This is a genomic window from Micromonospora globosa (assembly GCF_000717585.1).
GTDB classification, from domain to species: Bacteria; Actinomycetota; Actinomycetes; order Mycobacteriales; family Micromonosporaceae; genus Micromonospora; species Micromonospora aurantiaca.
Genome location: NZ_JNZR01000024.1, coordinates 1 through 56,718, shown reverse-complemented (window position 1 = coordinate 56,718; position 56,718 = coordinate 1). Strand labels below are relative to the sequence as shown.

General features: G+C 74.0%; 52 protein-coding genes (1 of these 52 only partly in view). 25 read left to right on the top strand and 27 right to left on the bottom strand.

Translation table 11 applies throughout. The features are described 5' to 3' along the window. Positions 1–206: the beginning of a type I glutamate--ammonia ligase gene (gene glnA / locus IF06_RS0121365; RefSeq protein WP_013287749.1), read on the bottom strand. Its footprint begins 1,219 nt before the window's first position; the window shows 206 of its 1,425 coding nt (coding positions 1–206); it begins with the start codon at positions 204–206; its stop codon lies beyond the left edge, outside the window. A 129-nt stretch (positions 207–335) separates the two neighbouring features. On the opposite strand from glnA, the gene IF06_RS0121360 reads away from it, so the two are divergent. Further along, a complete protein-coding gene (locus IF06_RS0121360; RefSeq protein WP_052166201.1) occupies positions 336–791 on the top strand; it encodes an RDD family protein in 456 nt (151 codons plus the stop codon). 61 nt (positions 792–852) lie between these two features. On the opposite strand, the gene IF06_RS0121355 is transcribed toward IF06_RS0121360, so the two are convergent. Next, on the bottom strand, positions 853–1,542 hold the full coding sequence (locus IF06_RS0121355) for a DUF4191 domain-containing protein (RefSeq protein WP_013287747.1): 690 nt from the start codon (positions 1,540–1,542) through the stop codon (positions 853–855). 213 nt (positions 1,543–1,755) lie between these two features. On the opposite strand from IF06_RS0121355, the gene IF06_RS33995 reads away from it, so the two are divergent. Continuing rightward, on the top strand, positions 1,756–1,926 hold the full coding sequence (locus IF06_RS33995) for a hypothetical protein (protein ID WP_013287746.1): 171 nt from the start codon (positions 1,756–1,758) through the stop codon (positions 1,924–1,926). A gap of 194 nt (positions 1,927–2,120) precedes the next feature. Beyond that, complete coding sequence (locus IF06_RS0121345; RefSeq protein WP_232236743.1) at positions 2,121–5,045, top strand: ATP-binding protein; 2,925 nt, start codon at positions 2,121–2,123, stop codon at positions 5,043–5,045. A gap of 98 nt (positions 5,046–5,143) precedes the next feature. Here IF06_RS0121345 and IF06_RS0121340 read toward each other — a convergent pair whose 3' ends face one another. Next, positions 5,144–6,985, bottom strand: a complete 1,842-nt coding sequence (locus tag IF06_RS0121340) for a DUF423 domain-containing protein (protein WP_232236742.1) — start codon at positions 6,983–6,985, stop codon at positions 5,144–5,146. Positions 6,986–7,045: 60 nt separating this feature from the next. Continuing rightward, on the bottom strand, positions 7,046–8,035 hold the full coding sequence (gene lipA / locus IF06_RS0121335; RefSeq protein ID WP_013287743.1) for a lipoyl synthase: 990 nt from the start codon (positions 8,033–8,035) through the stop codon (positions 7,046–7,048). A gap of 412 nt (positions 8,036–8,447) precedes the next feature. Between lipA and aspS the strand changes: the two genes are divergently transcribed. Further along, positions 8,448–9,734, top strand: coding sequence for an aspartate--tRNA(Asn) ligase (aspS, locus tag IF06_RS0121330; protein WP_030273078.1), 1,287 nt, complete (start codon positions 8,448–8,450; stop codon positions 9,732–9,734). Positions 9,735–10,172: 438 nt separating this feature from the next. Here the strand turns inward: aspS and IF06_RS0121325 are convergent, their stop codons facing one another. From IF06_RS0121325 to IF06_RS0121315, 3 genes are all read right to left on the bottom strand, one after another. Next, positions 10,173–10,565 (bottom strand): VOC family protein, encoded by a 393-nt coding sequence (locus IF06_RS0121325; protein ID WP_013287741.1) that lies wholly within the window; start codon positions 10,563–10,565, stop codon positions 10,173–10,175. Between the two features lie 5 nt (positions 10,566–10,570). Further along, a complete protein-coding gene (gene lipB, locus IF06_RS0121320; protein WP_030273076.1) occupies positions 10,571–11,212 on the bottom strand; it encodes a lipoyl(octanoyl) transferase LipB in 642 nt (213 codons plus the stop codon). 74 nt (positions 11,213–11,286) lie between these two features. After that, positions 11,287–13,098 carry a hypothetical protein gene (locus tag IF06_RS0121315; RefSeq protein ID WP_030273074.1) on the bottom strand — a complete coding sequence of 604 codons (1,812 nt, stop codon included), beginning with the start codon at positions 13,096–13,098 and terminating at the stop codon, positions 11,287–11,289. Between the two features lie 173 nt (positions 13,099–13,271). Between IF06_RS0121315 and IF06_RS0121310 the strand changes: the two genes are divergently transcribed. Next, complete coding sequence (locus tag IF06_RS0121310; protein WP_030273072.1) at positions 13,272–14,513, top strand: PHB depolymerase family esterase; 1,242 nt, start codon at positions 13,272–13,274, stop codon at positions 14,511–14,513. Between the two features lie 28 nt (positions 14,514–14,541). Here IF06_RS0121310 and IF06_RS0121305 read toward each other — a convergent pair whose 3' ends face one another. Next, positions 14,542–15,441 (bottom strand): TIGR01777 family oxidoreductase, encoded by a 900-nt coding sequence (locus IF06_RS0121305; protein WP_030273071.1) that lies wholly within the window; start codon positions 15,439–15,441, stop codon positions 14,542–14,544. Between the two features lie 123 nt (positions 15,442–15,564). On the opposite strand from IF06_RS0121305, the gene IF06_RS0121300 reads away from it, so the two are divergent. Together IF06_RS0121300 and IF06_RS0121295 are read left to right on the top strand one after the other, a co-directional pair. Further along, positions 15,565–16,035, top strand: a complete 471-nt coding sequence (locus tag IF06_RS0121300; protein ID WP_013475700.1) for a helix-turn-helix domain-containing protein — start codon at positions 15,565–15,567, stop codon at positions 16,033–16,035. Between the two features lie 11 nt (positions 16,036–16,046). Next, entirely contained in the window at positions 16,047–16,595 is a 549-nt protein-coding gene (locus tag IF06_RS0121295) for a PIN domain-containing protein (RefSeq protein ID WP_030273069.1), read from the top strand. 29 nt (positions 16,596–16,624) lie between these two features. Here the strand turns inward: IF06_RS0121295 and IF06_RS0121290 are convergent, their stop codons facing one another. The 4 genes from IF06_RS0121290 to IF06_RS0121275 form a co-directional block, all read right to left on the bottom strand. Next, positions 16,625–17,635, bottom strand: a complete 1,011-nt coding sequence (locus IF06_RS0121290) for an aldo/keto reductase (RefSeq protein ID WP_030273067.1) — start codon at positions 17,633–17,635, stop codon at positions 16,625–16,627. Between the two features lie 11 nt (positions 17,636–17,646). Further along, positions 17,647–18,594, bottom strand: a complete 948-nt coding sequence (locus IF06_RS0121285) for a TIGR03621 family F420-dependent LLM class oxidoreductase (protein WP_030273066.1) — start codon at positions 18,592–18,594, stop codon at positions 17,647–17,649. Positions 18,595–18,677: 83 nt separating this feature from the next. Further along, positions 18,678–20,012 carry a low temperature requirement protein A gene (locus IF06_RS0121280; protein ID WP_013475704.1) on the bottom strand — a complete coding sequence of 445 codons (1,335 nt, stop codon included), beginning with the start codon at positions 20,010–20,012 and terminating at the stop codon, positions 18,678–18,680. A gap of 45 nt (positions 20,013–20,057) precedes the next feature. Beyond that, positions 20,058–20,624, bottom strand: coding sequence for a TetR/AcrR family transcriptional regulator (locus tag IF06_RS0121275; RefSeq protein WP_013287733.1), 567 nt, complete (start codon positions 20,622–20,624; stop codon positions 20,058–20,060). A 147-nt stretch (positions 20,625–20,771) separates the two neighbouring features. Here IF06_RS0121275 and IF06_RS0121270 point away from each other — a divergent pair, with 147 nt between their 5' ends. After that, a complete protein-coding gene (locus tag IF06_RS0121270; RefSeq protein ID WP_030273064.1) occupies positions 20,772–21,707 on the top strand; it encodes an SDR family NAD(P)-dependent oxidoreductase in 936 nt (311 codons plus the stop codon). A gap of 61 nt (positions 21,708–21,768) precedes the next feature. On the opposite strand, the gene sucB is transcribed toward IF06_RS0121270, so the two are convergent. Together sucB and lpdA are read right to left on the bottom strand one after the other, a co-directional pair. Further along, positions 21,769–23,607, bottom strand: coding sequence for a 2-oxoglutarate dehydrogenase, E2 component, dihydrolipoamide succinyltransferase (sucB, locus tag IF06_RS0121265; RefSeq protein ID WP_030273062.1), 1,839 nt, complete (start codon positions 23,605–23,607; stop codon positions 21,769–21,771). Positions 23,608–23,673: 66 nt separating this feature from the next. Then, entirely contained in the window at positions 23,674–25,065 is a 1,392-nt protein-coding gene (lpdA, locus tag IF06_RS0121260; protein ID WP_013475708.1) for a dihydrolipoyl dehydrogenase, read from the bottom strand. 179 nt (positions 25,066–25,244) lie between these two features. Here lpdA and IF06_RS0121255 point away from each other — a divergent pair, with 179 nt between their 5' ends. Then, the gene (locus tag IF06_RS0121255; protein ID WP_013287729.1) at positions 25,245–25,574 is read left to right on the top strand and encodes a hypothetical protein; all 330 of its coding nucleotides are present in this window, start codon (positions 25,245–25,247) and stop codon (positions 25,572–25,574) included. A gap of 74 nt (positions 25,575–25,648) precedes the next feature. Here the strand turns inward: IF06_RS0121255 and IF06_RS0121250 are convergent, their stop codons facing one another. Next, positions 25,649–27,217: a leucyl aminopeptidase gene (locus tag IF06_RS0121250; protein WP_030273058.1), complete on the bottom strand. Its 1,569-nt coding sequence runs from the start codon at positions 27,215–27,217 to the stop codon at positions 25,649–25,651. Between the two features lie 166 nt (positions 27,218–27,383). Between IF06_RS0121250 and gcvT the strand changes: the two genes are divergently transcribed. Then, a complete protein-coding gene (gcvT, locus tag IF06_RS0121245; protein WP_030273057.1) occupies positions 27,384–28,508 on the top strand; it encodes a glycine cleavage system aminomethyltransferase GcvT in 1,125 nt (374 codons plus the stop codon). 10 nt (positions 28,509–28,518) lie between these two features. Here the strand turns inward: gcvT and IF06_RS0121240 are convergent, their stop codons facing one another. From IF06_RS0121240 to IF06_RS0121230, 3 genes are all read right to left on the bottom strand, one after another. Then, positions 28,519–29,808: a DUF2314 domain-containing protein gene (locus IF06_RS0121240; protein WP_030273056.1), complete on the bottom strand. Its 1,290-nt coding sequence runs from the start codon at positions 29,806–29,808 to the stop codon at positions 28,519–28,521. Between the two features lie 63 nt (positions 29,809–29,871). Further along, positions 29,872–30,645, bottom strand: coding sequence for an adenosylcobinamide-GDP ribazoletransferase (gene cobS / locus IF06_RS0121235; RefSeq protein WP_030273055.1), 774 nt, complete (start codon positions 30,643–30,645; stop codon positions 29,872–29,874). Continuing rightward, positions 30,635–32,653 (bottom strand): bifunctional adenosylcobinamide kinase/adenosylcobinamide-phosphate guanylyltransferase, encoded by a 2,019-nt coding sequence (locus tag IF06_RS0121230; protein ID WP_030273054.1) that lies wholly within the window; start codon positions 32,651–32,653, stop codon positions 30,635–30,637. Before IF06_RS0121230 ends, cobS begins: the two co-directional genes overlap by 11 nt. Before the next feature lie 269 nt (positions 32,654–32,922). Between IF06_RS0121230 and IF06_RS0121225 the strand changes: the two genes are divergently transcribed. After that, positions 32,923–33,123, top strand: coding sequence for a hypothetical protein (locus IF06_RS0121225; protein WP_013287723.1), 201 nt, complete (start codon positions 32,923–32,925; stop codon positions 33,121–33,123). Continuing rightward, a complete protein-coding gene (locus tag IF06_RS0121220) occupies positions 33,120–33,914 on the top strand; it encodes a site-2 protease family protein (protein ID WP_013475714.1) in 795 nt (264 codons plus the stop codon). The genes IF06_RS0121225 and IF06_RS0121220 overlap by 4 nt, the downstream gene beginning before the upstream one ends. Before the next feature lie 52 nt (positions 33,915–33,966). On the opposite strand, the gene IF06_RS0121215 is transcribed toward IF06_RS0121220, so the two are convergent. Continuing rightward, positions 33,967–34,965, bottom strand: a complete 999-nt coding sequence (locus IF06_RS0121215; protein ID WP_030273051.1) for an aldo/keto reductase family protein — start codon at positions 34,963–34,965, stop codon at positions 33,967–33,969. Positions 34,966–35,009: 44 nt separating this feature from the next. After that, positions 35,010–35,669, bottom strand: a complete 660-nt coding sequence (locus tag IF06_RS0121210; RefSeq protein ID WP_013287720.1) for a TetR/AcrR family transcriptional regulator — start codon at positions 35,667–35,669, stop codon at positions 35,010–35,012. An 80-nt stretch (positions 35,670–35,749) separates the two neighbouring features. Here IF06_RS0121210 and IF06_RS0121205 point away from each other — a divergent pair, with 80 nt between their 5' ends. Beyond that, positions 35,750–36,229 carry a cupin domain-containing protein gene (locus IF06_RS0121205; protein WP_030273049.1) on the top strand — a complete coding sequence of 160 codons (480 nt, stop codon included), beginning with the start codon at positions 35,750–35,752 and terminating at the stop codon, positions 36,227–36,229. Positions 36,230–36,309: 80 nt separating this feature from the next. On the opposite strand, the gene IF06_RS0121200 is transcribed toward IF06_RS0121205, so the two are convergent. Then, positions 36,310–38,175, bottom strand: coding sequence for a WG repeat-containing protein (locus IF06_RS0121200; protein ID WP_030273048.1), 1,866 nt, complete (start codon positions 38,173–38,175; stop codon positions 36,310–36,312). A gap of 2,571 nt (positions 38,176–40,746) precedes the next feature. Here IF06_RS0121200 and IF06_RS33650 point away from each other — a divergent pair. From IF06_RS33650 to IF06_RS0121180, 4 genes are all read left to right on the top strand, one after another. Next, positions 40,747–41,187 (top strand): hypothetical protein, encoded by a 441-nt coding sequence (locus IF06_RS33650; RefSeq protein WP_157551513.1) that lies wholly within the window; start codon positions 40,747–40,749, stop codon positions 41,185–41,187. Positions 41,188–42,339: 1,152 nt separating this feature from the next. Next, positions 42,340–43,191, top strand: a complete 852-nt coding sequence (locus IF06_RS0121190) for an ABC transporter permease (RefSeq protein ID WP_030273043.1) — start codon at positions 42,340–42,342, stop codon at positions 43,189–43,191. Positions 43,192–43,219: 28 nt separating this feature from the next. Beyond that, positions 43,220–44,020, top strand: a complete 801-nt coding sequence (locus tag IF06_RS0121185; RefSeq protein WP_030273041.1) for an ABC transporter permease — start codon at positions 43,220–43,222, stop codon at positions 44,018–44,020. Next, the gene (locus IF06_RS0121180; protein ID WP_030273040.1) at positions 44,017–44,994 is read left to right on the top strand and encodes an ABC transporter ATP-binding protein; all 978 of its coding nucleotides are present in this window, start codon (positions 44,017–44,019) and stop codon (positions 44,992–44,994) included. The genes IF06_RS0121185 and IF06_RS0121180 overlap by 4 nt, the downstream gene beginning before the upstream one ends. Here the strand turns inward: IF06_RS0121180 and IF06_RS0121175 are convergent. Then, on the bottom strand, positions 44,978–45,538 hold the full coding sequence (locus tag IF06_RS0121175; RefSeq protein WP_013287712.1) for a helix-turn-helix domain-containing protein: 561 nt from the start codon (positions 45,536–45,538) through the stop codon (positions 44,978–44,980). The genes IF06_RS0121180 and IF06_RS0121175 overlap by 17 nt on opposite strands. A gap of 67 nt (positions 45,539–45,605) precedes the next feature. Between IF06_RS0121175 and IF06_RS0121170 the strand changes: the two genes are divergently transcribed. Next, positions 45,606–46,394 (top strand): AzlC family ABC transporter permease, encoded by a 789-nt coding sequence (locus IF06_RS0121170; RefSeq protein ID WP_030273037.1) that lies wholly within the window; start codon positions 45,606–45,608, stop codon positions 46,392–46,394. Beyond that, positions 46,388–46,696: an AzlD domain-containing protein gene (locus IF06_RS0121165; RefSeq protein ID WP_013475721.1), complete on the top strand. Its 309-nt coding sequence runs from the start codon at positions 46,388–46,390 to the stop codon at positions 46,694–46,696. The genes IF06_RS0121170 and IF06_RS0121165 overlap by 7 nt, the downstream gene beginning before the upstream one ends. Positions 46,697–46,765: 69 nt before the next feature. Here IF06_RS0121165 and IF06_RS0121160 read toward each other — a convergent pair whose 3' ends face one another. The 3 genes from IF06_RS0121160 to nadA all read right to left on the bottom strand — a co-directional run bounded on the left by IF06_RS0121160 (position 46,766) and on the right by nadA (position 50,231). After that, positions 46,766–47,371, bottom strand: a complete 606-nt coding sequence (locus tag IF06_RS0121160) for a DUF3043 domain-containing protein (RefSeq protein ID WP_013287709.1) — start codon at positions 47,369–47,371, stop codon at positions 46,766–46,768. Positions 47,372–47,485: 114 nt separating this feature from the next. Continuing rightward, on the bottom strand, positions 47,486–48,841 hold the full coding sequence (gene murA / locus IF06_RS0121155; RefSeq protein WP_030273035.1) for a UDP-N-acetylglucosamine 1-carboxyvinyltransferase: 1,356 nt from the start codon (positions 48,839–48,841) through the stop codon (positions 47,486–47,488). A gap of 214 nt (positions 48,842–49,055) precedes the next feature. After that, positions 49,056–50,231 carry a quinolinate synthase NadA gene (gene nadA, locus IF06_RS0121150; protein WP_030273033.1) on the bottom strand — a complete coding sequence of 392 codons (1,176 nt, stop codon included), beginning with the start codon at positions 50,229–50,231 and terminating at the stop codon, positions 49,056–49,058. 43 nt (positions 50,232–50,274) lie between these two features. Between nadA and IF06_RS0121145 the strand changes: the two genes are divergently transcribed. The 4 genes from IF06_RS0121145 to IF06_RS0121130 all read left to right on the top strand — a co-directional run bounded on the left by IF06_RS0121145 (position 50,275) and on the right by IF06_RS0121130 (position 53,646). Next, complete coding sequence (locus tag IF06_RS0121145) at positions 50,275–51,435, top strand: glycerate kinase (RefSeq protein WP_030273031.1); 1,161 nt, start codon at positions 50,275–50,277, stop codon at positions 51,433–51,435. Between the two features lie 140 nt (positions 51,436–51,575). After that, on the top strand, positions 51,576–51,944 hold the full coding sequence (gene erpA, locus IF06_RS0121140; protein WP_013287705.1) for an iron-sulfur cluster insertion protein ErpA: 369 nt from the start codon (positions 51,576–51,578) through the stop codon (positions 51,942–51,944). A gap of 179 nt (positions 51,945–52,123) precedes the next feature. After that, positions 52,124–53,098 carry a carbohydrate kinase family protein gene (locus IF06_RS0121135; protein WP_013287704.1) on the top strand — a complete coding sequence of 325 codons (975 nt, stop codon included), beginning with the start codon at positions 52,124–52,126 and terminating at the stop codon, positions 53,096–53,098. Further along, a complete protein-coding gene (locus tag IF06_RS0121130) occupies positions 53,095–53,646 on the top strand; it encodes an AAA family ATPase (RefSeq protein ID WP_030273028.1) in 552 nt (183 codons plus the stop codon). Before IF06_RS0121135 ends, IF06_RS0121130 begins: the two co-directional genes overlap by 4 nt. Before the next feature lie 66 nt (positions 53,647–53,712). Here the strand turns inward: IF06_RS0121130 and IF06_RS0121125 are convergent, their stop codons facing one another. Together IF06_RS0121125 and IF06_RS0121120 are read right to left on the bottom strand one after the other, a co-directional pair. Continuing rightward, positions 53,713–53,940: a sulfurtransferase TusA family protein gene (locus IF06_RS0121125; protein WP_030273026.1), complete on the bottom strand. Its 228-nt coding sequence runs from the start codon at positions 53,938–53,940 to the stop codon at positions 53,713–53,715. After that, entirely contained in the window at positions 53,937–55,088 is a 1,152-nt protein-coding gene (locus IF06_RS0121120) for a cysteine desulfurase family protein (RefSeq protein WP_030273024.1), read from the bottom strand. The genes IF06_RS0121125 and IF06_RS0121120 overlap by 4 nt, the downstream gene beginning before the upstream one ends. A 171-nt stretch (positions 55,089–55,259) precedes the next feature. Between IF06_RS0121120 and coxB the strand changes: the two genes are divergently transcribed. Further along, on the top strand, positions 55,260–56,231 hold the full coding sequence (gene coxB, locus IF06_RS0121115; protein WP_030273023.1) for a cytochrome c oxidase subunit II: 972 nt from the start codon (positions 55,260–55,262) through the stop codon (positions 56,229–56,231). Positions 56,232–56,241: 10 nt separating this feature from the next. Further along, complete coding sequence (locus IF06_RS0121110) at positions 56,242–56,670, top strand: cytochrome c oxidase subunit 4 (protein WP_013287699.1); 429 nt, start codon at positions 56,242–56,244, stop codon at positions 56,668–56,670. Positions 56,671–56,718 lie beyond the last annotated feature (48 nt).

The following is a 56,718-nucleotide window of genomic DNA, read 5'->3' as shown; positions in this document are numbered from 1 at the left end:
AGCATGTCGGACTCGTGGATGGCCTGGAAGCCGCGGATCGAGGATCCGTCGAAGGCGAGGCCGTCGGTGAAGACGCTGTCGTCGAACGACTCGACCGGCAGGTTGAAGTGCTGCATCACGCCGGGCAGGTCACAGAAACGTACGTCGACGAACTTCACGTCCTCGTTGGCGAGGTATCGCAGGAGTTCCTCGGAATTGGCGAACACACGTCCTCCTGGCAGGTCCACTCCGTTAGCTGGCTACTGGCGACGCTATGGCCGGGGGGTTGCCCGGCCGTGTCTCGTCTGTTTCCGCCGTGTTACGTCGCTTGCGGAGCGTCATCCCGGCACCCTCTGATGCCGAATGTCGTATTTTTCGTCAAGGGTCGCGGCGGCGCTACCCTGGCCGCTGTGACCGATACCGCCGCCACACCGGTGCCGCCCGCCACCGACCTCGCCTTCACCCCGCCCAGCCTCGGCCGCCGCTTCGGCGCCCTGATCATCGACTGGGTGCTGTGCCTGATGGTCGCCCGGGCCTTCTCCGACCCGGTGCGCGACGGCTGGCCGCCGGTCCTGGTGCTGATCCTGGAGTACGGCTTCTTCATCGGCCTGTTCGCCCAGACCCCCGGCATGTACCTGACCCGGCTGCGCTGCGTGTCCTGGGCCGACGGCGGCCGGATCGGGCCGCTCCGCGGACTGCTGCGCGGCCTCCTGCTGGCCCTCGTGGTGCCGGCCCTACTCATGGACGAGCACCGGCGCGGCCTGCACGACCGGCTCGCCGGGTCGGTCGTCACCGACGCCCCGCGCCGCTGACCCGCACGAGAAAGGAGCCGGCCCCGCACGGGACCGGCTCCTTTCTCGCGTACGCCGGAGGTCAGCGACCCCGGGTCTGCCGGAACGCGCCACGCGCCGGCCGCATGTTCTTCGGGATCGCGCCCTTGGGCATCTGCGGCCGCGCGGTGAGCGCCTTGAGCCGCTTGTCGAGCGCGTTGACGTCCTTGGGGGACAGGGCGCGGGGCAGCCGCATCAGCGTCATCCGCAGCTTGCGGACCGGCAGCTCACCCTCGCCCTGCCCGATCACGTAGTCGTGCAGCGGGGCGGTGCCGATCACCTTCGCCAGGCGGCGCTTCTCCTGGCCGAGCAGGCCGCGTACGCGCTGCGGGTTGCCCTCGGCCAGCAGGATCACGCCCTGCCGGCCCACCACCAGGTGCACCATGTCCATCTGGGTGGTGGAGCTGACCGCCGGGGTGACCCGCCAGTCGCCGCGCATGCTCTCCATGATCTGCGCCGCCGCACCCGGCTGCCCCTCGGCGGCGTTCATCATCGCCTTGTTGGAGCGCAGGTTGAGCACGATCAGCACGGCGAGCAGGGCGAGCAGGATGCCGATCGGCAACCAGATCCAGCCCCAGGCGATCACCGCGACCACGGTGAGCGCGAGCGGGATCAGCACCGCCGCCGCGGTCAGCGGCGCGAACCACTTGTCCTGCTTGGCGGTGAACCGGAACACCATCCCGATCTGCTTCAGCCGCTGGCCGAACGAGACCTTCTCCTGGGGCTTTGCCATACCGCAGAGTCTAGTGGTCGGCGCGCACCCCGTTGATCCGTGGCCGCCTCCTGCGCCGTGGGCTGAGTACCTTACCGCCGCGCCGTCCCGAATCGGCCCGCCGGTAAGGAGGCGGGACGGCCGAAGATCAGGCGGCGTACCCATGCCCCGGGGACACCTTCGCGCGGAGAGTCGATCTCGACAGGGACACACCGCACGACAGGGAGATCCGAGATGTTCGGCAACGACGCAGACCTCATCCTCAGCATCCACCGCAGCCACGCCGCCGAGCTGCAGGCCGACGCGGCCCAGGACCGGCTTGCCCGGTCGCTGCCACGCCGGCACCCGCGCGGCTGGCTCAGCCGCCGCCAGCACAACGCCCGCCCCGCCGACGCCCGCCGGTGACCGCACCGGCGGCCGTCGCCGGTGCTGTGGGTCGTGGGGAGTTCGCCGGTCCGGCCGTCGCCGGGAATGTGGGCGCGGCCGGTGCCGTGGGGGAGTTCGCCGGTCCGGCCGTCACGGGGGCGGCCGGACCGGCGGCCATCCGCCGTCCGATCGGCCCGGTAGGGCCGTCGGAGGGCCGTGGCATGCTCGACGGCGTGACCGTACGCGCCGCCAGCACCGTCCTCGTCGGCCGCCGGCCCGAGCTGGCCGCGCTCGGCGACGCGCTGGCCCGGTCCCGGACCGGCGAGCCGGCGACGGTGCTCGTCGGCGGCGAAGCGGGCGTCGGCAAGACCCGGCTGCTGGAGGAGTTCGGCACGCAGGTGGACGCCGCCGGCGCGCGCCTGCTCGTCGGCCAGTGCCTGGAGCTGGGCGAGGCGGGCCTCCCGTTCGCCCCGTTCGCCGCCGCGCTGCGCGACGTGCTGCGCCACGACGGGCCGGCCGCCTTCGCCGGCTACGAGGCGGAGTTCGCCCGGCTGCTGCCGGAGCTGGCCCGGATGCCCGCAGGCGTCGCCGCGCCCGCCGGGCCGGCCCTCGCCGACACCCCGCGCGGCTACCTGTTCGACCTGGTCGCCGAGCTGTTCCGGCGGATCGCCGAGGAACGCCCGCTGGTGCTGGTGATCGAGGACCTGCACTGGGCCGACCGGTCCACCCGGGATCTGATCGGCTTCCTGGTGCGGGCCGCCCGCGCCACCCGCCTGCTGGTGGTCTGCACGTACCGCACCGACGAGCTGCACCGGGGGCACCCGCTGCGGCCGTTCCTCGCCGAGCTGGACCGGGTCCGCGGCGTGGACCGGATCGAGCTGGGCCGCCTCGACCGCGACGGCACCGCCGCCGTGCTGGCCGACCTGCTCGGCACCGAGCAGGTCGCCCGGACCGTCGACGACGTGCACGAACGCACCCAAGGCAACCCGTTCTTCATCGAGGAGCTGGCCGCCGCCGGTGGCCCGGTCGGCTGCGCGGCCATCCCGGAGACGCTGCGCGACCTGCTGCTGGCCCGCGTCGACCGGCTGCCCGAGCCGGCCCAGCGGGTGCTGCGGATCGCCGCCGCCGGGGGCACCCGGTTCGCCCACCAGCTCCTCGCCGAGGTGGCCGGCCTGCCCGAGGCCGAACTGGAGGACGCGCTGCGCGCCGCCGTCGCCGGTCAGCTCGTGGTGGCCGACCCGGACGGCGACTACGAGTTCCGGCACGCGCTGGTCCGCGAGGCCGTGCACGACGACCTGCTGCCCGGCGAGCACGCGCGGCTGCACGCCCGGTACGCCGCGGCGATCGAGGCTCAGCCGCACCTGGTCGCCGCCGGTCGCGCGCCGGCCGAGATCGCCCACCACTGGTACGCGGCACACGACCACCCGCGCGCGCTCACCGCGGCCCGGGTCGCCGCCGAGGCGGCGGCCGAGCGGTACGCGTACGCCGAGCAGAGCCGGCTGCTGGAGCGCGTCCTCGAACTCTGGGAGCAGGTGCCCGACGCCGCCGACCGGCTCGGCATGGACCACCTGCGGGTGCTGGAGGACACGCTCACCGCGGCGGTGACCGCCGGAGACCTCAGCCGGGCGCTCACGCTCACCCGGGCCGCGCTGGCCGAGGTCGACTCCGACGCCGAACCGCTGCGCGCGGCGCGCCTGCTCGACCACCGGGGCCGGTTGTTCGCGCTGCTCGGCAAGAGCGACGGCGCGGCCGAGCTGCGCGAGGCGTACCGGCTGGCGGCGGGTGCGCCGCACGGCCCGGAACGTCTCGGCGTGCTCGCCGACATCGCGTCGCACCTGATGAAGGTCGACCCTCGGGAGGCCGCCTCGGTCGCCACCGAGGCCGCGGCCGGCGCGTCCGAGGTCGGCACCGACCTGGTGCTGCTGCCCACCCGGATCGCCCTGCTGCACCGCATCGACGGCACGCCGGAGCTGGGGCTGGCCGAGCTGCGCCGGGTGGAGGCGCGGGCCCGGGCGGCCGACGACTCGTGGGCCCTGGTCAGCGCACTGGTCTTCCTCTCCGACGTGCTCTACGAGCTGGGCCGCTACGACGAGTCCGAACAGGCGGCCGCGGCCGGGGTGAGCGAGGCGCGCCGGGTCGGCATCAGCCGCTCGATCGGGGCGTACCTGCTGTCGAACCGGGCCGAGGCACTGATCGCGCTGGGCCGCTGGGACGAGGCGGACGCCACCTGCGCCGAGGCCGCCCGCATCGACCCGCCCGGCGTGTCCGGGCTGCACTGGCTGCAACTGCGCGCCGGGCTCCACCTGGCCCGCGCCCATCCGGGCGCGGACGAGGTCGTCGGGCGGGCGCTGGCGTTCCTCGGCCGCCCGTACCTCTGGCCGAACCACCGGCTGCCGCTGCACGAGCTGCGCGTGGAGGCGGCGCTCGCCGCCGACGACAAGCCCGAAGCGGTACGCGCGGCGCGCGCCGCCCTGGCCGACGCGCACCTGGCCGACCTGCCCCGCGAGGGCTGGCCGGTGCTGAACGCGCTGGCGCGTACCGCCGCGCTGACCGGGGACGCGACGCTCGCCGCCGACGTGTCGGCGGTGGCCGCCGCGCTGCCGGCCCGGCACCCGGCCGAGCACGCCCACGCCGCCCACGTCACCGCGATCCTCGGCGGGACGGCGCCCACCGGTCCCGCCGACGCGCTCGCCGCGTGGCGGGCGACGGTGGCGGCGTGGCGGGCGGCCGGGCAGCCGTACCCGCTGGGCCGGGCGCTGCTCGGGCTGGCCGAGGCGGCCGCGGCAGCGGGCGAGCGGGACGAGGTGGCCGCCGCGGTACGGGAGACGGCCGAGCTGGCCGCCCGGCTGGGTGCCACCCCGCTGGGCGAGCAGGCGGCGACGCTTGCCCGCCGGGTCGGGTTGCGGGGCACCGGGCGACCCGGGCCGGACCTGCTGACCAGCCGGGAACAGGAGGTGCTGCGGCTGGTCGCCGAGGGGCACAGCAACAGCCGGATCGCCGAGCGCCTGTTCATCTCACCGAAGACGGCGAGCGTGCACGTGTCCCGGATCATCGCCAAGCTCGACGTGACCAACCGGGTGGAGGCCGCCGCGCTGGCGCACCGCCTGGGCCTGCTCGACCCCCAGCCACCCGTCCCGGCACAGCGCCGCGCCCGGTAGCGTGCCGGACCATCCCGCTTCGCGTCAGGACGCGCCGGGCCGGTCGAGCGTCGGGCCGGTCGAGCGTCGGGCCGGGCCGGTAGCCGGCCGGGCTTGCGTCAGCGGCGGGGCAGGTAGATCCGCCAGCCGGCCACCGCGACCACGTCGAGCGCGTCCGATTCGGCGCCGAGGCGCTCGTCCAGCCGCGCGGCCAGCGGCGAGCCGGCCGGTGCCACCCACGCCGCGTCCGGGTCGGCGGCCACCTCCCGCCGGTACGCGGGCAGCCTGTCGAAACCGGGGGTCAGGTCGTCGTCGACCACGGCGCAGAGCACGTTCTCGCCGGTCGCGTAGGTGAGCCGGTTGCACGTCCAGTAGCCGCCGCGGACGTTCCGCACGTCGAGCGCGCCGAGCGTGTCCACGAGCGACCGGTGCCGGTCCGCCTCGGCGTGCACGCCCGGTGCGGTCCGCACCACGTCCACAGTGGCCGCCACGCCGGTGCCGAGCACCCCCGCGATAACCGCCAGCGCCCCGACCGCCGCCATCCGGGCCGTCCGCCCGGCCGGCCGGCCGCCCGCCGCCTTGATCGACTCCACTTCGGGGAGATGGCGGTATCCACCCTCCTCCGATGCCGCCACCTCGGCGAGCTGGCGTTCGGCGGGCCGGTCCGATGCCGCCACTTCGGCGAACTGGCGTTCGGCGGGCCGGTCCGATGCCGCCACCTCGCCGAGCTGGCCCTCGGCGGGCCGGTCCGATGCCGCCACCTCGGCGAGCTGGCGGCGCGCCGTCAGCCGGTGAGCAGCGAGCGGGCGGGCGGCCTGCCACAGTGGCCAGAGCAGGGCCGGCACGGCGACCGCCAGGCACGACAGGTAGCGGCTGCTCTCGATCGGCGTCTGCCCGGCCGCGTTGCTCACCGCGTACGCGCCGAGCACACCCGCCGCGCCGCCGAGCAGCGCGAGCCGCACCCCGGCCTGCACCCGCTCCGAAGAGCCCGGCCCGCCCGAGGTACGGCGAAGCGTGTGCCACGCGGTGAACGCGGCGAGCACCAGCAGCACCGGGAAGACGACGGCCCACCAGAGCTGCCAGGTGGCACACCGGCCGGGGGAGCAGAAGCCCATCGCCAGCGGCGGCCCGAGGACCAGCGCGCCGTGCAGCCGGTCCGCCCAGTCGGCCGGTGTGCCCATGCCACCGGCCGCCAGTACCGCGGTCACCGGGTTGCGGCCGTGCCGGATGCTGTCCACGAGCATCGGCGCCGCGCCCAGCAGCAGCGCGCCGGCCAGCACCACCCCGGCCCGGCCGGCCAGCTCCCGCCACCGGCGGGCCACGAGCAGCGCGCCGAGCGTCAGCACGTACGGCAGGATCAGCGGGTCCACCCAGAGCAGCACCCCGGCGACCAGTCCCCAGGCCGCCCAGCGGGGCAGCCGCGCGCCCGCCCCGGTCACGCAGAGCCCGACCGTCAGCAGCGCCAGCGCCGTACCGGCCGGGTTCAGCTCCGGGTAGCCGCCACCGGCGATCAGCTGGTTCTTCACCACCCGGTCCGCGCCGAGCGCCAGCACGGCGACGACGAGCAGGGCGTACCAGCGGTCACCGCCGAGCCGCCGGGTCAGCCGCCAGGACAGCAGCAGGAACAACGCGTACAGCGCCAGCGTGGGCACCCGCAGCACGAGCACCGACGGTCCGGCCAGCGCGACCAGCGGCGCGGCCAGGTACGCCTCCAGCGTGCCCATGTACGCCTGGCCGTAGAACCACACCGGGAAGCCGTCACCGCGGGCGATGTGCAGGGCGGCCAGCCCCATCGTCGCCTCGTCGCTGTTGGTGGGCGGCGCGTCGGCGAACAGCAGCGCCAGCCGGTAGCCCACACCGGCGAACCCGACGAGCAGGGCGAGCAGAGTGGGAAACGGCAGCCGCCGGGGCGTACGAGGGCGCACGGCTTCGCGTGGCTCCTCGCGTACCCCGGCGGTCATGCCTGTGATCATGGCATCCGGCAGGCGGCCGGCGGCGGGTGACGCGGTGGTCGGCCGGCCTCAGCCGGCGACGGTGACCTCCCGGCGGGCGTCGAGCGCCTGCTGGTAGAGGCGGCCCGCGCGGTACGACGAGCGGACCAGGGGACCACTCATCACGCCCGCGAAGCCGATCTCCTCGGCCTCCTCGCGCAGCTCGACGAACTCCTCCGGCTTGACCCAGCGGGTCACCGGGTGGTGCCGGGGGGAGGGGCGCAGGTACTGCGTGATGGTGATCAGTTCGCAGCCCGCCTCGTGCAGGTCGCGCAGCGCCTGGGACACCTCGGCGCGCTCCTCGCCCATGCCGAGGATCAGGTTGCTCTTGGTGACCAGGCCGTCGGCCCGCGCCTGGCGGATCACGTCCAGCGAACGCTCGTAGCGGAACGCCGGGCGGATCCGCTTGAAGATGCGCGGCACGGTCTCCACGTTGTGCGCCAGCACCTCGGGCCGCGAGCCGAAGACCTCGGCGAGCTGCTCGGGCACGGCGTTGAAGTCGGGGATCAGCAGCTCGACACCGCAGCCGGACTGAAGCGCGTGGATCTGCCGGACCGTCTCGGCGTAGAGCCAGGCCCCGCCGTCGGGCAGGTCGTCGCGGGCGACACCGGTGATGGTCGCGTAGCGCAGGCCCATCGCGGCGACCGACTCGGCGACGCGCCGCGGCTCGTCGGCGTCGAACTCGGCCGGCTTGCCGGTGTCGATCTGGCAGAAGTCGCAGCGCCGGGTGCACTGGTCACCACCGATGAGGAAGGTGGCCTCCCGGTCCTCCCAGCACTCGTAGATGTTGGGGCAGCCGGCTTCCTGGCACACGGTGTGCAGCCCTTCGCGCGAGACGAGCCCGCGCAACTGGGTGTACTCCGGGCCCATCTTGGCCTTGACCTTGATCCACGGCGGCTTGCGCTCGATCGGCGTCTCGGCGTTGCGCGCCTCGATCCGCAGCATCCGCCGCCCCTCCGGGGCGACAGTCGCGGTGCGCGCTGGCTGCTCAGTCGTCGGCGCGGATTGCTCGATCGTCACAAAACCGAGCGTACGCCGGTCGGTGCCGGTCGATGAACGAGGGCGACGGCCGTCACGCCGGAATGGCTGTGACACCGGACACCAAGGGCGAAAAAACCCGGTCACAGCGCGGCGCGTGCGGTGCTAGCGTGCCGGGCAGAGCTGTGACGGAGCCGAGTAACGGGCCGATCCGCCAGTCGAGAGAGCCGCCGGTTGCTGTGAGGCGGTCTGGCGCCGGTCCGTGAAGACCCTCCCGAGCTGCGGGAAGAACGGCGTTTCGCGCCCAGTAGAGCCCGCCCGGCCGGCCCCGGTGAAAAGGCGACGAACGAGGCTCCCGCCCTGGCGGGGGCGAAGGTGTGGTGGCACCGCGAGGTTCCCGCTCGCCCACACCTCCCTGGGGATCGCGTTGCGATTGGTCAAGGAGGTAGTCGTCGTGCAACGCATCCTGTCCACAGAACTCCCCGCCCGTGTGGGCGCCACAGTACGGCTCGCCGGCTGGGTCCACCGCCGCCGGCTGCTCAAGTCGGTGGCCTTCCTGATCGTCCGGGACGCCGCCGGGCTCGCCCAGGTGGTGGTCGCCGCGCCCGCCGTGCGGGAGCAGATCGAGGCGCTCACCGAGGAGACTGTCGTCGAGGTCGTCGGCACCGTGGTCGCGAACCCCACCGCGCCCGCCGGGGTCGAGGTCGTCGAGCCGACGGTACGTCCGCTCGGGCCGCCCGCCGTCCCGCCCCCGTTCGACCTGTACCGGCCGGTGCTCACCGCCACCCTGCCCACTCAGCTCGACCACGCGCCGGTCGCGCTGCGGCACCCGGTCCGCTCCGCCGCGCTGCGGATCTCGGCGGCGGCCGTGTCCGGCTTCCGGGCCACGCTCGACGGGCGCGGCTTCGTCGAGGTGCACACGCCGAAGGTGGTCGCCTCGTCCACCGAGAGCGGGGCGAACGTGTTCGCGCTGGACTGGTTCGGGCGGCCCGCCTACCTGGCGCAGTCGCCGCAGTTCTACAAGCAGCTCATGGTCGGCGTCTTCGAGCGGGTGTACGAGGTGGGGCCGGTGTTCCGCGCCGAGCCGCACGACACGGTGCGCCACCTGGCCCAGTACACGTCGCTCGACGTGGAGCTGGGCTTCGTGGCCGACCACCGGGACGTCATGGCGGTGCTGCGGGAGACGCTGGCCGGGATGGTGGCGACGGTCGGCGAGCGGGCCGGTGGCGCGCTGGCGACGCTCGGCGTGACGGTGCCGGAGGTGCCGGCCGAGATCCCGGCGGTGCACTTCACCGACGCGCTGAAGATCGCCGGAGCGCCGGCGGACGAACCCGACCTTGCGCCGGCGCACGAGCGGGCGCTGGGGGAGTGGGCGCTCCGCGAGCACGGCTGCGACTTCCTCTTCGTCACCGGGTACCCGATGGCGAAGCGCCCCTTCTACACCCATCCGGACCCGGCCCGGCCCGCGTACTCCAACGGTTTCGACCTGCTGTTCCGGGGCGTGGAGCTGGTGACCGGCGGGCAGCGGCTGCACCGGCACGCCGACTACCTGGCCGCCCTGGCGGCGCGCGGCGAGCCGGTGGAGCCGTACGCCGGGTACGTGGACGCGTTCCGGCACGGCATGCCGCCGCACGGCGGTTTCGCGATCGGGCTGGAGCGGTTCGTCGCCCGGCTGACCGGGGCGGCGAACGTCCGGGAGGTGACCGCCTTCCCGCGCGACCTGCACCGCCTCACGCCCTGACGGCGGGGCGCGGGCTCGCCATCGGGACCGTCGGTCTCGCCGCCGCTCTCCGGAATCGGCTCGGATCTGCCACTGAGAGTGACGATAGGTCGCTCGGCCTTGCGGTCACGCTCGGTGAGGGTTGTTTCGGGGTGGTCGAGCTGCCCTCGACGCCAACGCATTGCGCTGAGCTGGGGTTATGGCGGACGGGCCTCGGGAGGGAGGGAAGGGTGTCTGCGCCCTTTGCTCTGCAGCCACTGGCGCAGCGGTTGACCGGGAGTGACCGTTGCGGATCCGGCTGCAGAGCAAAGTCGGCGGGAGGCCACATGCTGCGGGCGCAGCCTTGTGACTCACCGTGACCGACGGCGAGGCGGGGCCTGGGTGGGCGGCGGGCCTGGGCGGGCGGTGGCCCTGGGCGGGCGGCGATCCGGACCGGTCGCACACCGCGCCGCCGAGCGGTCAGGCCGGGCCGAGCAGGTCCCAGGAGTTGCCGGCGATGTCGCGGAAGACCGCGACCCGGCCGTACGGCTCGGTGCGGGGCGGCCGGACGAACTCGACGCCCGCGTCGACCATCCGGCGGTGCACCGCCTCGAAGTCGTCGACCTGGAGGAAGAAGCCCACCCGGCCGTGGGTCTGGTCGCCGACCGCGCCGGCCTGGTGCTCGCCGTCGGCACGGGCCAGCAGCAGGCCGGTGCCGCCGCCCGGCGGGCGTACGACCACCCAGCGCTTGGGCCGGCCGTCGTTCGTCAGCGACGGCTTGTCCTCGGCCAGCTCGAACCCGAGCACCTCGGTGAAGAAGGCGATCGCGGGGTCGTACTCGGTCACGACGAGCGTGACCAGGTCGAGCCGCACGGGGCTCAGACCTGCGTCAACGTCGGCAGGTGCCGCTCGACCACCGGCAGCACGTCGGCGACGGTGATCGGCCGGCCCAGCTCGGCGGTCAGCGAGGTGACCCCGGCGTCGCGGATGCCGCAGGGCACGATCCGGTCGAAGAAGCCCAGGTCGCAGTCGCAGTTGACGGAGAAGCCGTGCAGCGTGACGCCGCGCGCCACCCGGATGCCGATGGCTGCGACCTTGCGGGCCGGGCCCCGGTCGTCCTCCGGCACCCACACGCCGCTGCGTCCCTCGACCCGGCCGGCGGACAGCCCGAACTCGGCGCAGACGTCGATCAGCAACTGCTCGGTGCGCCGGACGTACGCGACCACGTCGACCGGGTCGGGCAGCCGGACGATCGGGTAGCCGACGAGCTGCCCCGGACCGTGCCAGGTGATCTTCCCGCCGCGGTCCACGTCCACCACCGGGGTGCCGTCCATCGGCCGGTCCCACGGCTCGGTGCGCTTGCCGGCGGTGTAGACGCTGGGGTGCTCCAGCAGCAGCACCGTGTCGCCCTGCTCGCCGGCCACCACCGCCTCGTGCAGCCGGCGCTGCTCGTCCCAGGCGGCCTGGTAGTCGAGCAGGCCTGCGCGGACGGCGGTCAGCCCGGAAGTCGTCACGCTCACCCGTCCAGCCTAGTCCCGCCCTCCGGGAACCGGACCCGTGAGCCTCGTCGCCATCGCGGGGGACACGGCGGTGGTCAGGCCGGCACCCGCCACAGCCAGACGTCCTCCACCCGCTCGGGCGGGCCGAGCAGCGCGGTGGCGGTGCGCCGCAGCGCCTCCTCGTCGACGTCGAACTTGGCGCCGTGCACCCGGTCCGGCAGCACCACCGCCTGGACCCCCCAGTAGCGCAGGTCCGCCCGGGACTCGCGGATGCTGCCGTCGGTGATGATCGGCACCAGCCCGGTCCGGCCCGCCTGGTCCATCAGCGAGTCGAAGGTGCGCGGCACCGGGCCGATCCGGCCCCGGCCCTCCGGCCCGCCGGGCCCGAGGAAGAAGCCGGACGGGATCCGGAACTCACCCTGCCGGTGGGCGAGCGCGTACGCCTGCCAGCGCTGCCCGTCCGGGTAGACGTCCACGGTCAGCGGCAGCGGCGTCAGCACCCCGTCGGGCGGGACGTAACGCTGCCAGGCGCCGCTGGTGATGAACTGCGGGATCGGCTCGCGGACGCTGGTCAGCAGCGGCGTGGGCACCAGCGGCAGCAGCGCCGCGGCGAAGCCCAGCGCCCAGGCGAGCCCGCTCACCCGGCGCCGGGGCGGCCGGGCGCGCAGCGAGTCGATCGCGTACGCCAGCAGCAGACCGATGACCGGCGCGACCACGAGTGCCAGCCGGGACGGCAACGCCGCGTTGATCACCGGCAGGTTGTCCAGCACCCCGAACGGCAGCGTCTGGTCGAAGCGGCGGCCGTTCCACTTCACAGTCGGCCCCCACGACAGCACCGCGAAGACCACTGCGGTCACGCCGAGCGCCGCGAGGGTGGCCCGGAACGCGCGGTCCGCGCGCCGCCACAGCAGCGCGAAGCAGGCGGCGGCGAGCAGGAGCAGCGGTACGCCGAAGAACGAGTTCTCCTCCGTCGGGTTGGGCGCGAGCGAGGTGCCCCACCCGGCCCAGCCCGCGAGCGACCGGCGCGGGTAGGACCCGTACGCGGCGATGTCCTCGGAGTGGATCAGCGGGTCGAACCCGGTGCCGTGGAACCGTTGCGGTCCGAGGAAGTGCAGCCACAGCGGGTACGCCAGCAGCGCCCCGGCGACGAGGGCTGTCACGCCCAGCCCGGCCGCCATCCGGGGCAGCGCGGCGCGTACCTCGGACCGGCGCGCCGGGTGCAGCGCCCACACCACGAGGAACACGCCGAGCGCCAGCGCGGTGAAGAACAGACCCTCGGCGGCGATCGAGAACGCGACAGCCACCAGCAGGCCGAGCACGATCCCGCCGGTGACCGCCCGGCCCGGCCGGCGCAGCCGGAACACGCCCCAGATCAGCAGCGGCACCAGCCAGCCCGCGGTCCAGTTCAGGTGCGCGTTCGCGTGCGACACCATCGCCGGGCAGAAGGCGATGAACAGCGCGCCCACCCCGGCGGCCAGCCGGCTGCGGACCAGATGCCGGCTGAGCAGCCAGTACCAGGCCACCGCCGTCGCGGCCAGGTTGAGCGTGAGGATCACCAGGAACGTCGCGGGCGGCCCGATCAGGTACGTCAGCGGCGCGAAGACCGCCGCGTACACGGTGATCGAGGTGTTGACCGCGAGGTTCACCCCGTCCGGGACGTTGATCAAGGTGGTGTACAGCGGGTTCTGCCCGTGGGTCAGCGCGTGCCCGCCGAACGCCAGCAGCCACTCGAACAGCGCCTGGTCACTGGAGTTGACGGTGATCGCGCGGCTGTTCGGATCCCGCCACATGCCACTCGTCACCCAGAGGGCCAGGGCCAGCGCGGCGAGCGTGACCAGCAGGTCGGCGCGCCGGTCGCGGACGCGCGTCGGCGCCGGGCCGGCGGCCAGGGACGGGGAGGAGGGCACGCAGCGGACGTTACCAACCGGACCTGGGCAGACCGCCCGGACACGGAACTCGCCGCACACTTCGGTGACCGTGAATGTGTGAGCGGCGGCCATTCCGGTGTGACGAAACGCGGCCGTAACGTCTCGGCAACTCGGAGGTGACTCAGTTCACATTCCACGATCGGGAGGTCCCCGTGCCCCGCTCCTCATCCCTCATCGCCCGCGTCGCCGGGGCGGCGGCCGGGGTCGTGCTGGCCGCGGCCACCGCGCTGGTCGCCGCCCTTCCCGCCCAGGCCGCCTCGCTGACCCAGGTCACCGGGTTCGGCTCCAACCCCGGCAACCTGGCCATGTACGCATACCGCCCGGACGGCCTGCCCACCGGCGCGCCCGCCGTGGTGCTGCTGCACGGCTGCGTGCAGAACGCCTCGACGTACGTCACCAACTCCGGCTGGCAGAAGTACGCCGACCAGTGGAAGTTCACGCTCATCGCGCCGCAGCAGCCCAGCGGCAACAACGCCAACTCCTGCTTCAACTGGTTCGAGACCGGTGACACCGCACGCGGCCAGGGCGAGGCGCTGTCGATCAAGCAGATGGTCGACTACGCCAAGACCACCTACGGCACCGACGGCGCCCGCGTCTACGTCAGCGGCCTCTCCGCCGGTGGCGCGATGAGCGCGGCCATGCTCGCCGCCTACCCCGACGTCTTCGCCGCCGGCTCGATCATCGCCGGCATCCCGTACCGCTGCGCCACCAGCACCGTCACCGCGTTCAGCTGCATGAACCCGGGCGTGGACAAGACCCCGGCGCAGTGGGGCGACCTGGTCCGCGGCGCGTACGCCGGGTACACCGGCAAGCGCCCACGCGTGGCGATCTGGCACGGCACCAGCGACACCACGGTGGCGACCGCGAACGCCGCCGAGTCGCGGGACCAGTGGACGAACGTGCTGGGCGTGTCGACCACCCCGACCAGCACGTCCACGCTGCCGGCCGGCACCGGCCTGGAGGTCTACGGTGCCGACCAGGTCCGCCTCTACCGGGTCTCCGGGATGGGCCACGGCACTCCCGTCGACCCGGGTACGGGCGCGGACCAGTGCGGCACCGCCGGGGCGTACTTCCTGGACACCATCTGTTCGACGTACCGGGACGCGGTCTTCTTCGGGCTCGGCGGTGGCGGCGCCTCGCCGAGCCCGACCCCGACGGCCACGGCGTCACCCACGCCGACGGCCTCGCCCACGCCGACCGCCTCGCCCACGCCGACCAGCGCGCCGGTCTGCGTCACCGCCAGCAACTACGCGCACGTGGTGGCCGGGCGGGCCTACCAGTCCGGCGGGTACGCCTACGCGCTCGGCAGCGGGCAGCGGATGGGCCTCTACAACACCTTCTACACGAGCAGGCTGAAGCAGACCGGGCCCGCGTACTGGGTGATCGGCTGCTGATCCGCCGCGTCGCGCCGCCCTCGGCCGGTCACTCGGAGAGGGCGGCGCGCAGCGCGCCCGCCAGGTCCGGGTGCGCCCAGGAGAAGCCGGCCTTGTCGAGCACGGCGGGCAGCACCCGCGCGCTGGTCAGCGCCTCCTGCGCGAAACCGCCGAGCGCCACCTTCAGCGCCACCGCCGGGATCGGCATGATCGCCGGGCGGTGCAGCTGGCGGGCCAGTTCCCTGGTGAACTCGGCGTTGGTGACCGGCGCCGGGCCGACCACGTTCACCGCGCCGGCGATGCCGTCGTGGTTCAGCAGGAACTTCGCGGCGTCGAGCCAGTCCCGCATCGAGATCCACGGCAGCCACTGCCGCCCGTTGCCCAGCTTGCCGCCGACGCCGAGCCGGAACGGCAGCAGCTGCGGCTTGAGCAGGCCGCCGTCGCGGTGCAGCGGCAGTCCGGTACGCAGGCGCACCACCCGTACGCCCGCGTCCTCGGCCGGGCGGGTCGCGGCCTCCCAGACGCGGCAGACGTCGGCGAGGAACCCCTCACCCGCAGGTGCCTCCTCGGTTACCGTCCGGTCGCCGGTGTTGCCGTACCAGCCGACGGCGGAGGAGTTCAGCAGCACCGTCGGACGGTCGGCGGCGGGCAGGCCGGCGATCGTGATGGCGAGCGTGGTGGTGCTGTCCACCCGGCTGGTCCGGATCACCTTCCGGTACTCGTCGTTCCAGCGCTTGTCGCCCACCCCCGCGCCGGCCAGGTTCACCACCGCGTCGGCGTCGGCGACGCACTGCGGGTCCAGCTGTGCGGCGGACGGGTTCCACTGCCGTTCGACGGGGGTGCGCGGCGGGCGGCGGACCAGGCGGGTGACCTGGTGGCCGTCCGCGGTGAGGCAGTCGACCAGTCGGGTGCCGAGGAAACCGGACGCGCCGGCCATGAGGATCCGCATGCTCACATCTTCGAGTACGCGGCGCGATTCGGATGCGTTGAGCGAAATCACTCACTCGTCACGCCCGCCGGTCACGCACGCTAAACGCGTTGCGTTTTTTTCGAATAGAGATACGCTTGCGTCATGAGCAACGCCCTGCGTGAACGTACGGTCCTTCCCCCGGACGACCCGGCTGAGCTGGCCCGGTTCGTGCAGGAACTGCGGAGCGCCGGCGGTCGTGCGCGGGCCAGGCTGGTCGGGCCGGACGGGTCCGAGATCGAGATCCCCGACGAGTTGTACGGCGTGCTGCGGGACGTGGTGACGGCACTGTCCGAAGGGCTCGCGATCTCCATCGCGCCGCACAACACGATGCTGACGACCCAGGAAGCGGCAGACCTGCTCAACATCTCCCGGCCCACGCTGGTCCGGTTGCTGTCCGAGGGCGAGATGCCGTACACGATGCGCGGCCGTCACCGGCGAGTCATGCTCCGGGACGTTCTCGACTACCAGGAGCGGACCCGGCAGGCGCGCCGCCGGACACTCGACCGGATGACCGCCGAAGCCGAGGAAGACGGCCTGTACGACGCGACGGCCACACCGCGCAGGACGAGATGAGCGTGACCTGAGTGGCGTTCCCGGCGTTTCTCGACACCTGCGTCCTCTACCCGGCGCATCTCTGCGACACCCTGCTGCGGCTGGCCGAGGTCGCCGCCTACCGACCTCTCTGGTCCAAGGACGTCCTGGACGAGCTGCGACGCAACCTGATCGTACGAGGCATCGCGGAGGAGCGGGTCGACCGCCGAATCGGCCAGATGGCCGAAGCCTTTCCGGACGCCATGGTCAGCGGGTACGAGTCGCTGATCGACGGCATGTCCAACGATCCCAAGGACCGGCACGTGCTGGCTGCCGCCGTCCGGGCGAACGCGGAGGTGCTGGTCACGTTCAACGTCGGTGACTTCCCCGAGCCGTCGCTCAAGTCCTTCGACATCGTGGCGGTGCATCCGGACGACTTCCTGCTCGATCAGCTGGACCTCTATCCGGGGCAGACACTCGACGTCCTGCACCGGCAGGCAGCGGCCTACCGCAGGGAGCCGACGACCGTACCGGGTCTGCTCGTACTGCTGGGACGCACCGGCCTGCCCCGGTTCGCCGCGGAGGTCCGCCGACACCTCTGAGGCGTCCCCCCGCGGCGAGACCCGGGCGGTCAGGCGTCGGCGGGGGCGGTGCGCAGGTCGGCGAGCAGGCGCTCCACCTCGGCGAACGCGTCCTGCGGCAGCGGCCCGTACGCCAGCGCGCCGAGATTCTCCTCGGCCTGCCCGACGGTCCGGCAGCCGGGGATCGGCAGGGTGTGCGGGCTGCGGGCGAGCAGCCAGCCCAGCGCGCCCTGGGCGAGCGTGCGGCCGTCGGTGGTCAGCGCCTCACGGACCCGGGCCACCCGCTCGGCCCACTCGGCGCGCGGTACGCCGCCGGTGAACCAGTCCAGCCACTCCGGTGCCACGCCGCGCACGTCGTCGTCGCCCCGGGCGGTGGGAGCATCCTGGTACTTCGCGGTGAGCAGGCCCATCGCCAGCGGCCCCCGGTTCAGGGCGGCCAGGTCGAACTCAGCGCAGACCTCGAGCATGGCGGCGTTGTCCCGCAGCACCGACTGGTCGTGCTGGATCGCCGCGCAGTGCGGTCCGGCCTCGGCGAAGGCGCGCGCCGAGGCGGGGTCGTCGGTGCTCCAGCCGTACGCCCGGATCTTTCCCTCGGCGACCAGGTCCTCCAGGGTGCCGACGAGGTCCAGCGCCCGCGGCACCGGCAGGCCGCCCAGGTGGAGCTGGTAGAGGTCGACGTGGTCGGTGCCGAGCCGGCGCAGCGAACCCTCCAGGCTGCGCCGTGCGTACTCAGGGCTGGCGTCCTCGCCGAGCGCCTGGCGGGTCTCCTCGTCGGTGGGATAGCCGAACTTGGTCGCGATGACCGCGCGGTCCCGGCGGCCGGCGAGCGCGCGCCCGAGCACCCGCTCGCTGTGCCCCGCGCCGTAGTTGCTGGAGGTGTCGAACAGCGTCGCGCCCAGGTCGAGCGCCCGGTGGACGGTACGCACCGACTCGTCGTCGTCCACCTCGCCCCAGCCGAGCGGTTGGGTGCCGTCCCAGAGCGGGCCGCCGATCGCCCAGCAGCCCATGCCGATCGCGCTGACCTCGATGCCGCTGCGGCCCAGCCGTCGTGTCGTCGTCATGCGCCCAGTGTTCACTTTCGAGTGTGCTCGAAGTCCAGCTCTTTTCCCGCCAGCCGGGGCAGGAGCGGGGCGAGCGCGTCGACGGCCCCGGCGCGTACCACGAAGCGGGTGACGCCCCAGCGGCGCCGGTGCCCGGCCACGGCCGAGACGATCTCGGCGGGCGTCCCGGCCAGCACGAACGGGGTGGCCAGCACCTCCGCCGGGGTGAGCCCGGTCTCGGCGGCCGTCCCGGCGGCGGCCGCCTCCGCGTCGTCGGTGACGGCGACGTGCTGGACCAGCGCCTCCAGGACCGGCGGCGTCTCCCGGCTGGCCGCTCCGGCCGCCACGTGCGCGAGCTGCGCCTCGATCTGGTCGGCCCGCCACCGGACGGTGTGCTGGTGGCCGTCGGGCAGCGTACGGCCGAAGCCGGCCAGGCCGACCACGTCGGCGTGCCTTCCGGCCCAGCGCAGCAGCGTCGAGTTGGAAGCGCCGACGGTCAGCGGGATCCGGTCCTGGACCGGGCGGGGCCGGTCGAGCCGTGCCGCGTACGTCGTCAGGTCCCCGGTGTCCACGGTGACCTCGTCGCCGGCCAGCAGCGCCCGGACCGCCTCGGCCACCTCGACGCAGCGGCGTACCCGGCCGGCGACGTCCGGGCGCTCGCGCCCGACGGCCCGCCACTCGGCCGGCGTGTGGCCTGCGCCGAGGCCGAGCCGGGCCCGCCCGCCGGAGACCACGTCCAGGGTGGCCACGTCGGCGGCGAGCAGGATCGGCTCGCGTACGCCGGCGTTGGAGACGTACGAGCCGAGGCCCAGCCTGCTGGTCACGGCCGCCGCGGCGGCCAGCGCGACGAACGGCGACGCGCAGGAGCCGGGGTGGTCGGCCGCGAACAGCGCGTCGAAGCCGGCCGCCTCGACGGTACGGGCCAGCTCGGTCCAGCTCGCCGCGTCGGTGGGCTGCGCCTGTACGGAGAAGGTCGCCATCGCCTCAGCATCGGCGCACGCCGCGCCGCCGGCCACCCCGCACACGCAGATTCTGCCGACGGCCGAACGTCACACGGCGGCGTTCATCCGTTCGTGTCGCGGTCCTCGGGTTGCTCGTGCCACCGGGCCCGCCAGGCCGCCTCGTGCGCCTCGTGGCTGGCGCGCTCCTCGAAGACCAGCTTGCGCAGCGCCTGCCGGCCCTCGGCGAAGACGATCACCTCGACGGCCACCATGCCCACTGTGAGGGCGGTCAGGATGCCCAGCGCGGCCAGCCCCGGCACCCGCTCCGCGACCGGGATGGCCACGCCGAGCAGCAGCACCGTCCCGACCCGGGTCCAGCTCACCGTGCGCAGGGTACGCAGCTGGAACAGCATGTTGCCGCACAGGTAGCAGATCACGCCGCCGTACAGCAGCGGCACGCCCGGACCGTGGGCCGGCTCGCTCGGCGGCACGTTCGGGTCGGCGATCCCGTGCACGATCGTCTCGGCGCCGAGCGCGAACAGGATGATGCCCGCGATCATCGGCAGGAACAGGTACGCGTACGCGTCCCGGGCCATCGCCACCCGGGGACCGTCCTGCGCGACGTGCAGGGCGATCCGGGCGGCCGGCCCGACCATGTCGTAGTGCGCCCACCAGAGCGCGGCGGTGAAGAAGATGCCGAGCACCGCCGCCGCCACGGCCGGCCAGGTGGGCGGCTGGCCGAGCAGGTTGCTGCCCACGCCGACGGAGATGACCGACTCGCCGAGCGCGATGATCAGGATGAGGTCGTACCGCTCGGTCCAGTGTTCGGCGGACGCGACGCCCCAGCCCCACGTGCCGGCGAGGATGCCGGTGCCGTACTGGAGCAGGATGACGCCGGCCCACAGCACGTCCCGCAGCACCGCCGCCGAGAACAGGTCGTCGATCCTCGGCGGCAGCAGCGCGGCGACCAGCAGCAGCGCGGTGCTGCCGACCACCTCGGGGGCGAACCGGATCAGTTGCCGGCGCTCGTTCGGGCTGTCCCGGACGGCGTGCCGGTAGAGCAGCAGGTGCACCAGCCGCAGGACGGTGTAGCTGAGCGCCGCGACCATCGGCCCGGCTTCGTTGCCGCGCGGGTCGCGGAACGCGTGCGGCAGCGACAGCGCGAACGTGAACAGCGCGGCCATGCCGACTGTCATGAGCACCGGGACGAAGCCCTCGCCGAGGCGTACCCGGGTGGCGACGACGCTGTGCACCACCCACGACCACCAGAGCACGGCGAGGACCAGCAGCGCGTGCAGCAGCGCCCCGCCGGTCACCTCGAGCGCGGTGGCCCGGGTGATGATGAAGAACGAGAAGACGAAGACCAGGTCGAAGAAGATCTCGAACCGGTCGACCCGGGCGCCCGGGGCCACCGGCACGGCCGGCCCCAGGCGTCCCCGCCACCCGTACGAGCCCACCGGCCGAGTCTGTCAGCGCCGGTCCGGGCCGCGGGCCGATTCCGGTCAGCCCGGCCGGTAGCGCAACCCGTCCATCAGCAGGTCGAGCAGGCGTCCGGCCTGGGCACGCTGGTCCGGCTCGCCCGCCACCAGGGAGACCCCGCTGAGGCTGGCGAGCACGTCGGCGGCGGCCACATCGGCGCGTACGACGCCCGCTGCGGCGCCCGCCGCGAGCAGCGCCCCGAGCGCGGCGAGCAGCAGGTCGCGGCTCTGCGCGTACGGGTTGGCGCCGGAGGCGATGACCAGCCGCAGCGCGTCGGCCATGCCCCGCTTGGTGGCGAGGTAGTCGACGAACCGGTCCATCCAGGCGCGTAGCGCCGCGTCGGCGGGCTGGGCCGCGAGCAGCGCCGGAGCGGCGTCGCAGAGCTTCTCCAGCTCGTTGCGGTACGCCGCCTCGATCAGTGCCTCCCGGCTCGGGAAGTGGCGGTAGAGCGTGCCGATGCCGACGCCGGCGTCCTTGGCGACCCGGTCCAGCGTTACCTCCGGGCCGTCCTGGGAAAACGCCTGGACCGCGGCGTCCAGCAGCCGCTGCCGGTTGCGCAGCGCGTCCGCGCGCAGCTGTCGGTCGGGCACGGGCACTCCTCCCTCGACCGGGTCGCCGGCCCGGCACGATGGTAACCGGAGCCCCCTCCGATTATGCTGGCGGAGTAACGGAGGATCCTCCGCTTCTCATCGTAGCGGGCGGACATCGGTCCGCGTCGCCGTCGACAAGGATGGACCATGACCAGCTCGACACCAGTCACCACCCCGTTCTCCGCCGAGACAACAGCCCTGGAGGTGGTCCGCGACCTGGACCTGACCGACCGGCGGGCCGTCGTCACCGGCGGCGCCTCCGGGATCGGCGTGGAGACCGCCCGCGCGCTCGCCGCCGCCGGAGCCGACGTCACACTCGCCGTCCGCAACACCGAGGCCGGGCAGCGTGCCGCCGACGACATCATCGGCACCACCGGCAACGACCGGATCCTGGTCGCCCCGCTCGACCTCGCCGACCTCGCCTCGGTGGCCGCGTTCGTCCGCACCTGGGACGGGCCACTGCACATGCTCGTCAACAACGCCGGGATCATGGCCTCGCCCGAGATGCGCACCGAGCAGGGCTGGGAGATGCAGTTCGCGACCAACCACCTCGGGCACTTCGCGCTCGCCACCGGGCTGCGCCCGGCGCTCGCCGCGGCCGACGGCGCGCGGATCGTCTCGGTCAGCTCGGCGGCGCACCTGCGCTCGCCGGTGGTGTTCTCCGACATCCACTTCCGGCAGCGGCCGTACGACCCGTGGCTGGCGTACGGGCAGTCCAAGACCGCGAACGTGCTGTTCGCGGTGGAGGCGACCCGCCGCTGGGCCGACGACGGCATCTACACCAACGCGCTGATGCCGGGCGCGATCCGGACCAACCTCCAGCGCTACATCAGCGAGGAGGAGCTGGCGCGGATGCGCAGCGGCAACGCGGCCGCCTTCAAGACCCCGGAGCAGGGCGCGGCGACCTCGGTGCTGGTCGCCACCTCGCCGCTGCTCGACGGCGTCGGCGGCCGGTACTTCGAGGACTGCCAGGAGGCCGGGCCGAACCAGCCGGGCACTCGCACCGGCTGGGCCGCGTACGCCCGGGACCCGGAGGCCGCCGAGCAGCTCTGGACCGTCTCCGAGGCGCACCTGCGCGGCTGACCCGCGGAAACGAGGAAGGGGGCGCGCGGCATGTCGCCGCGCGCCCCTCGCCGTCTCGGATCTACAGACCCAGCTCGGCCTCGAAGTTGCCGCCCTCCAGCCGCTCCTTCACCGCGGTGAGGAAGCGGGCCGCGTCGGCGCCGTCGATCAGCCGGTGGTCGTACGACAGAGCCAGGTAGACCATCGAGCGGATCGCCACGACCTCGCCCAGTTCCGGGTCGTTCACCACGACCGGACGCTTCACCACGGCACCCGTGCCGAGCATCGCCGACTGCGGCGACGGCACGATCGGGGTGTCGAACAGGGCGCCCCGGCTGCCGGTGTTGGTGAGCGTGAACGTCGCCCCGGCCATCTCGTCCGGGGTGATCTTGTTGGCCCGGGTGCGCTCGGCCAGGTCGGCGATCCGCTTGGCCAGGCCACCCATGTTCAGGTCGCCGGCGTTGTGGATGACCGGCGTGAGCAGCCCGCGCTCGGTGTCCACCGCGATGCCCAGGTGCTCGGCGCCCGGGTAGGTGATCGTCCCGCCGTCCAGGTCCATGCTGGCCTGGATGATCGGGTACGTCTGGAGCGCTTCGATCGCGGCCACCGCGAAGAACGGCAGGAAGGACAGCTTCACGCCGTGCTTGGCCTGGAACGAGTCCTTGGCCCGCGCCCGCAGCTTGGCGACCTTGGTGACGTCGACCTCGACGACGGTGGTCAGCTGCGCCGTCTCGTGCAGCGACTGCTGGAGACGCTTGGCGATGATCGAACGGATCCGCGGCAGCTTCTCCGTGGTGCCCCGCTTGGCGCTCGGCTCCGGCTTGGCGGCCGGCTTGGCCGGGGCGGGTGCGGACGGGGCAGCGGCGGCGGCCGGCGCGGGCTTGGCGGCCTTCGCCTTCTCGGCCGCCTCCAGCACGTCCTGCTTGCGGATGCGGCCACCCACGCCGGTGCCCTTGATCGAGCCCAGGTCCACGCCGTGCTCGGCGGCGAGCTTTCGCACCAGCGGCGTCACGTACCCGGCGGCGTCCTCGCCGTACTCGGACGGAACGCTCGGGCGCTGCGCGGCGGCCGGCGCGGCCGGCTGGGCCGCCTGCTCGGCCTTGGCCGGCTGCGCGGCCTGCTCCGCCTCGGCGGCCGGCTCGTTGTAGGACGCGCCCGGCGTGGGCTCCTCGACCTTCGGCTCCGGCTTCGGCTCGGGCTTCGCCTCGGCCTTGGGCTCCGGCTTGGGCTCGGGCTTCGGCTCCGCCTTCGCGGGCGCGGCGCCGGCCACCCCGACGATCGCCAGCACGGCGCCGACGTCGGCGGTCTCGTCCTCGGCGACCTTGATCTCCTGCAGCGTGCCGGCGACCGGCGACGGGATCTCGGTGTCGACCTTGTCGGTGGAGACCTCCAGCAGCGGCTCGTCCACCTCGACGGTCTCGCCGACCTGCTTGAGCCAGCGGGTGACAGTACCCTCGGTGACGCTCTCGCCCAGGGCCGGCATGGTCACCGGCGTGCCCTCGCCCGACGGCGCGGGCTCGGCCGGCTCCTCGACGGCCGGCTGCTCGGCCTCGGCGCCCGGCTCGGCAGCGGCCTCCTCGGCCTCCTGGGCCTGCTCCGGCTCGGGGCCGGTGCCCTCGGCGGCGGCCGTCGGCTCGGTGGCCGGCTCGGCCTTCTCCGTGGGAGCCGCGCCCGCGTCCTCGCCCTCGCCGGCGATGACCGCCAGCTCGCTGCCGACCTCGGCGGTCTCGTCCTCGCCGACCACGATCCGGCTCAGCACGCCCGCCGCGGGGGACGGGATCTCGGTGTCGACCTTGTCGGTCGACACCTCGAGCAGGGGCTCGTCGACCTCGACGGTGTCACCCTCCTGCTTGAGCCAGCGCGTGACGGTGCCCTCGGTGACGCTCTCGCCGAGCCGGGGCATGGTGACCGATACCGGCATGTTCTCCAGACTCCTTCATTCCCCTGGTGGGATCATCGCCCGTCGCCGGACGCCGCGGTTGTCGTGTCAGGCGTGCGCGTGCAGCGGCTTGCCGGCCAGGGCCAGGTGCGCCTCGCCCAGAGCCTCGTTCTGCGTCGGGTGGGCGTGCACGAGCTGCGCCACCTCGGCCGGGTACGCCTCCCAGTTGTAGATGAGCTGCGCCTCGCCGATCAGCTCACCGACCCGGGCGCCGACCATGTGCACGCCGACCACCGGGCCGTCGTCCACCCGGACCAGCTTCACGTGGCCGGCGGTCTTGAGGATCTGGCTCTTGCCGTTGCCGCCCAGGTTGTAGTTGTAGGTCTTGATCTTGTCGGCGCCGTACTGCTCCTTGGCCTTTGCCTCGGTCAGGCCGACCGACGCCAGCTCCGGGTCGCAGTAGGTGACGCGCGGGATGCCGGCCTCGTCGATCACGGCCGGGTTCTTCCCGGCGATCTCCTCGGCGACGAAGATGCCCTGCTGGAAGCCGCGGTGCGCGAGCTGCAGGCCGGGCACGATATCGCCGACCGCGTAGACGTTCGGCACGCTGGTGCGCAGCCGCTCGTCGGTCAGCACGTAGCCGCGGTCCATCTTGACGCCCTGCTCCTCGTAGCCGAGGCCGGCGGTGTTCGGGCCGCGGCCCACGGCGACCAGCAGCAGCTCGGCCTCGACCGTGTCGCCGCCCTGAATGGTCAGCTTCACGCCCTTGTCGGTCTTCTCGACCTTCTCGAACGGCTTGCCGACCTTGAAGTTGATCTTCCGCTTGCGGAACGCCCGCTCCAGCGCCTTCGACGACTCCTCGTCCTCGGCGGCGACCAGGCGGGGCAGCGCCTCGACGATGGTCACGTCCACGCCGAAGGACTTCCAGACGCTGGCGAACTCGACGCCGATCACGCCGCCGCCGAGGACGATCGCCGACGACGGGATCCGGTCCAGCGTCAGGGCGTGGTCGCTGGTGATGATCCGCTCGCCGTCGACGTCCAGGCCGGGCAGGCTCTTGGCGTACGAGCCGGAGGCCAGCACGACGTTGCGGCCGGTGTAGCGCTTGCCGTCGACCTCGACGACGTTCTTGCCGACCAGCTTGCCGGCGCCCGCCACGAAGGTGATCTTCTTGTTGCCGCCGACCAGGCCCTGGAGACCCTTGTACAGGCGGGAGATCACGCCGTCCTTGTACGAGTTGACGGCCTTCATGTCGATGCCGACCAGCTCGGCCTTCACGCCGAACTGCTCGGACTCGCGGGTCTGGTCGGCGATCTCGGCGGCGTGCAGCAGCGCCTTGGTCGGGATGCACCCGTTGTGCAGGCAGGTCCCGCCCAGCTTGCTCTTCTCGATGAGCGCGACGGAGAGGTCCAGCTGGGCGGCACGCAGCGCCGCCGCGTAGCCGCCGCTACCACCTCCGAGGATGACGATGTCGAAGGTCGTGTCGTTCGGCTCGCTCACATCCAACTCCCAGGTCGCGTCACTGCATCGGGGGTTACGGCGGAGTAACAGGCACACCCCACCTCGGTCATCTTGTCACCACCACGGACCGAGCGCGTACCGAGGTGCCCAACGACACGTCGGTGACACGTACCCTTGGCACCGTCTTCGATGACGGCGCTGGGGGAGGAGTGGATTCGGTGGGGCTGTTCCGACGACGTAAGCGGGCGGCCCCGGCGAGCCGCGACCGCGCCGCCGACCGCGCCGATCTGGACCATCTGGAGAACTTCGTCCGGACCCGCAAGGGCGTCGAGGCGTACATCGAGCCCCGTACGACGGTCACCGAGACCACGATCATGCTGATCGCCGACGACGGCGAGTGGACCCGGCGGCGTGTCGGCGGGCCGGACGAAGCACGCCGCTGGGCGCACCGGATCGCCATCCCGATCTACGACGTGCGGCTGATGGGCTATCCGCAGCGCATGCGCGACTACAACGAGCGCCGCAAGCGCCGCCCCGAGCTGTTCTGAGCTATCTGCGCGCGGGTGTTAAAAAGGGCCCCTTCTACAACGCGAGGCGTTAAGAAGGGGCCCTTCCTTACCCGTCAGCCGTTGGTGGCGACGTCCTCGACCAGGTGCACGAGCGTGCGCACCGGCACGCCGGTGCCACCCTTGGTCCAGTAACCGGTCGCCTCGCCCGAGTGGTAGCCCGGACCGGCGATGTCGATGTGCGCCCACGCCACGTCGTCGGTCACGAACTCGCGCAGGAACACGCCGCCCTGGAGCATGTGCCCGGCCCGGTCCATCCCGGCGTTGACCTGCGAGATGTCCGCGACGTCCGACTCCATGCCCTTGCGCACGTCGTCGGGCAGCGGCATCGGCCAGGCCGGCTCGCCGGTCGCGTCACCGGCCACCCGCACCCGCTCGCACAGCTCCGGGGTGCCCATCACACCGGCGATCCGCTTGCCCAGCGCGATCACCTGGCCGCCGGTCAGCGTGGAGGTCTCGAACAGGTAGTCCGCGCCGTCCGCGCAGGCCCGCGCCATCGCGTCGGCCAGCACCATCCGGCCCTCGGCGTCGGTGTTGAGCACCTCCACCTTCTTGCCGTTGAACATGCTGATCACGTCACCCGGCCGGTAGCTGGTGCCCGACGGCATGTTCTCCGCCATCGGCAGGTAGCCGGTGACGGTGACCGACGGCTTGAGCGCCGCGACCGCCAGCATGGCCGCGCCGACCGCCGCCGCGCCGGCCATGTCCGACTTCATCTCCCACATGCCCTGCGCCGGCTTGATCGAGATGCCGCCGGTGTCGAACGTGATGCCCTTGCCGACCAGCGCGACCCGCTTGCCGTTGCCGCCACCGGCGGGCGTGTAGGTGAGCTTCACCAGCCGCGGCGGGGCCTCGGAGCCCTGACCGACGGCGAGGATGCCGCCGTAGCCGCCGGCCGCCAGCGCCGCCTCGTCCAGCACCTCGACCTCCAGCCCCGCCTCGCGGGCGGCGGCGGAGACGACGTCGGCGAACGCCGGGGGACGCAGCTCGTTCGGGGCGGTGTTGATCCAGTCCCGGCTGGTCCGCACCGCACCGGCCACCGCCTGTGCCCGCGCGATCTCGGCCTGGGCGGTCGCGTCGGCCGCGTCCGGCACCGCCACCAGCACCTCGGCCACCGGCTCGCGCCGGGCCGGCTGCGGCTTGGTCTTGTAGCCGGCGAACCGGTAGCCGCCCAGCAGCGCGCCCTCGGCGACCGCGCGCAGCGCGGCCGGGGCGTCGGCGTCGTCGGGCAGCGGCAGGGCCAGGGCGACGCGCGGGGCACCGGCCAGCGCCCGCACCGCGGCACCGGCGGCCCGGCGCAGCGACTCCGGGGCCGGAGCGGCGCCCGAGGGCTCCGGGCCGAGGCCGACCGCCACGACCAGCGGCGCGGTCACGGTACCCAGCGTGGCCAGCTTGATCACCTCGCCCGGGCCACCGGTCGCGCCGAGCAGGGCCAGCGTCTCGGTCAGCTTTCCGTCGAACGCGGCGGCGATGCTCTCCCCGCCGGTGGCCAGCAGCAGGGCGTGGGCGGGTGCGCCGCTGCCCGGCTCGGTGGTCTGGCTGTGCACGCCGATCACGATCGCGTCGACGGCGAGTTCGGCGGGGTCGGTGTCGACCAGGCTGAGGGTGGTGCGGGGCGATGTCACGAAAGCTACTCCGGGCGGGCCGGGCCGGCCGCGTCGTCGCGTACCGGCGATGAAGGTCTCTCCGGCGGCAACCTACCCGCCGGGAGGCGTGGCTGTCCCGCCGATGCGTGCCGACGGGATCCCGCCGATGCTAACCACAGCGGTCCGGGCCGGTAAGTTGCCACCCATGACCGAGGTGACCTCCGACGCCGCCGAGACCCGGCTGCGCCGATCCCCGCTGCACGAGCGGCACACCGCGCTCGGCGCGAAGTTCGCCCCCTTCGGGGGCTGGCAGATGCCCCTGGAGTACGCCGGTGGCGGCGTGCTCAAGGAGCACACGGCAGTCCGCGAGGGCGTCGGCGTGTTCGACGTCTCGCACCTGGGCAAGATCCGGGTCACCGGGCCGGGCGCGGCGGACTTCGTCAACGCCTGCCTCACCAACGACCTCGGCCGGATCACCCCCGGCCAGGCGCAGTACACGCTGTGCTGCGACGACGCCACCGGCGGCGTGGTGGACGACATCATCGCCTACCTGCACGCCGACGACCACGTCTTCCTGGTGCCCAACGCGGCCAACACCGCCGAGGTGGCCCGCCGGCTGCGCGCCGCCGCGCCCGCCGGCGTCACAGTCACCGACGAGCACGAGGCGTACGCGGTGCTCGCCGTGCAGGGACCGCGCTCGGCGGAGCTGCTGGGCGCGCTCGGCCTGCCCACCGGGCACGACTACATGAGCTTCTCCACCGCCACGCTCGACGGGGTGGAGCTGACCGTGTGCCGCACCGGCTACACCGGCGAGCTGGGCTACGAGCTGGTCGTGGCGTCCGAGCACGCGGTCGCCGTCTGGGATGCGCTCTTCGCCGCCGCAGACGACGTACGCGCCTGCGGCCTGGCCGCCCGGGACACGCTGCGCACCGAGATGGGCTACCCGCTGCACGGGCAGGACCTGTCCCCGGAGATCACCCCGGTGCAGGGCCGCTCCGGCTGGGCGGTCGGCTGGGACAAGCCGGCGTTCTGGGGCCGCGACGCGCTGCGCGCCGAGAAGGCCGCCGGCCCGGCCCGTACGCTGCGCGGCCTCACCGCCGTCGACCGGGCCATCCCGCGCCCCGGGATGGCCGTGTACGCGGGCGACCGGCAGGTCGGCACCGTCACCAGCGGCACGTTCAGCCCGACGCTCAAGCACGGCGTCGCGCTGGCGCTTGTCGACACCGACCCGAAGCTGGCCGACGGCGACGAGCTGGAGGTGGACATCCGGGGCCGCCGTGCCCGGATGCGCCTGACCAGGCCGCCGTTCGTCAAGCCCTCGGTGCGCTGAACCGCGCGGGTCAGTCCTCGCCGCGCTCCCCGGCGTCGAGGACTGCCTGCGTCCAGCCGCCCTCCAGTACGCCGGTGCCGTCCAGCACGGCCCAGTCGACCACGTCCGACGCCTCCACCACCACCGGCGAGCCGATCCGCACGCCCGGGTCGGTGTTGGCGTCGCTGGCGCTGGCGCCGACGATCCGTTCCGGGGTGTCCCACGAGGTCACCCCGGCCCAGACGTACTCGGGGCCGTCGTCGCCGGGCAGGCCGTACTTGACCACGAGCTGGCTCTCCTCGGGCAGCCGCCCGGCCAGGAACCGGGCCCGGATGTCGACCAGCGCCTCCCGGGCGGTCTCCACCGCGCGGCTCATCGCGTCCCCGGTGCGGGTGTAGCGCACGTCCGGCTGGATGCCGTTGAACAGCGTCGCGCAGGCGGCGGCGAAGTAGCGGCCGGGCGGACCCGGATGCCCGGGCGGCGGGTTGAGGCTCAGGAACGAGTCGGCGTCCGGGTCGGTGGCCGGGTCCAGCTCCAGCCGCAGCAGCACCGGCGCGGTCGCGCCGTGCTGCTCCGGATTGCCGTACGCCACGGCGATGTCGTGCCCGGTCACCGTGGCCAGCACCGGAAGCTGCACGAACGCCGGCACCTCCTCCCCGGCGAGCCCGTCGGTCCAGTCCCGCAGCAGCCGCCGGGCCGCGCCCGTCATCACCGCGCCCCACGCCCGGGTCAGGTGGTCCGGTACGCCCTGCGCCTGCAACTCCAGCAGCCCGAACCGGCGCAGTCCCTTGGTGGTGAACCACAGCCCGTCGGAATCCGAGGAGTAGGGCACCAGCACCCAGTCGACGAGCCGGATCCGGCCCTGCTCGTCGGGCAGCGAGCGCAGCGCCGCCGCCGGGTCGAGGAACTGGAGCCCGAAGACGTCCACCACGTCCCCGCCGACCGTCTCGGCCACCGCCGCGGCCACGGCGCGGGCGGCCCACTCGTGCGCGGGCGGCCAGCCCGGCCGGTACTCGGCCTGCACCACCACGAGGTGGGTGGCGGCGGCCAGCCGGGCCAGCTGCTCCTCGGTGGCGCCGAACGCGGTGAGCAGGTCCGGCGGCAGTTCGGGGAACTCGTCCACGGTGCGGGTGTCCACGGTCATCAGCGGACTGTCGAGCATCTGCTTGGCCAGCCCGTGCACCGGCTCGGAGAGCCGGCCGGCCAGCCCTTCCACGGCTGTCTTCGGGCTCACCTTGGGCAGCCCGGTGATCGGTACCAGGTACGTCGCGTCGAGCGACTCGGGCACCGGTACCGGCAGGAAGTCGTCCGTGATGAGCATGCCGTCCCCCTCGACCGCGCCGGTGCACTCGCCCCGAACGCTACCCGCCCGGACCGGTGACGCTCAGCCGGTCAGCACCAGTCCCAGGTAGGACAGCGTGGTGACGATCTCCACGAGCGCTCCGAGCACGTCGCCGGTGATGCCGCCGAAGCGGCGTACCAGGTGCCGCAGCAGCCCGGCCGCGACGGCGAGCGCGCCGAGCACGGCGAGCGGCCCCTGCCACGGACGGTCCGGCACCGCGGGCACCGCCGCCAGCGCGACGGCGACCGCGCCGAGCGTCAGCGCGGTCCACCCGACAGTGCCGGCGACGAGCGCGCCCAGGCCCTCCGGCCGGGCCGCCGGCACGCCGCGCCGGCAGGCCAGGCCGACGGCCAGCCGCCCGGCCGCGGTGGCCGCGACCACGGCGGCGAACGCGGCGAGCGCGTCCCGGCCGGCCAGCTCCGCGAGCACCGCGCTCTGGAGCAGGAGTACGACCACCAGCGCGACCACCCCGAACGGGCCGACGTCCGGCTGCTTCATGATCTCCAGCGCGGCCGGACCACGCCGGTACGAGCCGAGCGCGTCGACGGTGTCGGCCAGCCCGTCCAGGTGCAGGCCCCGGGTGAGCAGCGCGCCCAGCCCCACTGTGACCACCGCGGCGACGAGCGGTGGCGCGAGCGCGCCGGTGAGCAGCAGCACCCCGCCGAGTACGGCGCCGAGCAGCGCCCCGACCAGCGGCGCGAGCGCCATCGCGATGCCCGCGGCGGCCCGGTCGACCCGTCCGGCGCGTACCGGGAGGGTGGTGAACGTGGTGAGCGCCAGCCGGATGCCGTCGGCGAGCCGCGCCTCAGTCGGCACGTCGGCCGGGGGAGACCGGCTCGTCCGACCCGATCGTGGTCGGTCCCGGCCCGGCCGGCTCCGGCTCGGCGAAGTCCGGTTCGTCGTCGCCGGTGGGCTCGCCGGTGCCGGTGCCGGTGCCGGTGCGGTCGCCGGCGGTGTCGTCGGTGCCGCTGTCGTCGTCGGTGCCGCTGTGGTCGGGGCCGCCCAGCGACGGGTGCACCGGCAGCGTGGCGGCGAGCGTCAACGCGGAGCGCAGCAGCGGCAGCGCGGCCAGCGCGGTCGCCCCCTCGCCCAGGTCGAGCCGCAGGTCCACCAGCGGGGTCAGACCGAGCACGTCGGCGGCGAGCCGTACGCCCGGACGGCCGCCGTGGTCGGGCAGCAGGCACCAGTGCCGGGCCTGCCCGGCCAGGTCGCGGCTGACCATGGCGGCGGCGGTGCCGACCGGCCCGTCCAGCAGCACCGGCACCTTGCGGGCGGTGGCGCCCAGCAGTACGCCGGTGGCCAGCGCGATGTCGCCGCCGCCCAGCTCGGCCAGGACGTCCTTGGCCTCCCGGGCGGAGCGCCGGGTGCGGTGCAGCGCGTCCCGCACCGCCGCGCAGCGGACCATCCAGGCGGTGTCGTCGATCTCGCCCTGCTCGGTGACCACCCGGCCGAGCACCGTCGGCGGCTCCGCGCCAGCGGTGGCCGCGAGCACCGCTGCGGCGGCGGCCTCGGCCCCCGCACCGCACGCGGCGAGCACCAGCAGCTGCACTCCCGCGTCGGCGGCCTGCTCGGCGAGCCGCCAGCCGTAGCGCAGCGCCGCCTCGACCTCGTCGGCGGACAGGGCCGGGCCGTCCTCCATCGGCGCCGCGACGGGCGCCTCGACGATCTGCAGGCCGGCCCGGTTCTCGGCGGCGAGCCGGGCCAGCGCGCCCCGGCCGGCGCGGGCCTGCCGGGCGCGGCGTGCCGACTCATCGGGCGTCGCGCCGGCCGACGCGCCGCCCTCGTGGTCGCCCTGGATCAGCAGGACGCGCACCGAGTCCCACGGACGCGGCGTCGAGGTGCCCTGGGTGGCGGCCGCGAAGCCGACCACCTGCTCCAGCACGCCGAGACCGGCACCGGGGATGTCTAGGGTGGCGAGCCGGTCGACCGCCTGCGGTCCGGTGTAGTCGTCGGGCATCGGCAGTTCCATGCCCGGCTGGATGACCAGACCGGTGGCGATCATCGGCAGCGCCATGGTGGGGGCGGCCCAGTCGCCCGTACCGGGCTCGTCGGATGTGGCCGGGGCGGGCACCGGGGCGGCGGCCGGGGTGAGCACCTCGGGCAGCGACACGTCCCCGGCGCCGAGGTCGGCCGGTACGGCCTGGGTCGGCGCGGTCTGGTGCGGCGCGGTCTGGTGCGCTGCGGGCTGGGCCGCCGCGTGATGGGGCGCGGCGGCGCGGCCGGGCTCGGTCTCGGGCGACGTGGCCGCGGGCGGCACGGCGTGCGCGGGGGCCGAAGTGGCCGGCTTCAGCCACGCCGTCTGACCGGCCACCACGAGCGCGACCGCGTCGCAGGCGTCGGCGACCGCGCGGTTGGTTGCGCCGAGCGCGTCGGTGAACGCCCAGCCCAGGGGCGTGGTGGGCACCAGGGACAGGCCCACCTCGGGGCTCACCAGCACCAGCCGGGCCGTGCTGGAGCGCACCGCCGCTGCCAGCTCGGCGATCGTCGCGGTGTCGTCGGCCGGCTGGTGGGCCGGGTCGAGCAGCACCGTCACCCAGCCGCCCAGGTCGTCCACGAGAAGCGTCTCGTTCGGCCCGGCGGCGACGATCACCTCGACCAGCCGGCCCGGATCCGCCGCGGTCTCCTCGGTGCTCCAGCTCCCCGGGCGGCGGGCGCGGTGCGCCGCGAGGCGGGTCGCCCACTCGGTGTCCTCCGGATCCCCGGCCGGGGCGGTGGCCACGTACCGGACCGTGGGCGCGTCGGCGACCAGAGACTCGGCGAACTCGGACTTGCCGGAGCGGATACCGCCGAGCACCAGGAGGGTGTGCCACCCGTCAACGGACATGCCCGTACCTTAGTTCGCCCGCCCGCGTTCCGGGCAGCTCGCCCCTCCCCGCCCGCGCCCCGCCCTCTCGCGGCGCTGATCTTGCACTTGTGGCCCCCGGGGTGCCGGGAATGACCGCTCTGTCGGGGCGCTAACCGCAAGATCGCGGGTGCGGTCCGGCGGTGGGGGTGGGCATGATCCATGTGGTGGCGGGCCGTCGTCGGCGGGGCCGACTAGGCTTGCGGAGGTTTGGCGTCCCACGGGACGACGGCGGCGAGGGGAGACGCGGCATGGCGTGGAGCTGGCGGTACGAGGGCACGAACGGCGACGCGGCCGACGGGCCGGCCGAGTCGTTCCCGAGCCAGGCGGACGCCGAGTCGTGGATCGGCCAGGCCTGGCGGGAGCTCGCGGCATCCGGCGTCACCACAGTCGTGCTGGTCGAGGACGACCGGGTGGACTACCGGATGAGCCTGCAACCCCCGGCCGAATGACGGGCTACGACCGCCCGGGCGAGCCGCTGATCCTCGGCGTGCCCCGGGCGGCGTTCCGGCCCAGCCCGATCTTCCTGGCCCTGGTGGCACTCTTCGTCGCCTCCGGGGTGATGACCTGGAACCGGTACGGCAACGTCGGCTTCGACGTGTTCCTCTTCGTCGTCTCGGGCTGGCTGGTCTCGCTGTGCCTGCACGAGTACGCGCACGCCGTGGTCGCGTACCGGTCCGGTGACCGGGACATCGCGCACCGCGGCTATCTCACGCTCAACCCGCTGAAGTACACCAGCCCACTGCTGTCGATCGTGCTGCCGGTGGTCGTGGTGCTGCTCGGCGGCATCGGCCTGCCCGGTGGCGCGGTCTGGGTGGACCGGCACGCGATCCCCGGCCGGCTTCGGCACACGCTGGTCAGCCTGGCCGGGCCGGCCACCAACGTGCTGTTCACGCTGGTGCTGGTCGCGGCGGTGGCATGGGGGCCGGAACTGGGCGGGCCGCTGGAGTTCTGGGCCGGCGTCGGGCTGCTCGCGTTCCTCCAGCTCACCGCCAGCGTGCTCAACCTGCTGCCGGTGCCGGGCCTGGACGGCGGCAACATGCTCCAGCCCTGGCTCAGCCCCGCCTACCGGCGGATGTACGACCTGTTCGCCCCGTACGGCTTCATTCTGCTCTTCGCGCTGCTGTGGAGCCCGCAGATCAACCGGGTGTTCTTCGGCGCGGTCTTCGCCGTCGGCGACGCGCTCGGCCTGCCGCGCGAGCTGTACCAGATCGGCTACGCCCTGATCCGCTTCTGGGAGTAGCCGGCCCGGTCGTTCCCGGGCCGGTCCGAGCCGGCCCGGGAACGACGCGACGTCACGGGCGCTGAGCCGGGCTCTCGGTCTTCGCCGGATCCCGCTCGGTGACCGGCTCGACGATCTCGTCGATCGCCTTGAGCAGGTCGGCGTCGAGCTTCACGCCCGCCGCCTTCACGTTGTCGTGCACCTGCTCCGGCCGGGACGCGCCGACGATCGCCGAGGAGACGTTCGGGTTCTGGAGCACCCAGGCGACGGCGAGCTGCGGCATGGTCAGCCCGGCCTGCTCGGCCAGCGGCTTGAGCCGCTGCACGCGGGTGAGCACGTCGTCGGTCATGAACCGGGCGATGAACCCGGCGCCGGACTTCTCGTCGGTGGCGCGGGAGCCCGCGGGCGGCGGCTGGCCCGGCAGGTACTTGCCGGACAGCACACCCTGGGCCATCGGCGACCAGACGATCTGGCCGATGCCCAGCTCCTCGCTGGTGGGGATCACCTCGGTCTCGATGACCCGCCACAGCATCGAGTACTGCGGCTGGTTCGAGATCAGCGGGATGCGCAGCTCACGGGCGAGCGTGTGCGCCTCGCGCAGCTGGGACGCCTTCCACTCGGAGACGCCGATGTAGTGCGCCTTGCCGGAGCGTACGACGTCGGCGAAGGCCTCCATCGTCTCCTCCAGCGGAGTGCTGTAGTCGTAGCGGTGGGCCTGGTACAGGTCCACGTGGTCGGTCTGGAGGCGGCGCAGCGAGCCGTCGATCGACTCCATGATGTGCTTGCGGGACAGACCCCTGTCGTTGCGGCCGGGACCGGTCGGCCAGTAGACCTTGGTGAAGATCTCCAGCCCTTCGCGACGCTCGCCCTTGAGCGCGCGGCCGAGCACCGACTCGGCGCGGGTGCCCGCGTACACGTCGGCGGTGTCGAAGGTGGTGATGCCGCTGTCGATCGCGGCGCGGACGCACGCGACCGCCGCGTCCTCCTCGACCTGCGAGCCGTGGGTGATCCAGTTGCCGTACGAGATCTCGCTGACCATCAGGCCGGAGCGGCCCAGGTGACGGAATTCCATGCTCCCGACCCTAGACCCGCCCGGTCGCGGACGCCGTCCGGCGTTCACGCCCCCAGCAGCGCGTCGCGCATCCGGACGGCGAGCCACTGCCGGAAACTCTCCTCCGTCCACCCGCACCGCTGCACCAGCGCCGCGTAGTGCGCCGGGTCGTTGTAGAACCACAGCGCGTCGACCGCGCGGTCGGTGCCCGCGTCCGGCCGGAGCGGGCCGTCCAGGGTGAGCAGCCGGTCGACCACCATGGCGGCGCCCGCGCGGCGGTTGCGCAGCAGCGTCTCCCACAGTTCGGCCACCTCGGGCGCCTCGTCCGCCGCGCGGCGGACCGTCTCGAAGGCGCCGGCCGCGCGGTGGCCGATCAGCGTGCAGACCCCGGCGTACGCGTCGAGCACCGCGCCCTGGTCGGACGCCTCCCAGACCGGCTGGAACCAGGGGCGGCGCGCCACCGGCACCGGCTCGTCGTCGCCGGCGAGCGCCTCGTCGAGCACCTGGCGCAGCAGGGCGGCCTTGGAGCCGAATGCGGCGAACACGGTGGGCCGGGCGACGCCCGCCTCGGCGGCCACGTCGGCCAGTGACGTCGCCGCGTAGCCGCGCGTCACGAACAGGTCGGTCGCCGCCCGCACGACCGCCTGACGGGTACGCCGGGCGCTCTCCTCGCGCACCGCCGAGCGGTAGGGGCGCGTCGACTTGCCGTCCTTGACTCCAGCCATGACCTCGCGATACTAACAATCTATTCACTAGACTCCCGGCTATCGAATGTTTCCGCGTTCACTGAAATCGGAGGCCACCCATGTCCGTCCGCCCCTACCTGCTCGGCCCCGACGACGGCGAGGCGTACTGGTTCCTCGGCAACCTCTGCACGTTGAAGGCCGGTGGCCGGCACACCCGGGACCGCCTCACCGTCGCCGAGTTCGTGAACCCGCCGGGCTTCGCCCCGCCCCTGCACCGCCATCAGGTCGAGGACGAGATGTCCTACCTGCTCTCCGGCACCGCCCGGTTCCACTGCGACGGCGAGACGCTCACCGCCGGCCCCGGTGACTTCGTCCTGCTGCCGGTGGGCCTGGCGCACACGTTCGTGGTCGGCCCGGACGAGCCGTTGCGCGCGCTCCAGATCACCACCCCGGCCGGGTTCGAGCGGTTCGCCGCGGAAGCAGGCGTACCGGCTCCGCACCGCCGGCTGCCCGACCCGGCGCCGATCGACCCGGCAGCGCTCGGGCACGCCGCAGCCCGCAACGGCATCGAACTGCTGGGCCCTCCGCCGACGGCGTGAGCGGCCGAGCCGGGTCGCCGGGGCGGCCAGACGCTGACGGGCCGGGTCGCCGCCGCTCGAGGTGGCGTGCCGGGCGCGGGTCAGAGCACCGGGCTGGCGTCGGCGAGCAGCCGGTCGATCTCCGCGACCACCGCCGCGCGCCCCGGATGCACCGGGTCGATGAGCGGCTCGCCGCGCCGGTCCAGCGCGCCCCACCGGCCCGACTCGGTGGCGACCAGGAACGCCACCGGATGCACCACCACCGTCGGGTACGCCGGTGGCACCACCACCCGCCCGGCCCGGTCCACCACGCCGCGGCGACCGGCCAGCTCGACCACCGCCAGTCCGTCGGCGGTGAACCCGTCGACCTCGCGACCGTCCGCGAGCGGCGTGCCGAGACGGTGGTAGCGGGTCGGCACCACCACCTCGCCGGTCAGGTCCACCGCACCCCAGCCGCCGTTCTGCCGTACCGCCGCCAGGCCGTTGCGGAACGGCTTGGCCTCCTCGTACCCGGGCGGGATCTTCACGATGTTCATCCGGTCGACGGCCATCCACCGGCCCTTGCCGTCCATCGACACCCAGGACAGCCCTTCCGAGAAGGGCACCACCGCCCGGTAGCCGTTGTTCGCCTCGATCAGCGCCGCGCCGGACGTGTCGATGAGCGCCCACCGGGACGCCTCCGGCCGGCGCACCCAGGCCATTCCCTCGTGGAACGGCTGCGCCTCGGCGTACCGGTGCGCGATGACCATCTCGCCGTCGGCGTCCGCGTACCCCCAGAGCTCTTGCTCCTCGTCGAACGTCGCCGCCGGCGGACGCGGCGTGCCGAGCACCTCCTCGGGCCGGCGCGGCGCGGGCCCGAAGCCGTCGGCGGCGGCCCGCTCCGCGACCGCGTCCAGCGCGACCTCGACCCGGGCGTTGAGCTGCGCGTCCTCGCCGTGACGCAGGTCCAGCGCCCGCTCGAAGTGCAGGCACGCCTCGGTCAGCCGGCCCTGGTCGTAGCAGGACCGCCCGGCGTGCTCGTGCAGCAGCGCACGCAGCCGGTCCGGCAGCTCCGGCGAGTTCGCCTCCGCGAAGAGCCGGTCCGCCTCCGCGTGTTCACCCCGCCACCGCAGCGCCTCGGCGAGGCGCGCGCGGGCCAGCGCGGTCCGCCGGAACTCGCCGGTGGCCTCCGCGTACGTGACGGCGAGCCGCGCGTCCCCGAGCGCGTCGTCCAGGTCACCGAGGACCCGGGACGCCACCGCGCGCAGGCTGAGCAGCCGGGCCCGGCTGCGGTTGTCGAGCGTGGTGTCGAGCTTGCCGGTGAGCCCGTCCCGGATGACCCGCAACTGGGCCGGGTCGGGGGCCTGCTCGCGCAGCGTCAGCGGATCCAGCTCCCAGCCGACCGCGGCGAGGGCCTGCTCCGGGTCGACAGGAGGCGGCGGCTCGGCGTCCGCCGCAGGTCCGGCGCCGTCGTCGGTTCCGGCTTCTTCGGGGGTACGCCGATCCTGCGCGTCGTCGGCGTCGGCGTGCTCGGTGCTGTTGGTGTGCTCGGCGCTGCCGGCGTGGTCGGCGTCGTGCTCGGTGCTTGTCGGCGTCGGTTCGGCGTCGTCGGCCTGCGCCTGTTGCGCGGGTGCGGCAACGGTGGTGTCCGTATCAGCGGCCGCGTCGACCGGGTCCGGGGTGGACGATGTGGGCGCGGAGTGGTCGGTGCCGTCTGCCGCCGCTGGTCCCTGGGCTGTGCCGTCGGCGATGGTCTCGCGCGTCGTCTCGTCGGCAGTGCTCTCCGGTGCCGCGTCGTCCTGCCGGGTCTCGGTGGTGCCGGAGGCGGCGACATCGTTCGGAGTGCGCTCCGGCGCAGGGCTGAGCCGCTCGGGTGCGGCAGCCATCGCGCCGTGCGGCTCGGGCTCGGCGCGCGGACCGTCGGGTACGGGAACGCTGGTGTCCGCCGTCGTCGGCTCGGCCGTCGGCGGGGTGATCGGCGCGTGCACGGGTACGGCCGGTGCGTCGGTGGTCGTTGCGGCATCGGCCGATGCGCCGGCGGTCGACGCGTCCACGGCCGAGGCGGTGACGATAGGTGCCGGTGCCGGCGTGGGTGTGGGTGCCGGCGGTGCGTCGAGGGTGCCCGCGGGTTTGCTGGTGCTGGTGCTGGTGCTGGTGCTGGTGCTGGTGGGTGCGGGTGCAGGTGCGGGTGCGGGTGCGTTCGCATCGGCAGTGGACGCCGGTGCTGGACCGCCGCTCGCACCGGGCACGGTGAGCACGGGAGTGCCTGCTGGCACCACGGCATCGAGTTCCGGCGCCTTCCTCGCGTCCGCTGCGTTCGTCTCCACTGTGGTCGTTGCGGCTTCCGGCCCCTTCGCCGCCGATTCCGAAGCCCCCGCCACCGCTGGAGACCCGTCGTCAACGGTCGGGTGCGTGCCCAGCGTTGGCGCGCCGAGGGATGCCGTCGACGTCTCGACGGACTGCACCCCACTGCGCTCGCCACCCGACGGTGCGATCGAGTCCTGGCCGGGTAGAGATCTTGGTACGAAAGGGCCCCCAGAGGGGCCGAAATCGTCCAAGATCTCCGGCGGTTTCGGGGCTTCCGCGGGCTGGTTCGGGCGGAACCACGCCTCGGCGCCGGGGGACGGTGGAGGCGTCTTCTCCGCCGGTCGGCCGTTCTCCGACGGCTTGTCGCTCCGGTCAGAGGGAGTGCCGGCTCCGAGGCGTTCCGTGCCCTGTGTGGGCCGGGTGTCCGCGTCGGCTTCCGGACGGACGAGGTTCGCCCCGGACACAGCTTGGACGTCCACTCCGGCATCGGGCCGGCTTCCGTCCGAGCGGGACTCGGGCCGTATGCCTGCGTCGGCTCCCCGGACGCCTTCCTCTGCTGGGACGTCCACATCGGCCTGCGGCCGGCCGGTGGTCGGCGTGGCGTGGGTGGCGGTCCGGGACGTCGTCCCGGCGTGCGCGTCGACCACCGGACGGTCGACCACCGGACGGTCGGCGTCCGTGCTCGGCGTGATCGGGGTGCCGGGCGAGGTCCAGGGACGCGGGTCGGCTACGGGGCGATCGGCGTCCGCGCCCGGGACCGCACGGGTGCTCGTGCCGGGCGTCGCTCCGGAGTACGCGCCGGATCCGGGACCGTTGGTGCCCGCGCCCGCGCCCGCGCCCGTGGTGCCGGTGCCCGTGCCCGTGCCCGTGCCCGTATCCGTGCCCGTGCCCGTATTCGTGCCCGTGCCCGGCGCGGGTCGGATGCCTACTCCGGAGGTCGCTCCGGCGTCGGCTTCGAGACGGTTGGCGTCCGTGTGCGGAGCGGGACGGCTGCCCGTGCCTGTCATGGGCCGAGCCGCCTGTGCTTCCGGGGCGGCAGGGCCCATCGTCGGGACGACCGGTGGTGGCGTGGTCGGCCGGGCCGGGGCAGGGCCCGGATAGGTGGGCGGCGCGGGACGAGCCGGCGCGGCCTCGGTCGGCTGGACGGGACCGGCCGAAGGAGGCTCTTGACGTTCCTCGGTCCGCCCATGCGGCGGCGTGGGGTGGACGGGCTCCGCTCGTCCCGTGCCGGTCGGAGCCTGCGCATCGCCTCTGGGCGTGCCGACAACCGGCGCAGGGGGAGTGACCCCGCCGGAGACCGGTGCGCCGGAAACGGGCGCACCCGAGGCGGGCGCACCCGAGACGGGCGCACCGGGCTCGTCTCGGACGGGAACGGCCGGTGCGGAACCGCCGTCGGCGACGCGTCGGTCGGGCTCGGTCACCGGCGGACGGGTCGCCTCGTACCGACCCGGCGCCGGCATCCGGTGCTGCTCGTCCGTACCAGCTGGTGGCACGGGCCGCAGCGGGGCCTGGCCGGTCGACGGCGAGCCGTCACCGGAGTGCGCGGGCGTGCGCGGTGTCGACAGCGGATCCGGCACCGCCGGGACAGGGCGGGGACGGTCGTCGGGGCGCGGGTGCCCGGCCGACCCGGCCGGGGCCGTGCTCCTGCCCTCGGCGCCTCGGACCGGATGAGCATCGGGCCATCGCCCAGGCCGCGTCGTCCCCGGTGCGTCCGGCGGCGTCCGGCGCTCGTCCGGCCGCGCCGTCCGGGAATCGTCGGAACGCGCGGCGACCTCGTCCGGCCGGCGACGGTCCTGCTCCGGCTGCGCTCGACCGGCTTCGAGGCGCGACAGGGCGGCGTCGGGGCGCGTCGGGGCGGCTTCCGGACGCGTCGGGGCGGCGTCGGGGCGCGTCGGGGCGGCGTCGGGGCGCGACGGGGCGATGGGCGGCCGGGTGGCGTGGGGACGCGGACCGGTGCCGTCGGGCTGCGCGCCCGGACCGGCGGGCCGAGCGTCGCGTGGGTCCGGACGGACGGGGCCGTCCTGCTCGGGACGGCGCGCGTCGGGGCGTGGACCGTCGGGGGGCGGCATCGGGTGCCGGGGCGGCATCGGCCGGTCCACGGGTGGGCGGTGCCGGTCGTCCGGCCGGTACGCGTCGGGTTCCGGCCGGGGGCGGGGCTCGATGACGGGCCACTCGCCCTGGTGCGGGCGGGGACGATCGGCCGGCGGGCGCTGCCAACGCTGGTCGGCGCCCGGCCGCACGGGGGCGGAGGCTTGCGGGTCAGCCGGACGGTGCCCCTGCGCGCCGTACCGGCCGGGTTCGCCCTGCTGCGCGGGCCGCCCGTTCTCGGGTGCCCGGCGCTGGGTCTCGGGGTAGGCGGCGGCCTCGCGGCCCGGCGCACGATCGTCCCACCGGCCACCGGCCGGGTCGCGCCGGTCCGCCGGGGGACGTGGGCCGGGCTCGCGCCAGCTGTCACGCCCGGGCTCACGCCGGCCGTCGTGGCCCGAACCGGCCCGACCGGGTTCACGCCGGCCGTCGTGGCCCGGCTCGCTCCAGCCTGGTTCGCGCCGGCCGTCGCGGCCGGGCTCGGCCCGGCCTGGCTCACGTCGGCCCGGCTCGCCCTGGCCGGCAGTGCTCCGCTCCGACGGCGGCACGGCCTGGTCACGCCCGTCGATGCCGGGACCGCGCCGACCACGGGCCGGATCGTCCGGTGACGGCTCCACGAAGGGGCCGCGACGACCATCGGGCAGGGGTTCGCGGCGTCCGCCGGGGGAGTGGTCCTGGCGAGCGTCGGGTGGCGTGCCCCATCGTTCACCGGAAGCCGCCGGACGACCGTCGGCCGGGGCGTGCCTGCGCGGAGCGGGGTGCGGGGTCTCGTTCGGCTCCGCCATCCAGCCCGGTTGGACGGTCTGGCGCGGTGGGCCGTCGGGGCGTACCCAGCGTTGGTCGAGCCGCTCCGGAGGCGGACCGGGGCGGTGGGGCCGACGGCCGTCCGCGCCGGGGCCGTCGGGATGCCCGCGCCGCTCGTCCGGCCCCGCGGGGCGCTGTCCGCCGGAACTGGCGGAACCGATCGGGTACGCCCCGCGCGAGGCGGCCGGCCCGTCCAGGTACGTGCCGCGTGGTCCTGCCGGCCCGTCTGAGTGCCCGCCGCGCGGCCCTGCCGATCCGCCCGGATGCACGCCGCGCGGCGCTGGCGTGTTCGAGTGCCCGCCGCGTGGCCCGGCGGGGCTGGTCGGGTGCACCCCGGGCGGGGCCGCGGGACTGATCGGGTACCCAACGCGCGGGACCGCCGGGCTGACCGGGTATGTGCCGTGCGGGCCGGCCGGACTGGTCGGGTATGTGCCGTGCGGGCCGGCCGGACTGACGGGCTCACCGCCGCGCGGGCCGGCCGGGCTGACCGGATGACCGCCGGCCGGGCTGACCGGGTAGACGTCGCGTGGACCGGCCGGACCCGCCGGGCGTCCGCCCTCGTGCCCGGGGGGCCGGGAACCGGCGGGGCTCACCGGATACGTGTCCTCGTCCGGCGCGGGGCTGACCGGCCGTACCTCGGCGCGGCCGACAACGGGGCGCGGACGCGGCGTCAGGTTCTCGATGCCGATGTCACCCGGGTAGCGCTGCCCGGGGAACTGCGGCTGCCACTCGTGGGTTGGCTCGGCGGCCCAGGCCGGTTCGGCCGGCTCGCGCCAGCTGCCCCAGCCACTCATCGGCAACCCCTCCGGCCGCTCGCGCGGGACGGCCCCGGGGCCGGCTCGCGTCGCTCGCTCACGGCGGTGTCACCTCATTGGAAATTCTCGCGCTGGGGCGCCGGACGTGCCGGTACAGTCGCCCGGTCCAGCACGTCGTGGCTGCGGAAGGAGGGTAACGGCGTGGGCTCGGTCACCGCCACTGTGGCACCACCCACCGGCGCACACGTTACCCCATGGTTTCGGACATTCGGCGCGATCGCGGCGGCCGGGTTCCGTCGGCACGCGACCTACCGTCAGGCCGCCGTGGCGGGGTTGTGCACAAACACCGTGTTCGGTTTCCTGCGCTGCTACATCTTCCTCGCGGCGACGGGTGCGGCGGGCACCGTGGCCGGCTACGACCGGGCGCAGCTCGCCACGTTCGTCTGGGCCGGCCAGGGTCTGCTGGCGGTGATCGCGATCTGGGGCTGGACCGATCTGGCCGACCGGATCCGTACCGGCGAGGTGGCCGCCGACCTGCTGCGGCCGGTGCATCCGGTGACCAGCTACCTCGCCACCGACCTGGGCCGGGCCGGGTTCGCGTCGCTGGTCCGGCTGGTGCCGCCGCTGGTGGTCGGCCCGTTCTTCTTCGCCGTGTACGTGCCCCGGCACTGGGCCACGGTGCCGCTGTTCCTGCTCTCCGCGGTGCTCGCGGTGGTGGTCTGCTTCGGCTGCCGCTACCTGGTCAACGCCACCGCGTACTGGTTGCAGGACGTCCGGGGCCCGATGATCCTGTGGACGCTCGGCTCCGGCGTGCTGGCCGGACTCTACTTCCCGCTCGGCTTCCTGCCCGGCTCGCTGGAGGCGGTCCTGCGGTACGCCACCCCGTTCCCCAGCATCCTCCAGGTGCCGCTGGACGTGCTGGTCGAGCGGGAGCCGATGTCCGTCGGTCTCACCCTGGTCGGGGTGCAGGCGGGCTGGGCGGTGCTGCTGCTGGCGCTGTGCCGGCTGGTGCAGCGCCGCGCCGAGCGTCGTCTGGTGGTCCAGGGTGGCTGAGCGCGGCAGCGCGCCCAGGGTGGCTGAGCTGGCTGAGCTACGGGCGTACCGGGCGCTGCTCGGTGCGCAGGCGCGCTCGCAGGCGGCGTACCGCACCTCGTTCGTGGTGGACCTGGTCGGCAACGTGGGCGCCACCGTGTTCGACGTGGTCACCGTCCTGGTGATCTTTGGCGTGACGCGGGAGCTGGGCGGTTTCACGCTGCGCGAGACGCTCGTCGTGGTCGGCCTGTCGTCGTGCGGCTTCGCCACCGCCGACCTGCTGGTCGGCAACATCGAACGGCTTCCCCGGTACGTGCGCACCGGCCTCTTCGACGCCGTGCTGGTACGCCCGCTCGGTGCGCTGCCGCAACTGCTGCTGATGGACCTGCCGTTGCGCAAGCTGTCCCGGGCCGTGTTCGGGCTCGCCGTGCTGCTGTTCGCGCTCGTCTCGGCCGGCATCGACTGGACGCCGGGCCGGGTCGCGCTGGCGGTGGTCGCCCCGCTGGCCGCCGTGGTCTTCTTCGGCTCGGTCTTCGTGCTGACCGCCACGGTGTCGTTCTACTGGGTCGACTCCGGCGAACTGGCCAACGCGGTCACCTACGGCGGGCGCGACTTCACCTCGTACCCCGTCACCGTGTACGGCGGCTGGTTCCGCGCGCTGTTCGCGTACGGGATGGGGTTCGCCTTCGTCAGCTACCACCCGGCGCTGGCGCTGCTGGGCCGCGCCGACCCGCTCGGCCTGCCGCAGTGGGCGGGCTGGGCCGCGCCGGGCGTCGCGGTGGTCGCCGCGGCGCTGGCCGCCCTGGCCTGGCGCGTCGGGGTCCGCCACTACCGGAGTACGGGGTCATGAGCGTCATCGAGATGGACGGGCTGCGCAAGGAGTTCACGGTACGGGTGAAGGCCGGGCCGCTGCGGCGCGAGAAGCGGACGGTGACCGCCGTCGACGGGGTCGACCTGCGGGTGGAGCGCGGCGAGATGCTCGGCTACATCGGCCCGAACGGCGCCGGGAAGTCGACCACGCTGAAGATGCTCACCGGCGTGCTGACGCCGTCGGCGGGGCGGGCCCGGGTGTGCGGGCTGCGGCCGGTGGCCGACCGGACCCGGCTGGCGCTGCGCATCGGGGTGGTGTTCGGGCAGCGCTCGCAGCTCTGGTGGGACCTGCCGTTGCGGGACTCGTTCGACCTGTTGCGGCACGTCTACCGGGTGCCGGCCGGCGAGCACGCGGTCCGGCTGGCCCGCTGCCGGGAGCTGCTCGACCTGGACGGGTTCCTGGACACGCCGGTCCGGCAGCTCTCGCTGGGTCAGCGGATGCGCGGCGAGCTGACCGCGGCGCTGCTGCACGGCCCGGAGGTGCTGTTCCTGGACGAGCCGACGATCGGCCTGGACGTGGTGAGCAAGCAGGCGGTGCGCGGCTTCCTGGCCGAGCTGGGCCGGGCCGGGGACACCACGCTCGTGCTCACCACGCACGACCTGGCCGACATCGAACGGCTCTGCCGGCGGCTCGTGGTGATCGACCACGGGCGGGTGGTGCACGACGGGTCCATCGCCGAGCTGCACCGCCGGTACGGCTCGCGCCGCATGGTGGTCGCCGAGCTGGACGCGGCGCTGCCCGAGCCGCCGGTGCTGCCCGGCGCGCCGGTGCAGCGGGTGGAGGCGGACGGGCGGCGGCTGGTCTTCGCGCTGGAACGGGCGAGCGTCGCCGAGGTGGTGGCCGGGCTGGCCGGCCTGACCACGCTGCGGGACATCTCGATCGTGGAGCCGGACATCGAGGAGGTGGTGACCCGGCTTTACCGCGCGCCATCCGCGGTCACGGGTGCTCCATGACGAGTACGGCGAAGGTGCCGGGGGCCAGCGCCTCGTACCGGTGCGGGGTGTCACCGGGGAAGGTGGCGTAGTCGCCCGGCTCCAGCTCGACCAGGTCGGTCTCGGGGCCGACCCGCATCCGCCCGGCGGCTACCACGACGTGCTCGACGCTGCGCGGGGTGTGCGCCTCGGCGAGCCGTACCGCGCCGGGTTCCAGCTCCATCACGTAGACGTCGCGCCGGGCGTGCGGCGCCCCGGCCGCGAGCAGGGTGGCCGAGAAGTCGGCGTGCTCGGACCGGATCCGGGGCCCCTGCCCGGCCCGGACCACGCGGACGGCGGCGGTGGGTGGTTCGACCAGGCGGCTGAACGGTACGTCCAGCGCCACGCCGAGCGCCCAGAGCGTCTCCACGCTGGGGTTGCCGGACCCGGACTCCAGCTGGGACAGGGTGGACTTGGCGATCCCGGCGCGGCGGGCCAGCTCGGTCAGCGACAGGCCCGCCCGTTCACGCTCGCGGCGCAGCGCGGCGGCGATGGTGGCGAGCGGGGGAGCGGGGTCGATCGCCATATGTTCGCTCCATCGGTCGGTTTGTTCGGTTTGACGAACCAGCGTGCTTCCGTTCAGGATAATGGACATGCGTACGGCATACCGAACGGGCGACACCCGGGTGCTCCGCGACGTCGCCGCCATCGGCGCGGCGATGCTCGCCGTGGGCGCGTCGTTCGGCGCCGTGGCGGTGGCCGCCGGCCTGCCCGTCTGGGCCACGCTCGCCATGTCGGCGGTCGTCTACGCCGGTGGCGCCCAGTTCATGGCCGTCGGGCTCGTCGCGGCCGGCAGCCCGCTCGCGGCGGTCCTCGCCGGTCTGCTGCTCAACGCCCGGCACCTGCCGTTCGGCCTGGCCCTCGGTGGTGCGCTCGGTCCGCGGCGCGCGCAACGGCTGCTCGGCAGCCACCTGATGACCGACGAGGCCACAGCGTTCGCGCTGGCCCGCCCGGCCGGGCCGGAGCGGCGCCGGGCGTTCTGGCTCGCCGGGGTGCTGCTGTTCCTGGCCTGGAACGCCGGCACCGCGCTCGGCGTGCTCGCCGGCGGCGCGGCCGGCGACCCGGCGACGCTGGGACTCGACGCCGCGTTCCCCGCCGGGCTGGCAGCACTGCTGCTGCCCAGCCTGCGCGACCGGGAGACCCGCCGGGTGGCGCTCCTCGGCGCCGGCCTCGCCGTGCTGGCGACCCCGCTGCTGCCGGCCGGGCTGCCGGTGCTGCTCGCGCTCGCCGCGCTGGCCCTGCCGCTGCTGGCCCGCCGCCGGCTACCCGCCGCGCCGTCCGATGTGACGGCTGCGTCGCCCGATCCGGATGCCGCGCCGGACGGGACCGCTGACGAAGCGGCTGACGGCCGGAGCGTACGGGCCGGGGAGGTCTCGTGCTGATCGCCGTGATCCTCGCGCTGGCCGCCGGCACCTACGGGTTCCGGGTCGCCGGGGTGCTGCTGCGGGACCGGCTGGACCTGCCGGAGTGGTCCCGTCACCTGCTGCCGATCGGCGCCGCCACGCTGCTGGCCGCGCTCGCCGCCACCGCGGCGCTCACCGAGGCCGGCGGCTTCGCCGGCTACGCCCGGCCCGCCGGTGTGCTCGTCGGCCTGCTGCTCGCCTGGCGCCGGGCGCCGTTCGTGCTGGTCGTGGTCGCGGCGGCGGCCACCACCGCGGTGCTGCGCCTGCTCGGGGTGGACTGAGGCCGGTCCTCGCACGAGAACGGCCCCTCACCGCCGGGGCGGGGAGGGGCCGATTCGGGGCCGGTCCGGTCAGACCTTGTCGCCGATGTTCACCCGGGGTGCGGGAGCGCGCATCCGGCGGAACGTGATCGACCGCATGATCGCGTAGAAGTAGAGCGAGCCGAGCTTCTCGGTGCTCTTGGGGAAGCGCTCGCGGACCAGCCGCTTGATCTTCCGGGAGATCAGGATCGAGTCGATCAGCACGCCGAGCGCCAGCGCGCCCCAGAGCACGTTCGACAGCAGCCGCACGATCGGCGGCATGGCCTGGTTGGAGCCGAACAGCACGATCAGCGCGCCGCCGAAGAACCAGGTGCCGATCGTACGGCGGGAGTCGACCACGTTGCGGGCCAGCAGCCGCTCGGGGCCCCGGTCACGCGGGCCGCCCTCGCGGCGGAACTCGGCGGCGGCCTCGGCGCGGGCGGCGCGGCGCTGCGCGCGGGCCTCCTCCTTGGTCAGCGGCTTCGCCGGCGCGGTCGGCCGGCGACCGGCGACCGGACGCTTGGGCGTGACCTGCCCGAGTTCCTTCTTGCTGGGCGTGTAGCCCCGAGGGCGGGCGGCGGACTCCTCGTCGGTCGTCACAGTGGTGACGGAATCCTCGACGAGGTCGGCGGGCTTGCGGCGAAACAGCGACGGCACGCGGCAAGGGTAGCCAACCGGCCGCGTCCGGTGCACATCACGGGTGCACCGGGCGCGGCCGCTTCCGGTCGCGGCGCCGCGACAGGGGCGCTGTCGCGACGCGGAACGGGACGGTCAGGGACGCTCGACGTGGGCGCCGAGGTCGGCCAGCTTGGCCTCGAAGTCCTCGTAGCCGCGGTTGATCAGGTCCACGCCGTACACCCGGGAGGTGCCCTCGGCGGCCAGCGCCGCGATCAGGTGGCTGAACCCGGCCCGCAGGTCCGGGATGACCAGGTCGGCCGCGTGCAGCTTGCTCGGCCCGGCGATCACCGCGGAGTGCTTGAAGTTGCGCCGGCCGAAGCGGCACGGGGTGCCGCCGAGGCAGTCCCGGTAGACCTGGATGTTGGCGCCCATCGTGTTCAGCGCCTCGGTGTAGCCGAGCCGCTGCTCGTAGACCGTCTCGTGGACGATCGACAGGCCCCGGGCCTGGGTGAGCGCGACCACCAGCGGCTGCTGCCAGTCGGTCATGAAACCGGGGTGCACGTCGGTCTCCAGCGCCACCGCGTTCAGCTCACCGCCCGGGTGCCAGAACCGGATGCCGCCCTCCTGGCCCGGGCTGCCGCCGCGCGGCGGACGCAGGTCGGTGACCTCGTACTCGCCGCCGACCGACCGGAAGATGTTCAGGAAGGTCATCATGTCGGCCTGCTGGGCGCCCAGCACCTCGACGTGACCGCGGGTCGCCAGCGCCGCCGCCGCCCAGCTGGCCGCCTCGATCCGGTCCGGGATCGGCCGGTGGGTGTAGCCGTGCAGCTTCTTGACGCCCTGGATCTCGATCACCCGGTCGGTGTGCACCTTGATGATCGCGCCCATCTTCTGGAGCACGCAGATGAGGTCGATGATCTCCGGCTCGACCGCCGCGTTGCGCAGTTCGGTGACGCCCTCGGCCATCACCGCGGTGAGCAGCACCTGCTCGGTGGCGCCCACGCTCGGGTACGGCAGCGCGAACTTCGTGCCGTGCAGCCCGTTGGGCGCGGACAGGTGCAGGCCCTCCGGCGTCTTCTCGACGGTGGCCCCGAACTCGCGCAGCGCCTGGAGGTGGAAGTCGATCGGGCGCGGGCCGATGTGGCAGCCGCCCAGGTCGGGGATGAAGGCGTGGCCGAGCCGGTGCAGCAGCGGGCCGCAGAACAGGATCGGGATGCGGCTGGACCCGGCGTGCACGTTGATCTGGTCGGTGCTGGCGCTTTCGACGTTCGTGGGGTCGAAGACGAGTTCGCCCTCCTCCACGCCGTCGCTGACCTTCACGCCGTGCAGGCCGAGCAGACCGCGGACCACCTCGACGTCACGGATACGCGGCACGTCGAACAGCCGGCTCGGTGTGTCGCCCAGCAGGGCGGCCACCATCGCCTTGGACACCAGGTTCTTCGCGCCGCGCACGCGGATCCGCCCTTCAAGCGGAGTGCCTCCGTGTACGACCAGGACGTCGTCGGTCAACGCAACCTCCAGCGCGTTGGGTGCTGCCGTGTCTAGTGATGGGTGCACGAAGTTCATCGCTACCCGGAACGCGGTCATGGGAAAACGGGCCGCGTGTGTCGTCGCCCCGGCAGCATAGCCCTCCGTGACGGGAATGGAATCGGTCACATCGCCAGCGAGGGCACGAACCGGGGTGTCCGGTGCGTTTCCGTGCCAGCGGGGTCACCGACGGTGATCAGGCTCCCGGAAGGGCGAGCATCTGGTCCAGCGCCGACCGGGCGTGTCGGGCGGTCTCCGGGTCGACGGTGATCTGGTTGACCACGCGTCCGGCGACCAGCTCCTCCAGCGCCCAGACCAGGTGCGGCAGGTCGATCCGGTTCATCGTCGAGCAGTAGCAGACCGCCCGGTCGAGGAACATGATCTGCTTGTCCGGGTGGGCCAGCGCGAGCCGGCGCACCAGGTTCAGTTCGGTGCCCACCGCCCACGCCGAGCCGGCCGGGGCCGCCTCGATGGTCCTGATGATGAACTCGGTCGAGCCGACCAGGTCGGCGGCGTTCACCACCTCGTGGCGGCACTCCGGGTGCACCAGCACGTTCACGCCCGGCACCCGCTCGCGTACGTCGTTGACGCTGTCGAGCGTGAAACGGCCGTGCACCGAGCAGTGACCCCGCCACAGGATCATCTTCGCGTCGCGCAGCTGCTCCGGGGTCAGCCCGCCGTTCGGCTTGTGCGGGTCGTAGAGCACGCAGTCGTCGAGCGAGAAGCCCATCTCCAGCACCGCGGTGTTGCGGCCGAGGTGCTGGTCGGGCAGGAACAGTACCTTGCGGCCCTGCTCGAAGGCCCAGTCCAGGGCCCGCTTGGCGTTCGACGAGGTGCAGACCACGCCGCCGTTGCGGCCGACGAAGCCCTTGATGTCCGCCGAGGAGTTCATGTACGTCACCGGCACGGTCTCCGCCGCGATGCCCAGATCGGTGAGCGTGTCCCACGCGGCCTCGACCTGCGACAGCACCGCCATGTCGGCCATCGAGCAGCCGGCGGCGAGGTCGGGCAGGATCACCTTCTGCGCGTCCGAGGTGAGGATGTCCGCGCTCTCGGCCATGAAGTGCACGCCGCAGAAGACGATGTACTCCGCGTCCGGGCGGGCGGCCGCCTCCCGGGCCAGCTTGAACGAGTCGCCGGTCACGTCGGCGAACTGGATCACCTCGTCGCGCTGGTAGTGGTGGCCCAGGACGAACACCTTCGTGCCGAGCGCGGCCTTCGCGGCGGCGGCACGGGCCACCAGGTCGGGGTCGCTCGGCGCGGGGAGATCACCCGGACACTCCACGCCACGCTCGGTGGCGGGGTCGCTGCCGCGGCCGAGGAGCAGCAGCGCCGTGGCGGTGTTGGACGGCTCAACCCAGGTCGAAGTCACGCCCCCATGGTCCCACAGCGCGACCACCGCGCAGCCGTCCCCGATGTGGCCTGCCACACTGCTGCGCATGCGCGTGCTGCTCTGTCCGGACAAGTTCGCCGGCACGCTGTCGGCCCCCGACGTGGCCGCCGCGGTGGCCGACGGCTGGCGTGACGTCGCGCCCGGCGACGACCTGCTGGCCCGGCCGCTCGCCGACGGCGGGCCGGGGTTCCTCGACGTGCTCGCCCGGGCGCTCGGCGGACGCCGGGTGCCGGTGCCCACGGTCGACCCGCTGGGCCGCCCGGCCGCCGGTGAGATCCTGCTCACCGACGACGGCACGGCGTACCTGGAGAGCGCGCAGGCGTGCGGACTGCACCTGCTCACCGCCGCCGAACGCGACCCGAAGGCCACCACCTCGTACGGGCTGGGGCTGCTCGTCGCCGCCGCGGTCGAGGCGGGCGCGCGGACGGTGGTGGTGGGGCTGGGCGGCTCGGCCACCAACGACGGGGGTGCCGGGATGCTCGTCCCGCTGGGCGTCACGCCGCTGGACGGCGCCGGCCGGGCCCTGCCGTACGGCGGCGCGGCGCTCGCCGAGGTGGCCGCGCTCGACGGGGAGCCCCGGCTGCGCGGCGCGACGCTCGTCGCCGCCACCGACGTGGACAACCCGCTGCTCGGGCTGCACGGCGCGAGCAGCGTCTTCGGCCCGCAGAAGGGCGCCGATCGGGCCGGCGTGCTGCTGCTGGACGCCGCGCTGACCCGCTGGGCGGAGGTGCTGACCGAGCGCCTGCCCGGCTGCCCGTCCGGGCTGGGCGCGCTGCCCGGCGGCGGCGCCGCAGGCGGCCTCGGTGCGGCGGTGCTGGCGCTCGGCGGCCGGTGCGAATCCGGCATCGGCCTGGTCACCCGTGCGGTGGGGCTGGACGCCGCGCTCGACGCCGCCGACCTGGTGATCACCGGCGAGGGCTCGTTCGACCACCAGTCACTGCGCGGCAAGGTGGTCGCCGGTGTGGCCGGGGCGGCCCGGGACCGGGGCGTGCCCTGCGTGGTGCTGGCGGGACGGGTGAGCACCGGGCGGCGGGAGGCGGCAGCGGCCGGTGTCACCGAGGCGCACAGCCTCGTGGAGCACTTCGGCGGCGAGGAGCACGGGGGAGTGGACGCGGCGATGGCCCGCCCGGCCGAGGGTCTGCGCGCGCTCGGCGCCCGCCTGGCGCGGCAATGGAGCCGCTGACCGGTTCCGCTGGTCACGCCGCCGGGTGGTGACGCCGGAGGCGGCGTACGATCGAAAGACGGACCACACCGGGAATCACTGGCGGACGTGCGGCGTTGGCCAGGACGTCCGGACCTCATACCGCGCAGGGAGACTTCCACGTGACCACGCCAGCGCAGACCGAGTCGACCGAGGCCAAGGCCCCCAGCACCGTCGTCCTCACCGACGTCGCGGCGCAGAAGGTCAAGGCCCTGATCGAGCAGGAGGGCCGCGACGACCTGCGGCTCCGGGTCGCCGTGCAGCCGGGTGGCTGCTCCGGCCTGCGGTACCAGCTGTTCTTCGACGAGCGCTCGCTCGACGGTGACGTCGTCACCGACTTCGACGGTGTCGAGGTCGTCGTCGACCGGATGAGCGCCCCCTACCTGGCCGGCGCCACCATCGACTTCGCCGACCGGATCGACGCCCAGGGCTTCACCATCGACAACCCGAACGCGGGCAACTCCTGCGCCTGCGGCGACTCCTTCAGCTGAGTCGACAGACCGACCGACAACGGCGGGCCGTCCCGGGTGGGGCGGCCCGCCGTTTCGTCGTACCCCCTGCGCGTGACGTCCGGATGTGCGCCGATCGACCGGTTGGTGACCGACCGCCGTCCGTGCGGCCCGGGGGCCGGTAGGCTGACCGCGCCGTGCTCCCGACCCCGAGGGTTGACATGAAGATCGCCGTGACCGGCTCGATCGCGACCGACCACCTGATGAGCTTCCCCGGCCGATTCGCCGACCAGCTCATCGCCGACCAGCTCGACAAGGTCTCGCTGTCCTTCCTCGTCGACGAGCTGGTGCTCCGCCGCGGCGGCACCGCGGCGAACATCGCCTTCGGCATGGCCCAGCTCGGGCTGCGCCCGGTGCTGCTCGGCGCGGTCGGCGCCGACTTCGCCGACTACCGCTCCTGGCTGGAGCGCCACGGCGTCGACTGCGACTCGGTGCACGTCAGCGAGGTCGCGCACACGGCACGCTTCGTCTGCACCACCGACACCGACATGTGCCAGATCGCCTCCTTCTACGCCGGGGCGATGAGCGAGGCCCGCAACATCGAGCTGGCCCCGGTGGCGCAGCGCCTCGGCGGTCTGGACCTGGTGCTGGTCAGCGCCAACGACCCGGCCGCGATGATCAGGCACTCCGGCGAGTGCCGGGACCGCGGCTACTCCTTCGTCGCCGACCCGTCGCAGCAGCTGGCCCGGATGGACGGCGAGGACGTGCTCGGCCTGATCGACGGTGCCGACTACCTGATGACCAACGAGTACGAGAAGTCGCTGCTCCAGAGCAAGGCCGGCCTTACCGACGAGCAGCTGCTGGACCGGGTCAAGGTGCGGGTCACCACGCTGGGCAAGCAGGGTGTGGAGATCGCCGGCCGGGAGATCGGCACGATCCGGGTGCCGATCGCGCGGGAGATGCAGGCGGTCGACCCGACCGGTGTCGGCGACGGCTTCCGGGCCGGTTTCTTCGCCGCGCTCGACTGGGGCGTCGGCCTGGAGCGGGCGGCCCAGGTCGGCTGCCTGCTGGCCACGCTCGTGCTGGAGAACTTCGGCGGCCAGGAGTACGAGGTCCGCCGCGACCTGTTCGTGAAGCGACTCGCCGAGTCGTACGGTGACGCGGCCGCCGAGGACGTCCGGCCGCACCTGCTGTGACCGGCCCGGCGGCCCCGGCCGGAGGGGTGGACCCGGAGGTCCGCCCCGGCGGCGGCGGTCCGGTGCTCGTCGCGTTCGCCGGGCTGCCGGGCGTGGGCAAGACCACGCTCGCCGCCCGGGTCGGCGCCGCCCTGCGCGCCCCGGTCCTGCCGGTCGACCCGGTCGAGCGCGCCCTGCACCGCTACGGCCTCACCGGCGACGTACCCGGCATGGCCGCCTACGGCGCGGTCGCCGGGCTGGCCGAGGTGCAGCTCGGCCTCGGGCTCAGCGTGGTGGTCGACGCGGTGAACCCGGTCGCCAGCGCCCGGGGCCTCTGGCACGACGTGGCCGAACGGGCCGGCGTGCCGCTGCGGGTGATCGAGGTGCACTGCGGCGACGAGGAGGAGCACCGCCGCCGGGTCGAGGCCCGCCCGCCCGAGGAGCACGGCACCTGGGAGCAGACGCTGCGCCGCCGGGCCGAGTACGAGCCGCTGATCGGCCCGCGCCTGGTGGTCGACACCGCCGTGGCCGCCGACCCGCTGCCGGGCATCCTCGCGTACCTGCGCTGACTGCTGGTCGGCCGGCGTTAAGAAGGGCCCCTTCCTCTACCTGAGGCGTTAAGAAGGGGCCCTTCCTTACACCCGGACGTCGTAGGCGGGCCCCGGGCGCTCGGCGAGGAACTCGTGGCCGCGCATCCGGCACCACGCCGGGATGTCCACCGCCGCCGCCGGGTCGTCGGCCAGCACCCGTACCACCGCGCCGGCCGGCAGGCCGGGCACCAGCCGGGCGAGATTGATCACCGGCAGGGGACAGCGCTGCCCTCGGCAGTCCAGCACCTCGTCCGGCTCGCTCCTCGCGCTCACAGGTCCGTCACCCCCGCCTCCGCCCGCAGGTCCGCCACGATCCCGGGCAGCTCGGCCAGGAACCGCTCCACGTCCGCCTCGGTGGTCTCCCGGTGCAGCGACACCCGCACGTTGCCGTGCGACAGCACCCCCATCGCCTCCAGCACGTGTGACGGGCGCAACGTCGACGACGTGCACGACGAGCCGGAGGACACCGCGAACCCGCGCCGGTCCAGCGCGTGCAGCAACGCCTCACCGTCGACGTACAGGCAGGAGAACGTCACCAGGTGCGGCAACCGGTCCACCGGGTCGCCGACCACCTCCACGTCCGGCACCTCGGCCGCCACCCGCGCCCGGATCCGGTCGACAAGCGGACCCAGCCGGGCCGCCTCCGCCGCCGCGTCGGCCGCCGCCGCGCGCAGGCTCGCCGCCGCCGCGACCACCGCCGGCAGGTTCACCACCCCGGGGGTACGCCCCGACTCCCGCTCGTCGGCCGGGTACGGCGACTCCCACCGGGTGCCCTTGCGCACCACGAGCAGTCCGACACCGGGCGGTCCGCCCCACTTGTGCGCGCTGGCGGTCAGCACCGACCAGCCCGACGGCAGCGGCGCCCGCCCGGCCAGCTGCGCCGCGTCCACGTACAGCGGCACGCCCGCCTCGGCGCACAGCTCCGCCGCCGCGGGCACCGGCTGCACAGTGCCCACCTCGTGACTGGCCCCGATCAACGCCGCGAGGGCCACGCCGGGCGCGGCCACCGCCGCCGCCCAGGCGTCCAGGTCCACCCGGCCCGACCGGTCCACGGGTACGGACACCGCCGCGCCGCCACCTGCCGTGTGCCGCTCCGCGGCGTGCAGCACCGCCGAGTGCTCGATCGCCGAGTGCACGAGCGTCGCCCCGGCCCGCCGCCGCCCGGCCAGGCCTCCGAGTACGGCGGCGTGCGCTGCCGCCGTACCGCTGGGGGTGAAGGACAGCTCGTCGGCGCGGACGCCGAGCGTCTGCGCGGCGGCCTCGCGCGCGGCGTCGAGGAGCTGGCGAGCCCGGCGGGCCGCCGAGTAGAGCCGGGCCGGGTCCGCCCAGCCGTCGTCCAGTGCGGCCAGCATCGCCTGCCGCGCGACCGGATGCAGCGGCGCCGCGCTGGCGGCGTCCAGGTAGACCGGGGAGACGCTCATGAGGCTCCACGCTATCGCCCGGTTACGCCCAAGATCCCCCCGATGGGGGTGGACAGCGACCCCAAGACGGCCTGGCCGGTCATGGTCGAGTAATCTGCGACCGTCGGTGACGCCTTTGCCGTCGGTGTCAAGGAGAACAACCGCCGCGGCGCGCTAGGGAGGCAGGACCAGGTGGTCGCAAGGAGTTCGGAGGTACGGCGCTCGGCCGTACGGCACAGCGCTTCCCCGGGGGCCGGTGGACGCCGGCGGCGTGGTGCTGGTCGAATCGCCGGGCTCGGTCTCGGCGCGGCGGCGCTGCTGGTCTCGCTCACCGGCTGTGACGTCGGCAAGGCGTTCGGCGGGTTCGGCTGGCCGCAGGGCGGCATCACGCCCGAGTCGCACCGCATGTACGACCTGTGGATCGCGTCCTGCATCGCGGCGCTCGCCGTCGGCGTGTTCGTGTGGGGCCTGATCTTCTGGTGCGTGGTCCGCTACCGCAAGCGCGGCAACGAGCTGCCGGTGCAGACCCGCTACAACCTGCCGATGGAGTTCCTCTACACCATCGCGCCGATCCTCGTGGTCTCCGTGCTCTTCTACTACACGGCGGTCGTGCAGACCGACGTGAACAAGCAGTCGAAGAACCCGGACGTCACCGTCGAGGTCGTCGCGTTCAAGTGGAACTGGCAGTTCAACTACCGCGACGGCCAGGGCCCCGAGGCCAACACCGTCGCCTCGGTGCTCGGCACCAGCGAGGTCATCCCGGTGCTGGTGCTGCCCAGCGGCCGCTCGATCCGCTTCGAGGAGACCAGCCGCGACGTCATCCACTCGTTCTGGGTGCCGGAGCTGCTGTTCAAGCGGGACGTCATGCCGGGCAACGTGCGCAACACGTTCGAGGTCTCCAGCATCGACCAGGAGGGCGCGTTCGTCGGCCGCTGCGCCGAGCTGTGCGGCAGCTACCACGCCTTCATGAACTTCGAGCTGCGGGTCGTCTCGCCGGAGAAGTACGACCAGTTCCTGGCGGCCAAGAAGGCCGGCAAGTCGACCCAGGAGGCGCTCGGCGCGATCGGTGAGGAAGAGTACGCCACCGAGACGAAGCCGTTCGACACCCGGCGCGACGTGAACAACTTCAACCCGTCCGACGCGACGGCCGGCGCGGGAAGCTGAGGGGTCCGGCATGAAGACCGAGTGGAAGATCTTCCTGACCATCGCCACGTTCCTCCTCGGCGCGACGATCCTCTACGGCGCCTGGACGTACGCCGACAGCGGCGGTCACGTCGAGTGGATCGGCACGGTGGCGCTGCTGCTGTCCTTCCTGCTCTGCGCGATGTGCGGCGGCTTCTTCTGGTTTGTCTCCCGCCGTATCGACCTGCGCCCCGAGGACCGGCCGGACGGCGAGATCGCCGACGGCGCCGGTGAGGTCGGCTTCTTCAGCCCTGGCAGCTACTGGCCGTTCGGGCTGGCGCTGGCCGCCGCGATCGCCGGTCTCGGCCTGGTGTTCTGGCAGTTCTGGCTGCTGGGACTGGGCCTGGTGGCGGTCGTCCTCGCCACCTGCGGGCTGCTGTTCGAGTACTACTCGGGCACCCGCCGTACCGCCGAGCACTGACAGACCCACCGCCGCAGGCCCGCCACCCCCCACCGGGGGAGGCGGGCC

Coding starts and splice junctions, on each gene's coding strand:
- IF06_RS0121270 (WP_030273064.1), top strand. CDS start 20,772: ATGACCAGCTCGACACCAGTCACCACCCCGTTCTCCGCCGAGACAACA.
- IF06_RS0121290 (WP_030273067.1), bottom strand. CDS start 17,635: ATGACGACGACACGACGGCTGGGCCGCAGCGGCATCGAGGTCAGCGCG.
- IF06_RS0121230 (WP_030273054.1), bottom strand. CDS start 32,653: ATGTCCGTTGACGGGTGGCACACCCTCCTGGTGCTCGGCGGTATCCGC.
- sucB (WP_030273062.1), bottom strand. CDS start 23,607: ATGCCGGTATCGGTCACCATGCCCCGGCTCGGCGAGAGCGTCACCGAG.
- IF06_RS0121210 (WP_013287720.1), bottom strand. CDS start 35,669: ATGGCTGGAGTCAAGGACGGCAAGTCGACGCGCCCCTACCGCTCGGCG.
- IF06_RS0121355 (WP_013287747.1), bottom strand. CDS start 1,542: ATGGCAAAGCCCCAGGAGAAGGTCTCGTTCGGCCAGCGGCTGAAGCAG.
- IF06_RS0121285 (WP_030273066.1), bottom strand. CDS start 18,594: ATGGCGACCTTCTCCGTACAGGCGCAGCCCACCGACGCGGCGAGCTGG.
- IF06_RS0121170 (WP_030273037.1), top strand. CDS start 45,606: ATGCGTACGGCATACCGAACGGGCGACACCCGGGTGCTCCGCGACGTC.
- IF06_RS0121215 (WP_030273051.1), bottom strand. CDS start 34,965: ATGGAATTCCGTCACCTGGGCCGCTCCGGCCTGATGGTCAGCGAGATC.
- IF06_RS0121340 (WP_232236742.1), bottom strand. CDS start 6,985: ATGACCGCCGGGGTACGCGAGGAGCCACGCGAAGCCGTGCGCCCTCGT.
- IF06_RS0121360 (WP_052166201.1), top strand. CDS start 336: ATGCCGAATGTCGTATTTTTCGTCAAGGGTCGCGGCGGCGCTACCCTG.
- IF06_RS0121305 (WP_030273071.1), bottom strand. CDS start 15,441: ATGCGGATCCTCATGGCCGGCGCGTCCGGTTTCCTCGGCACCCGACTG.
- gcvT (WP_030273057.1), top strand. CDS start 27,384: ATGACCGAGGTGACCTCCGACGCCGCCGAGACCCGGCTGCGCCGATCC.
- IF06_RS0121110 (WP_013287699.1), top strand. CDS start 56,242: ATGAAGACCGAGTGGAAGATCTTCCTGACCATCGCCACGTTCCTCCTC.
- IF06_RS0121120 (WP_030273024.1), bottom strand. CDS start 55,088: ATGAGCGTCTCCCCGGTCTACCTGGACGCCGCCAGCGCGGCGCCGCTG.
- IF06_RS0121300 (WP_013475700.1), top strand. CDS start 15,565: ATGAGCAACGCCCTGCGTGAACGTACGGTCCTTCCCCCGGACGACCCG.
- IF06_RS0121180 (WP_030273040.1), top strand. CDS start 44,017: ATGAGCGTCATCGAGATGGACGGGCTGCGCAAGGAGTTCACGGTACGG.
- IF06_RS0121240 (WP_030273056.1), bottom strand. CDS start 29,808: ATGCTCATCACGGACGACTTCCTGCCGGTACCGGTGCCCGAGTCGCTC.
- IF06_RS0121225 (WP_013287723.1), top strand. CDS start 32,923: ATGGCGTGGAGCTGGCGGTACGAGGGCACGAACGGCGACGCGGCCGAC.
- IF06_RS0121135 (WP_013287704.1), top strand. CDS start 52,124: ATGAAGATCGCCGTGACCGGCTCGATCGCGACCGACCACCTGATGAGC.
- IF06_RS33995 (WP_013287746.1), top strand. CDS start 1,756: ATGTTCGGCAACGACGCAGACCTCATCCTCAGCATCCACCGCAGCCAC.
- IF06_RS0121175 (WP_013287712.1), bottom strand. CDS start 45,538: ATGGCGATCGACCCCGCTCCCCCGCTCGCCACCATCGCCGCCGCGCTG.
- IF06_RS0121220 (WP_013475714.1), top strand. CDS start 33,120: ATGACGGGCTACGACCGCCCGGGCGAGCCGCTGATCCTCGGCGTGCCC.
- IF06_RS0121205 (WP_030273049.1), top strand. CDS start 35,750: ATGTCCGTCCGCCCCTACCTGCTCGGCCCCGACGACGGCGAGGCGTAC.
- IF06_RS0121145 (WP_030273031.1), top strand. CDS start 50,275: ATGTGGCCTGCCACACTGCTGCGCATGCGCGTGCTGCTCTGTCCGGAC.